The sequence below is a fragment of the Ensifer soli genome, from assembly GCF_041928815.1.
In the GTDB taxonomy this organism is placed as follows: domain Bacteria; phylum Pseudomonadota; class Alphaproteobacteria; order Rhizobiales; family Rhizobiaceae; genus JBHFEI01.
Genome location: NZ_JBHFEI010000002.1, coordinates 279,319 through 334,727, shown reverse-complemented (window position 1 = coordinate 334,727; position 55,409 = coordinate 279,319). Strand labels below are relative to the sequence as shown.

Here is a 55,409-nt window from a genome sequence, read left to right as displayed (position 1 = left end):
GGCGGGAACGACAAGGCGGCCATCTGCGATTCCCGGCCACAGATTTGCCGAAGCGGCATGATTGCTGTGAAGACGGCGGGCTGGTCCGGTCCCGGGCAGCCGGGCGTCGCCGGAAGATCGCCGGCCTTCCTGCCGCAAGCCGACGACGTCACGTCCGGCAATGCCGGCCTGACCCATGAAACCGGAAGATCGCGGTCGGCCGGTCCGAAACATCGCTCTATCGAGGGACGACACGTGACATCTGGCGCTTTGCAGTCCACGGCCTCCGGCCGCTTCCAGGCCCTGTCCGAGACGCGCGACCGGCCGATCGCCGCCATCGGCATGGCGCTCGCCGTCGTCTCGACGCTCGCGCTTTCGGGCTGCCAGTCGGTCAAGTCCGACGACGTGATGCGGGTGGAACGGGCGCAGGGATCGGAGCAGAACATCGCCTCGCTCTCCAGCGTCATCGCCGCCAATCCGAGCGATCCGGAAGGCTACAATGTTCGCGGCTCCGCCTATGGCCGCGCCGGCGAGTTCCGCCGGGCGCTCGCCGACTTCGACCAGGCGATCAAACTCAATCCGCGCTTCTACCAGGCCTATGCCAATCGCGGCCTCGTCTACCGCAACACCGGCGACCAGAAGGCGGCGCTTGCCGACTACAACACCGCCCTGCAGCTGAATGCGAGCTACGACGTCGCCTATATCGGCCGCGGCAACCTCTACCGCCAGGCTGGCCAGCTCGACGCCGCCTTCAACGATTTCAACCGGGCGATCCAGCTCGACACGGCCGATCCGCGCGCCTATCACAATCGCGGCCTGATCTACCAGGCGCGCAAGCAGCACGACCGCGCCATCGACGACTTCTCCAAGGCGATCTCGCTCTCCCCCTCCTCGCCCGAGCCCTATAACGGCCGCGGCATCTCCTATGTCGCGCTCAACGACGACGACAACGCGTTTGCCGACTTCAACAACGCCATCAGCCTCAACGACAAGATCGCCGAATCCTGGTCGAACCAGGGCCTGATCTACGAGCGGCGCGGTGATCTGAAAAAGGCCCAGCGCTCCTATTCGCATGCCCTGTCGCTCGACCGGAATTACCAGCCGGCGATTGCCGGTCTCGCACGCGTGAAGGCCGGCGCCTGAGGCAGCGCGGCCGGTCGGTGCGGACGCCTTTCGCACCTTGACGATGGCAGCCGCGTACGCGCGGAAGCCCGGCGGGGAGTGGCCGGCGGCGTCGGGGGGCGTGGTCATCCCTTCGTTGCCCGCACCTCCGTCATCCGGGGGTGTCGCGCAGGTCGATCATCCGCGCTGCGACGACGCATCCCGCCGGGAAGCGAAGGAACACGGCGATCATGTCGTGGAAACGCAGGCTCGGGAAAACGGCGCTATCGCGAAAAAACCCTGCGCAACCGATGGCGCAGGGACCACAGATCCGTCACGAGTGACTGTCGCGCGTCCGTGCCGGACGCGCGGTCCCGTCGTCAGCGCAGCAGAATGGCGCCGGCGACGTTCAGGATGACGAAAAGCAGGATCGAGGCGAGCGCGCCGATGCCGGTGAAGAAATAGGCGGCCATCGCCAGCAAGAGCGCGACACAGAAGATCGTTCCGTATTTCGCGCCGGCGAGGAACAGGGTGTAGGTCTTCTCATGCTCGGCATAATCCATCGGCGCGCCCATCTCAACCGGTCCAGAATGATGCTCAGCCATGATCGTCCTCTCTCAGCCATGCTCTAGCGTGGCGGCACCCGCTTCGGTGCCGCGCCTGCCCTCGTGAAGGAATTACACAATGCGGCGGTGCCGCGCAACGGAAACCGTCAGGGCCGGGCGGCAAGGTTGACGCAGCCCGCGGCCGAGACGACCGGGCTGCGGCGAACGGCCGGTCAGGGGCGCACGCCGCCGCGCGGCAGGCGCGCATCCACCCGTGCCGCCGGAGCAAGGCGCATCTGCGCGCCATGGGCGCGCCGGGCCGTCGGGCGGACGGTCAGCGGCGTGAACGGAAGTTCTTTCGGGCCGCCGAACATCAGGCGGCGCTCGTAGGGCTCCGAATCGAAGAAGGGAAAGCGGCGGTAGAGCCAGGACCGGATGTCGCGCACGCGCGCGGCGAGCAGCGTCAGGTCGATCTTGTAGCTGCCGCAATTCTTCTGCGGCGTGACGATCGTATCGGCGTCGAAGACGCGCTTGTAGAAGGCGGCGTGCTGCGGCTTGACCAGCGACAGGCAGCGGTCGACATCGAAATGCTCCGACGCCATCGTCGCGACGCGCAGCGTCAGATAGGGGATCGCCGGCATGTCGCGCAGCACTTCGGGATCGGCCGCAAGCCGCACCGGATCGATCAGCGACATGCCGGCGTCGAGAAAGGCGTCGATCTCGCGGCCGAAAACCGAGGCCGAGGAACTGACGCGATGCTCGGGCGTGACATGATGCACCCGCACGGTGCTGATCAGCCGCTCGTCGTAGTAGATGCCGAAGACATAGGCATGGCTGTCGAAATCGACCTCGTCGATCAGCATCGAACCCTTGAGCGGCAGGATATCCGCCATCTGGTAGGCCTTGAAACGGATGCGCGCGACATCCTCCATGTCCTCGCTCGTCTCGACCCTGCGGTATTCGACGTGATCCAGAATTTCGAGAAGGCGTTCGGAAAAAGGATTCGGACGATCGGCATCGCGCTTCATAGCGGCATTCCCATAGATTAACTCAAAATTAACCTAAGGAAGCGACGTCTTATTTTAAAGTTTTAGTCGATTTTCAGTCGATTAAACCTTTTGTTAAGGTTAACAATATATGAATAAACATGGTTAACGATAACATTACGCACAGGAAATAGGCAGCCGGCCGAACATTCGGGCAGGACGGAGCGGAGCGATCAGAGAGCGGCGCCGGCGAGGCGCACGGGCTGGGCGGCGCGGCGTGCCGTCGTCGCGGAACGTGCCGCGATCATCGACGCCGACATCGGCGCGGCGAAGACATAGCCCTGAACGAGATCGGCACAGTTGTGACGGTTGATCAGGTCGAGCTGGTCAGCGGTCTCGACGCCCTCGATCACGATCTTCAGGCCGAGTTCGCGCGAGAGATTCACCGTGCCGCGCAGGAGGCTGAAGCGGCGCGCATCCTCGCCGATATTGCGCACAAAGGCGCGGTCGATCTTGATCACGTCGAGCGGCAGCTGGTCGAGATAGCTGAGGCTGGAATAGCCGGTGCCGAAATCGTCGATGGCGATGGTGATACCGCGGGCGCGCAATTCCTGGAGGATCACCTGCACCTTGGCCGCATCTTCCATCAGGCAGCTTTCGGTCACCTCGAGATGCAGGCGCGAGGGGTGCATCCCGGTCTCGGTGAGGATGCCGGCCACCATCGCGGCAAAGCCGGTGTTGCGCAGGTCGAGCACGGAGAGATTGACCGAGACATGGATATGCTCCGGCCAGTCGAGGGCATCGCGGCAGGCCTGGCGGATCATGAAACGGGTGATGTCCGAGACGATGCCGAGCTCTTCCGCCAGGCGGATGAAGACATCCGGCGCGACGGGCCCGCGCTCCGGATGGACCCAGCGCGACAGCGCCTCGCAGCATTCGATCCGCGCCCCGTCCGGCGTGAACATCGGCTGGTAGGCGACCGACAGCTGCCCCTCCTGCACCGCATGGCGCAGCTCCGCCTTCAGTTTCTGGCGATCGAGATAGTCGGCGTCCATGCGCGCCTCGAAGGCGGTGCAGCCACCCTTGGCGCGGCTCTTCGTCTCGAAGAGGGCGAGATCGGCCTTGATCTGCTGGTCCTCGAGCCGGAACTGGGCGCTCGAGGAGATCACGTAGCCGGCGCTCAGCGCCACGTCGAAGGTGAAGCCGCCGGCGGCATAGCTGCCGCGAAGCTGCGCATGCAGGGCGCGCATGCGCTGCTCCAGATCGCGGCGATTGCCCTCGTTCGGGAAGAAGAGAACGAATTCGTCGCCCATCAGCCGCGCGGCGATCGCCTTGCCGGCGGAAAGCGCGCGGATGCGCGCGGCGACCTCGGCGATCAGGCTGTCACCGACCACATGGCCGCGCATGTCGTTGACATGCTTGAACTCGACGATGTCGAGCACCATGAAGCCGACCTGCCCGTCCTTGCGCCGCTCCAGGAGCGCGCCTTGCACGAGCTCGGTGAAATAGTCGCGGTTGGGCAGGCCCGTCAGCGTGTCGAAGCGCACCATCTGCAGAATCTTGCGTTCCGCCTGGATGCGCGCCGTCACGTCCTCGAAGATCAGCACGATGCCGCCCCCCTCCCGCCGGCTGGCGGAGAATTCGAGGAAGAGGTCGTCCGACATCGGCACCAGCGCGCGCGACTGCTGCCCGCGGATCAGCAGGTCGAGCTGCCGCAGCACGTTCGAGGCCTGCTCGTGCTCGAGGAAGCTGTGCCGCACGCCGTAGCGCAGCACGACGTCGAGATGGCTGTCCTTCCAGCGCGCCTCGTCGCCGAGATTGAGCAACTCGCAGGCCTTGCGGTTGGCGACGAGGATGCGGTTGTCCTCGTCGAGCAGGAAAAGCCCGTGCGTCATCGTGTTGAGCGCGGTGTCGAACCGGCCGGCGATGGTGGAGATCTCGCGCGCGGCGAGCACGTTCTTGTAGAGGAACTCGCGCACGCCCGTCGCCATGGTGCCGATGGTGATGATGTAGGGCACCATCAGGAGCGCGAGCAGCGCCATGTAGACATCGAAGAGCGCGAGAAGGCCGATCACGATCGGGCCGCAGGCCGTGTAGGTGAGGAGCTGGACCGCGCTCGGGGATCCGTAGTTGCGCCCGACCACCGAGACCATCGTGCCGAGCGTCACCGAGATGCAGGCAAGCTCGGCGAAGGCGTCGCGGCTGACAAGGATGCTGTAGCCGCAGGCGGCGCCGAGCGTGAAGGTGACCATCGCCGCGCCGAAATTGTAGTGCATCTCCCAGCGATGAATGGCGGCCGGCCCGAGGCCCGCGTGATCGACGGCATCGAAGCGGTGCATGCCGAAAGCGCGGAAGACCCAGATGACGAATACGGCGGCGGCGGCGAACAGGTAGAACACGTCGGACGTCTTCGAGAAGACGAGCAGCATCGTCACGACATGGGAGACCATGCCGATCACGAGTGTCTGGCGATGCTGAAACAGAGAGCTGACGAACGACAGATAGACATCCGTCGGCAGCGCTCTCCTGTCATAAGGCGTCATGAGCTCTCCGCTCCGGTTTCCCGGATTGTTATCGGCGATGATTTAACGAAGGATGTCAGGCATATCCTCCAAGAATCACGCAGCCGCCGCGGGAGAACGCCAGAAAAACCGGACAATTGAGCAAGATTCAACCGACAGACGGCCAATCTAGCACGAAGCGAGGCACCGCTGCAACCAAAGGGTTATTTGGCCGGCGCCTCGCGGGGACCCAAAAAGCGTCGGCATCATCATCAAACCGGCAGCATAGTTATCGCCGGCTTAAGAGGAGCGTGAGAAATTTCAAAGGTTTGCGCGGTGGCCGGCGGGACGCTGCCGCGCCGCTTGCGCAGGCGACCAACGGAGGCGCCGCTCCGTGCCCGACACGGATGGTTGACTTCCCCGCACCTCCCGACGCATTGACAGGATGCGGCCGAGGACGGCCGCCTTGCCGGAGCCCGCACCATGCCGAAACCGATCGTCGCCATTCCCGCCGATTTCCGATCCTTCGACGGAAACGTCTGGCACATGGTCGCCCATCAATATGTCCGCGCCGCCGTCGAAGGATCCGGCGTCATGGCGCTGATGGTGCCGGCGCTCGAGACCGGCAACGATATCGACGCCCTTCTCGGCCGGGTGGACGGACTGCTGGTCAGCGGCGCGCGCTCGAACGTCCACCCCTCGCTCTACGGCCGCGAGGCGCGCGAGGAGGATGGCCCCTTCGATCCCGGCCGGGACGCGACCAGCCTGCCGATGATCCGGCGCGCGATCGAGATCGGCCTGCCGCTGCTTGCGATCTGCCGCGGCATCCAGGAACTGAACGTCGCGCTCGGCGGCACGCTTGCGAGCGAGATCCAGGACATGCCGGGGATCTGGGACCACCGGAAGCCCGACGTGCCCGACCTCGACGTCGCCTATGCGATCCGCCAGAAGGTCGCCGTCCGGCAGGGGAGCTGCCTGGCCTCCGTCGTCGGCACCGCCGAGATCGAGGTCAATTCGCTGCATCGCCAGGCGATCTCGGCGGTGGCGCCGCGCCTTGCCGTCGAGGCCGTCGCCGAGGACGGCACCGTCGAAGCGGTCTCGGTGATCGGCGCAAAGAACTTCGCCGTCGGCGTGCAGTGGCATCCCGAATACTGGGCGACGAGCGACGGCCCGTCCGCCGCTCTCTTCACCGCCTTCGGCGACGCCGTGCGGGCCTATGCGGCCACGCGCGGCTGAGGAACGCCTTCAACCGGCGGCTTTGCGCGCAAACGGCGTTTCAGGCACGGGGGTCAGCGCATGGCCCCTGTCGAACCAGGCGACGAGATTGTCGGCGACGAGATCGGCCATCGCCGCGCGCGTCGCGACCGATGCGGAGCCGACATGGGGAAGCAGCGACACGTTCGGCAGCGCGATGAGCGCCTCGGGCACGCGCGGCTCGTCATCGAAGACATCGAGCCCCGCGCCGGCGATCACTCCGCGCGACAGGGCATCGATCAGGGCGGCCTCGTCGACGGTCGACCCGCGGCCGACATTGACAAGGACACCGGTGGCGCCGAGCGCCTCCAGAACCTCCGCATCGACGGAATGGCGCGTCTCGGCCGTGCCGGGCACGATCACGACCAGCGTGTCGACGGAACGGGCGAGCGACAGAAGCGTCGGATGATGGCGCCAGGGAACGCCGGCGCGGACGCTTCGGGTGTGGTATTCGATGCCGACGCCGAAGGCCTCCAGGCGACGGGCGATCGCCATGCCGATGCGCCCGAGACCGTAGAGCCCGACCGTTCGGCCCCGCAGCGTCAGCGGCGAAAGGCGGTAGGGACCCTCCTTCGCCCAGCGCCCGGCCCGCAGCCAGGTCTCCGCCTGCGGCAGTTCCCGCAGCGTGTTGAGGAGCAGCGCGATCGCGGTGTCGGCGACCTCCTCGTTGAGGACGTCGGGCGTGTGGGTGACGACGATGCCGCTCTTCGCCGCATGTCCGGCATCGACCGCGTCGTAGCCGACGCCGAAGCTCGCGACGATTTCCAGCTGCGGAAGCGCCTGCATCAGGCGGGCGGGTGCCGCGCCGTGCACGGCGACGCCGCGGACGGACGCCGCTTCGGCCGGAAGCAGCGCCGGATCGGCGGTAGAGGCCCGGACCGTCGGAAAGCCGGCGGCGGCGAGCCGTTCGCCGACACGGGGGCTGATCGGGCCGAGAAGCAGGATGGGCGGGCGTGCGTCGGTCATTCGGAATCAGTCCTCGAAAAGCGGTGGGGGCTCCCGGCCCGGCGGGCGGGTCAATGGCCGGTGCGCAGCGGTCCTGTCGATTGGCGGATGCGCATCTCCGGCTTGATCAGGTGGATGCCGTCCGGCTCGTGGCTGCCGCTCAGCTTGTCGAGCAGCGCGCGGGCGGCGGAGCGCCCGACCTCGGCCTGCCCGTTCCAGACCGTCGTCAGCGCCGGCGTCGCGATCGAGGCCTCCTCGAGGTCGTCATAGCCGGTGACCGAGACGTCGCGCCCCGGAACCAGCCCGGCCCGCGCGATGCCGTTCATCATGCCGATGGCGACGAGGTCGTTCCAGCAGACGACCGCCGTCGGCTTCTGCGGCAGCGACAGGAGATGGACGGCCGCCTCGAACCCGCCCTGCTTCGAGCGGGGCCCGGGGATGCGCAGCTCCGGGTCCACGTCGATATTGGCCTTGCGCAGCGCATTGACATAGCCCTGGTAGCGGTCGCGGCCGGTCGAGGTCTGGTCCGTCCCGCCGACCATGGCGATGCAGCGATGGCCGAGGCTGATCAGGTGGTTGGTGGCGAGCGAGATGCCGTAGGCGTCGTCGCCGCGGAAGGTCGGCACGTCCATGCCGTCGATCGAGCGCGCGATCAGGATCGCCGGGATGCCGTTGTCCTCGGCGAGCCGGATGTCCTCCGGCGGCGTGCCGATCGCCGGCGACATGATCACGCCGTCGCCGCCGAGCTGCAGCAGCGTCTCGATGAAGGCGCGCTGCTTTTCCACCGAATCGTAATGGTTGGAGAGGATGAAGGTCTGGCGGTCGCGGTCGAGTTCGGCTTCGATCGCTTTCAGGATCTCGCCGTAGAACGGGTTCATGATGTCGTGGACGACGACGCCGATGATGCCGGAGCGCGAGGTGCGCAGGCTGGCGGCGCGGCGGTTGTAGATATAGCCGAGCGCGCGGGCCTGTTCCTTGATCTTGTCGCGGGTGACGGCGGCGACGAGCGGGCTGTCGCGCAGCGCCAGCGAAACGGTGGCCGTCGAGACGCCGAGCGTTTCGGCGATGGTCGAAAGCTTGATCTTCTGCGCCACGTTTCCTCCCGGACGTGCTGGATGTCTTGGCGGCGGAACCGCTCGTTTTAAAATTTCTTTAAATGATTTAAAGCGACGGCGCAATCCCCGTGCGCGCTTAGGCTTCTTCCTCTTCGGAGACGGGTTCAGGCGGCGCCGCGCCCTGGACATGCAGGTTGCCGTCGACGACGCGCAGGAGCTTCAGCAGCGTGCGCACCTGCTTGTCGCTCAGGCCCCGGATCGCCTGCGCTTCCGAGGCCTGAGCCGCAACGGCGATGGCGGCGAGCCGGTCGCGCCCGGCCGCGGTCAGATAGACCTTGGTCAGGCGGGCATCGCCCTCGTCGGCCCGCCGCTCGAGAAAGCCCTGCGCCTCCATCCGGCCGATCGTGCGGGTCATGGTCGGCGCCTTGACGCCGAGGCGGGCGGCAAGGACGCCGGCCGTCAGCCCGTCGGTCTCGGCGAGCGCGGTCATCACCCCGTCCTGGCCGGCATAGAGGCCGCAGGCGACGAGGTTGCGCGACAGTACGGTGCGCATCGAGCGCGCCGCCTGAACCAGCGCCGAGCCGATATCCTGCGGGCCCGCCTCGGGCGCCTGCCCCTGGCCCGCGAGCAGCCGGTCGAGCTTCTTGCCGCCGTCCCTCGCCTTTTTTTCCGCCTTGTTTTTCTTGGGCATGGGCTCCCTCGCGAATTGCCTTTTCCAGGTCGTTTCCTCATCTATGACAGAGATGACAACCATGCGGCAAGCACCCGGGAAAGGCATCCGTCGCCCATGAATTCGTTGAGGGAAGACTGGAGGGAGGCGCTCGCCGCCGTTCCCCGCGAGCGGCGCGGCCGGCTGATCGCCGTCCTGCCGCTCGGCGCCGAGGAGCAGCACGGCCCGCATCTGCCCGCCGACACCGACACGCGGATCGCTTCAGGGGTGGCGCACCGGCTGAAGGCGGCCCTTCCCGCCGAGGTTCCGGCGCTGTTTCTCCCCGTGGAGCCGATCGGCTACTCGGTCGAGCACACGGCCTGGGCAGTGACGAAAAGCCTCTCCTATGCCGAGGCGATCGAGCGCTGGCTCGGCATCGCCGCGGAACTTGCCGCCGAGGGCGTGCGCAAATTCGTCATGCTCAACGCCCATGGCGGCAATGCGCCGCTGATGACGATCGTCGCGACCGAGGCGCGGCTGCGTTTCAAAATGCTGGCGGTGGCGACGAGCTGGACGCGCTTCGGCCAGCCGGACGGCTGGATCGCGCCCGCCGACAAGGCGATCGACATCCATGCCGGCGATATCGAGACCTCGGTGATGCTGGCGCTTGATCCCGACCGGGTCGACAGGACGAAGGCCCGTGCCTTTCCCTCGCGGCAGGCCGAGTTCGCCGCCCGCTTCCGCCATCTGCGCGCCTATGGACCGCATGCCTTCGGCTGGACGATGGGCGACCTCAATCCGGACGGGGCGGCGGGCGATGCGACCCGCGCGACGGCGGAGAAAGGCGAGCGCCTGCTCGCCCATGCGGTGGCGGGCCTCGTCGAGCTCATGCAGGATATCGACGGCTTCGACCCGGCCGTTTTCGACGGAGCCGCCTCGCCCTCTTGGACATCGCCGGCGAAACTCCCTATATAGGCCGAAATTCCAAGGACACCCGCCATGACCGAAGCGACTGAAGCCAAGCCCATCCCCGTCACCGTTCTCACCGGCTATCTCGGCTCGGGAAAGACGACGCTGCTCAACCGGATCCTCTCCGAGAACCACGGCCGCAAATACGCGGTCATCGTCAACGAGTTCGGCGAGATCGGCATCGACAACGACCTCATCGTCGAATCCGACGAGGAGATCTACGAGATGAACAATGGCTGCGTCTGCTGCACGGTGCGCGGCGACCTGATCCGCGTCGTGGAAGGCCTGATGCGCCGTCCCGGCCGCTTCGACGCGATCATCGTCGAGACGACGGGCCTTGCCGATCCGGTGCCGGTCGCCCAGACCTTCTTCATGGACGACGACGTGCGCGCCAAGACCGAGCTCGACGCCGTCGTCGCCCTCGTCGACGCCAAGCACCTGCCGCTGCGCCTCAAGGACAGCCGCGAGGCCGAGGACCAGATCGCCTTCGCCGACGTCGTCCTCCTCAACAAGACCGACCTCGTGACGCCCGAGGAACTGGCGAAGATCGAGGCGACGGTGCGCGTCATCAACCCGACCGCCCGCATCCACAGGACGCTGCGCTCGGAAATCGACCTCACCCGCGTGCTCGACCAGGGCGCCTTCAATCTCGAGCGCGCGCTCGAGAACGATCCGCATTTCCTCGACCGCGACGACCATCACGATCACGACCATGCCTGCGGTCCGGACTGCGGCCACGACCATCACCACCATGGCCATGATCATGATCATGATCATCATCACCACCACGATCATGATCATCACGGCCATGACCACCATCACCACGACGCCCCCTCGCCGATCCATGACGTGACGGTGCAGTCGGTGTCGCTGCGCGGCGCCGAGATGAACCCGGACCGCTTCTTCCCCTGGATCCAGAAGATCACCCAGACCGAGGGGCCGAACATCCTGCGGCTGAAGGGCATCATCGCCTTCAAGGGCGACGACCAGCGCTATGTCGTCCAGGGCGTGCACATGATCATCGAGGGCGACCACCAGCGCCCGTGGAAGGAGAACGAGGCGCGGGAAAGCCGCCTCGTCTTCATCGGCCGCAATCTCGACCGCGAAAGGCTGGAGCGCACCTTCAACGCCTGCCAGGCGTAAGGGATGGCCGCCCTCGGCAGCTGCGACCGGCTCCATGTCGGCGACATCCTGCGGCTGCCGGAGAATTACGACCTCGGGCCGGATAGCGGCCCGGTCGACCTCCTCGTCTATCATCCGCGCGACGACGAGGCCGGCCTCGGCCTGATGGTCGCCTCGGGCTACAAGGCCGGCCTCGTCTATGCCGTTCTGCCGCGCGCCTCCGGTCCCGCCGGCGCGATTTCCACCGCCTGGCTCAAGGAAAACTGGGACAAATGGTTCTGTTATCCCTATGAGGGGGCCATGCGCGTGATACCGATGGAGACTGCCGTGACCTTCGACTGGACCGAACGCGAGATCCGGGAAAAAGCCTGACATGCCGACCGTTGCCCACCTCGATCTTTCCGGCCATGTGGTGCGCGCCGCCTTCCTCGGCGACATTCCCGTCTTCGCCGATGCGGGCGGCCTGATCCACCGCCTCGACCACGGCCACCGGACGAGCGAGGCCCATGACGGGCTTTTGACCGCCGTCCACGATCCCTCGACCGATACGCTGGTGACCGGCGGCGAAGACGGCAAGGTGATGCGGATCGCAGCCGACGGGACAGTGACGCCTCTTGCCGAGGTGCCGCGCAAGTGGATCACGCAGGTCGCCGCCGGGCCGCAAGGCGCGGTCGCCTATTCCTACGGGAAAAGCGCCTTCGTCCGCCAGAAGGACGGAAAGACCGCGGAGTTCGGCGAGGAGCGCACGATCGAGGGCCTCGCCTTCGCGCCGAAGGGGCTGCGCATTGCCTGCGCCCGCTACAACGGCGTGTCGCTGCACTGGGTCGCGACCAGCGGCAAGCCGCAGGTTCTGGAATGGAAGGGCGCCCATACCGGCGTGACGTTTTCGCCCGACAACCGCTTCCTCGTCACCACCATGCAGGAAAACGCCATGCATGGCTGGAAGCTCGACGGCAAGCCGGGCGACGAGATGCGCCACATGCGCATGACCGGCTATCCCGCCAAGGTCAAATCCTTCTCCTGGTCGCACAAGGGCAAGTGGCTCGCCTCCTCCGGCGCGCCGGCGGCGATCGTCTGGCCCTTCTCGGCCAAGGACGGGCCGATGGGCAAGGCGCCGCTCGAACTCGGCACCCGTGCCGACATCATGGTCACCGAAGTCTGCTGCCATCCGGTCGAGGACGTCGTCGCCATAGGCTACCAGGACGGCATGGTGCTCGCCGCCCGCTTCGGCGACGCCAAGGAGGTGCTGCTGCGCCGGCCCGGCAAGGGCGCGATCAGCGCGCTCGCCTGGAGCCGCGACGGCCGTCGCCTTGCCTTCGCCAGTGCCGCCGGCGACTGCGGCGTGGTGGACATCGCCGGCTGAGGGCTCAGCCGGCAGCCACCCTGCCGATGATCTGCGCCAGAAGGCCGTGCAGGTCGTCGCGGTAACCGGTGCGGGCCGACGGCGCGCTCTCGTCCGAGGTCATGACGACGGTGAGCTTCAGCGACGGCACGACATAGAGCATCTGTCCGCCGAAACCCCAGCCGAAATGCACGGTCTCGCCGCCGATCCGGCGCTGGAACCAGCCGTAGCCATAGCCGTCGCCGGAAAAGCGGGACTGGGTGCGGGTCTCCCAGGAGCGGGCGATCCAGTCTTCCGGCACGACCTGCACGCCCGCGGCGGTGCGCCCGCCATTGCGGTAGAGCTCGCCGAAGGCCAGAAGCGAGCGGGCCGTCATCGCCATCTGGTTTCCGCCGAGATGGATCCCCTGCGGGTCGCGATCCCAGGCGGCGATCGCAAACCCCTCGACGGGGCCAAGCCAGTCGCGGGCAAGCGACAAGGTCGACCGGCCGCCGACCTTCGTCAGGATCGCCGAGAGAAGGTGGGTGGAGGCGGTGGAATAGAGCATGCGGCCGCCGGGATCGTCGACGAAGGGTGCTGCGAGTGCCGCGCGGACCCAGTTGCGGCTCGACACCCAGTGGCCGTAGTTCTGGCCCGACATGCGGTCGAGGCCGGCCTGCATCGACAGGAGATGGCCGATGGTGATCGCCTCGATGCGCGGATCGCTGTCCTTCGGCAGGTCGCCGGCAAGGATCGGAGCGATCGTCTGGTCGACGCCGGTGAGGAGCCCCCGGTCGATGGCGATGCCGACCAGGGCCGACATGATGGATTTCGACGCCGACTTGATGTTGGTCGGCGCCGAAAGACGATGGCCATGATAGGCGCGCTCGACGACGACGGCGCCGTCGCGGGCGACGACCACCGCCTTCAAGGCCGGCAGGGCGTCCGCCCGCGCGAGGACGTCGCCCAAGGAAGAGGCAATGCCGGGCGTCGACACGGCAGCACCGCTATCGATCGCATGTGCCGTCGTGGCGATGAGCGGAACGGCGAGGCCGAGAAGAAGTGGAAGGACGCATGGTTTCATTTGGCCAGAATGACGCGAAATCCGGCCGGACGAAGACGTTTCCGGACAATAATCCCCGCCTTCACGCGCTGTTGAAGGCGGGTGATCGGAAACGCCGTCAGGCGGCCCGCCTCATCGGCGCGCGCGCGAGCTTGCGGCCGCTGGCGACGAGAAGGCCGGCAGCCCCTTCGAGCCAGCCGTCCTTCAGTTCGAGGCCGAGGAAACGATGGCGCTCGAACGGGCCGGGCATGACGAGATGCTGCGCCTTGTCGGCGAAGAAACCGAAACGCTCGTAATAGGGCGCGTCGCCGACGAGCAGGATCGCGCCATGGTCGCGCGTCTTGGCTTCCGCGATCGCCGCCCGCATCAGCGCGGCGCCGATCCCCTTGCCCTCATGGGCGGAATCGACGGCGAGCGGCCCGAGCAGCAGCGCCGGCACGGGCTCGCCGGCGGGCGAGATCCCCGCCTCGACGTTCCAGAGCCGCACCGTGCCGATGACATGGCCGGAGGAATCGCGGGCGACGAGCGCCAGCCCCTCGGCCGGCACGCGGTTGCGGCGCAGCGCCTCGGACGACTTGCGCCGGCGGTTCGGCCCCATGGCGCGGTCGAGCAGGGTTTCGCGCGCGACGACGTCGCCGGGGTTTTCGACAGCGATGGTGAAGGCGTCCTGGGCAAACAGGGCGCGCACAGAATCAAGAACAGCGGCCATCTCGGCCTCCCGTACCCAAAACCGTTATCAGCGGCGGTGATCGATGACTGTGAGGTCGGCCTCTCCGGCAGCATGCCGGAGACGGCCTTTCATCCCTGGCCTTGGAGCGGCGTGACGCCGCCCCGCCGCCGTCAGATGACGTAGGACTTCAGCGGCTCGAAGCCGTTGAAGGCGACGGCCGAATAGGTCGTCGTGTAGGCGCCGGTGCCCTCGATGAACACCTCGTCGCCGATGACAAGCGAGATCGGCAGCGGATACATGTTCTTCTCGTAGAGCACGTCGGCCGAATCGCAGGTCGGGCCGGCGAGCACGCAGGGCTCCATCTCGTCCTGATCGCGCGCGGTGCGGATCGGGTAGCGGATCGCCTCGTCCATCGTCTCGGCGAGACCGCCGAACTTGCCGATGTCGAGGAAGACCCAGCGATGGTTGTCGTTGTCGGACTTCTTCGAGACGAGAACGACCTCCGCCTTGATCACGCCGGCATTGCCGACCATGCCGCGGCCGGGCTCGATGATGGTCTCCGGGATCTGGTTGCCGAAGTGCTTGCGCAGCGCCCCGAAGATCGCCTTGCCATAGGCTTCGGCGGACGGAACGTCGCGCAGGTACTTGGTCGGGAAACCGCCGCCCATGTTGACCATCTTCAGCTCGATGCCCTGCTTGGCAAGCTGGACGAAGACGCGCTTGGCGTCGGCGAGCGCCGAATCCCAGGCATCGACCTTGGTCATCTGCGAACCGACATGGAACGAGACGCCATAGGACGTCAGACCCAGCTGGTGCGCGTAGACGAGCACGTCGACCGCCATCTGCGGCACGCAGCCGAACTTGCGCGACAGCGGCCATTCGGCGCCCTCGCCGTCGGTCAGCACGCGGCAGAAGACGCGGGCGCCGGGCGCGGCGCGGGCGATCTTTTCCACTTCCTCGTGGCTGTCGACGGCAAAGAGCGAGACGCCGAGCGCATGGGCGCGGGCGACGTCGCGCTCCTTCTTGATCGTGTTGCCGAAGGAAATGCGGGCGGCGGTAGCACCGGCGTCGAGCGCCATCTCGATTTCGGCGACGGACGCGCAATCGAAGTTGGAGCCCATGCCGGCGAGCAGGCGCAGGATCTCCGGCGCCGGATTGGCCTTCACGGCATAATAGATGGCGCTGTCCGGCAGCGCATGGCGGAATGCCTTGAAGTTGCCGGCGACGATGTCGAGGTCGACGACGAGGCAGGGGCCTTCCGGACGGCGGGTGTTGATGAAGTCGATGATGCGTGCAGAGGTCATAACCCTGATCCCTTTCAATCCAGAATGCTCCACGCGGGTGGAGGACAAACCGCATGCACATGCATCCTCTGGACCCAGCCGGTGGAGACCCCGGAGCCAGAGATGCGCATGATGCGCGAACGTTGGATCAAAGCCAGCCGAGGCTCTGATCCGGTTTGTCTGCCTTGGATTGGGAGGGAAAACCCGACCGCACGTCCGGCAATGAAGGTGTGCCTCTTCAGTAGCTCCGGCTGTTGGAAAGCCGGAAGACACCAGAAAGGCCCGCACCGTCGTTGCTTCAAGATGTCCTCGCTCATCCCGGTTGGCCGGAAGAACGACTGGAGGGGTTAATTCCAGGTACCTTACCGATACCCTCACCTTAGGGAATATCCCAGTTCGAGGGTCGGCGGACACCCACAGGCACGTGCGACTTTGGGCTGAGCGGGAGATAAGAAATATCCCTGTCGCAATCAAGAGATTTTTCGCGGCCGCTTGCATTTTTTACCCGGCCGTAAACAATCCGCTTCGTTCAGTCCAAGTGAACAATGAGGGGACTGCCGGATGGACACATTGACGCGCATGCGCGCCTTTATCGACGTCGTCGATGCGGAAGGGTTTTCAGCGGCGGCGCGCCGGATCGGGCGCTCCAAGGCGCTGCTGTCGAAATATGTGCGGGAACTCGAGGACGAACTCGGCGCCCTCCTCCTGAACCGCACCACCCGGCAGTTCTCGCTGACGGAGGCCGGCCACACCTATTACCGGACGGCGTCGGAAATCCTGAAGGAGATCGACAATCTCGCCGATCTCGTGCGCGCCAACAATTCCGACCTCAAGGGAAGGCTGAAGATCACCGCGCCGCGCACCTTCGTCGATGCCGACATCGGCCAGTCTCTGGTCGATTTCGGCCGGCAGCATCCCGAACTGTCGCTGGAGATCGTCTCCGACGACCGCTTCGTCGACCTGGTCGAGGAGGGTTTCGACATGGCGATCCGGATCACCAAGCTCGAGGATTCGACGATGATCGCCCGCAAGCTCAGCGATTTCTCGATCAAGATCTGCGCCGCGCCCGACTTCATCGAGAAGGCCGGACCAATCACCCATCCGACCGACCTGTCGAACCTGCCCTGCATCATCGACACCAACGGCCGCAACCATTCGAACTGGCGTTTCGTCAGCGCCGAGGGCGAGAGCTTCACCGTGCCGGTCGGCGGCCAGTTCGAGGTCAACAGCCCGCTCTCGGCGGTGCGCGCCGCCGAAAGCGGGCTCGGCGTCGCCAGCCTGCCGGAATTCGTCGCACGGCCGAAAATCGCCGCCGGCACGCTCGTTTCCCTCTTCGACGACTTCCAGCCGACCGACCGCGGCATCTACGCGATCTATCCGCACCGGCGCTACCTGCCGGCCAAGGTGCGGACGCTTGTCGATTTCCTGCATGCCTGGTTCCGCCGCAACGCCCAGGCTCAGGCGGGATGAGCCGCTCCGGCGAACCTTCATCCTGCCCCAATTCCGCACCAGTCCAGTGCGATCACCGACGCCGAACCGCCTCCAGGGACATTGCCCGCATGACCAGACGCTTCCTTCTCTCCCTCGCGATCGGCCTCGCGGCGCCCCGGATCGCCGCCGCCCATCCGCACATCTTCGCAGAAGCCCGGCTCGAGGTCGTTTCCGGCGACGACGGCGCGGTCTCCGAACTGCGCAACGTCTGGCGCTTCGACGACATGTTCTCCGCCTCGGTCGTGCTGGAATTCGACAAGAACGCCAATGCGACGCTCGACCCGGACGAACTGGCCGAGGTCGGCCACACGGTGCTGGAATCGCTGGCGGAGTACAATTACTACACGACGATCTCAGAAAACGGCAAATCCATCAAGGTGGCGAAGCCGGACCAGATCGTCGTCGACTACAAGGACGGGCAGTTGCTGATGATGTTCAGCGTGAAGCCGGCCGAGCCGATGCCGCTCAAAGGCAAGCTCAGCTTCGGCGTCTACGATCCGACCCTCTACACCGCAGTCGACTTCCCGACCGACGACGACCTCGCCGTCAGCGGCGCGACGATCGCCGCCTGTACCCGCCACGTCGTCCGCCCCGATCCGGACGAGGTGATCGCCGAGAACCAGGCCTCCCTCACCGACGCCTTCTTCAACGACCCGACCGGGACCGACATGTCGAAGCTCTTCGCCACGCGGATGGAACTGTCATGCTGAACCGCGCGTCGCTGCAAAGGCTGGGGCTGGTGCTCGCGCTCTCCTTCGTCGTCGGCGCAGGCATCGCCCATGCGCAGTCGCCGCTCGGCATCGGCGCGGCCGAACCGTCGATCAGCGGCGGCGGCCCCTTCGCCGGCTTCTTCGCCTGGGTGAACGCCGAGCAGCAGGGCTTCTACCGGGCACTGACCGGGGCGCTGCGCGCCATGCGCGAGAGCCCCTGGAACGTCTGGCCGCTGATCGGGCTCTCCTTCGCCTATGGCGTCTTCCATGCCGCCGGCCCCGGCCACGGCAAGGCGGTGATCTCGTCCTACATGATCGCCAACGAGGTGGAACTGAGGCGCGGCATCCTCCTCTCCTTCCTGTCGGCGCTGATGCAGGGCGCGGTCGCGATCCTGCTGATCGGGGCGACCTTCCTGGTGCTGCGCGGCTCCTCGATCTCGATGACCGACGCGACGCGGGCGCTGGAGATCGCAAGCTACGCCCTGATCGCCGCCTTCGGTTTCTGGCTGCTCCTGCGCAAGACGCGGGCCATGCGGGCGGCACCGGCCGCGACCGGCTTCGCCGCCCTTCCGGCGACGGGCGTCGAGGCACGCCTGGAACACGCGCAGGCGCCCCTCGTCCGCCATTTCCACCACGGTCACAGCCATGCGCCGGGCGAGGTCTGCGCCAGCTGCGGCCACGCCCACGCGCCGGATCCGGCGCTGCTCAAGGGAGAACGCTTCGCCCTCAGCGACGCCTGGTCGGCGATCGTCGCGGTCGGCCTGCGCCCCTGCTCGGGCGCCCTGATCGTGCTGAGCTTCGCCCTGCTCAACGGTCTCTATGCCGGCGGCCTGCTCTCGGTCTTCGCCATGTCGATCGGCACGGCGATCACCGTTTCTGTGCTGGCAACGCTCGCGGTGACGGCCAAGGGAGCGGCGCTGCGCTATGCCGCAACGGGCGCCGCTGCGCAGCGCGTCTCGAACGCCATCGAGATCGGCGGCGCGCTGATGGTCCTGCTCCTCGGCCTGATCCTCTTCACCGCCGCGCTGCAGTCGTAGCACGCGCGGCCCGCGCAGAGGGTCCGTCAGGCTCACTCCGAACCGGACGGCCTTCTACTGTTTTTCCGTCGTATGTCTTTTCGGGACCACCGGGTCCCCTCTCTCGCTGACGGAACTCCGCGGCACGTCCTGTCGCTTTGTTTTGCCGCATCGTCCGACGCCGAAGCGATCAAGCTTCGGCCGGAGACGCTCTAGGAGCCGCGCCGGCGCTGGTAGCGCGCGCGCAGCCAGAAGACGGCGAAGAAGGCAAGCACGCAGGCCGCACCCGCCGCGGCGCCGAGAAAGGGCGAGACCTCCGCGACCGAGAGCACCAGCGACGGCAGGAAGAAGAAGGCAAGGCCGAACATAAGCAGGATCACGGCCGCAGCGAAAGCCGGCGAACGGGGCGGCGAAGGGGTATCGGACATGCGCGCTCCTCGGCGACGATGCTGCAACCACCGGCCATCAGCCGTTGGCGGCCCGCCGTGAGCGGCGGATAATGGAAAGACCCCGGCATGCCCCCCGCCCGCACCGGGGCGGGCGGCGTGCCGGCAACGGCCGAAGCGGCCGTTGCCGTCTCCATAGACCATGCGGCGCGCCTCTGCAGCGCTTTTTCGCCGCACGCGCCGTCAAAGGGGCGTCACGAGGACCTCAGGCCGGAACCTTCGCGGCCGAGACCGTCGCCTCGATATGGTCGACCAGCGCATCGGCAAGCCCAAGGCGACCGGCGAGCAGGTCGAGATAACCGCGCTCGGCCCGGCTCTTCGGCTCGATCGCGAGCCGCGAGGCGGTGTAGAGCTCGACACGCTGCTCCTCGGTCCGCGCCGCCGCGACGATCGCGTCGAGGTCGATCGGGCTCGACAGTTCGTCGTTGAGAAACGCCGTGGCATCGCTCGAAAGGCCGGAAACCGTCAGCCGGTCGATGATGCGCGAACGCTCGGCATCGTCGATATGGCCGTCGGCCCGCGCCGCCGAGATCATCGCCCGCACGAGGATGAGGGCGAAATCGCTGCTGACCCGGTCGGTCGCAAAGCCCGAATCGGCGGGCGGCGGCAGCAGTTCGGGGGTCGAGAGCACCGCGTCCTGGCTGGCGGCCGGCGCCTGCCCCGCCTGGTAGTTCTTGTAGGCCGTGTAGCCGAGGCCGGCGATCGCGGCGAGGCCGCCGAGCTTCAGCGCGGCGCCGGCGACCTCGCGCCCCGTGCCCGTGCCGAAGAGCACGGCGGCGAGCGCGCCCGCCTTCAGCGGGTTGTCCTTGGCAAGCTGCACCGCCTGGCCGGCGCGATCCCTGAGGCTGCCGCCGGCGACCGGCATGTCGGACCCGAGAAACTGGTCCAGCAACTTCTTAGCGTCGAACATGCGGCGTCACTCCCTTTTTGGCGCGTTGTCGTCAGGGAGATAGGAAGCGGCATCGGAAAATACAAATGCCGCTTGCCTCGTCGTCGCGGTCGCCGACCCAGGCGACGAGCGGCGTCAGCCGCGCAGCGCGGCGGCTTCGGCGGCGAGCCGGGTGATCTCGCCCCAGTCGCCCGCCTCAACAAGCGCCTTCGGCGCCACCCAGGACCCGCCGACGCAGACGACGTTCGGCAGCGACAGATAGTCGCGCGCATTGGCCAGAGAAATACCGCCGGTCGGGCAGAAGAGCGTGCCGGCGAGCGGCGAGGAGAGCGCCTTGAGGAAAGGCGCGCCGCCGGCCTGCTCGGCGGGGAAGAACTTCAGCACCTCGTAGCCTTCCTCGCGCAGGCCCATCACCTCGCTCGCCGTCGAGGCGCCCGGCAGGAAGGGCACGTCGCTCTCGTCGGCGATATCGAGAAGATCGCCGGTCGCGCCGGGGCTGACGATGAAGCGGGCGCCCGCTTCCACCGCCTCGTCGAACTGGGCGGCACTCAGGATCGTCCCGGCACCGGCGACGGCACCCTCAACCTCGCTGGCGACCGCGCGGATCGCATCGAGCGCGGCCGGGGTGCGCAGCGTGATCTCGATCGCCTTCAGACCGCCCGCCACCAGAGCGCGCGCCAGCGGCACCGCCGTCGCCGCATCCTCGACGATCAGGACCGGCACGACCGGCTGCAGCCTCAGAATGGAAAGAAGCGCTTCGGAATTCTCGCCCATATCGTCTCATCCTCTCGTTCAAACGATTTAAATGTTGCCTTCGATACGCCGCCGGCGCCCGCTTGTCGAGGGCGTCCGTCGGGGACGTCGCCGGAAATCGCCGACCGGGGCCGCGCTTGCTCCGCAACGCCCGGCCGCGAAGACATGGCTTGCATGGCCGGTCCCATCCTGTAGTCTCGCCACCGCGACGGCACTATGACGCGAGGACGGTTATTGGCCAAGGAGATCGAACGCAAGTTCAGGGTCGCATCCGATCTCTGGCGCGCGGCCTGCGACGGCGGACGGAAATTCCGCCAGGGTTACGTCCTGGCGATGGACGACCGCTCGGTGCGCGTCCGCATCGTCGACGGCGGCGCGGCGCAACTGACGGTCAAGATCGGCAAATACGGCCTGGTGCGCGAGGAGTTCGAATACGACCTGCCCGTGGCCGATGCCGAGGAGATGCTTTCGACCGCGATCGGCATCGTCATCGAGAAGACGCGCTACCGCATCGCCTTCGGCGACCACGTCTGGGAGGTGGATGTCTACGAAGGCGCGCTCGAAGGTCTGACGGTGGCGGAGGTCGAGCTGCGCAGCGAGGCCGACCGGCCCGAACGGCCGGCCTGGCTCGGCGCCGAACTGACCGGCGATCGCCGCTATTCCAACCAGACGCTCGCCCTTCACGGCCTTCCGCCCGACTGAGGCGGGAGCGGACGCGCGATTGCCTGCCGGGCACGAAAGCGATATGGGAGCGGCCATGACCGACATCAGAGCCGAGGCGCCGGACGGAAACAGCTTCCGTGTCGCGGCGCTCTATCATTTCACCCGCCTGCCGCGCTTCGAAGACCTGCGCGCGCCGCTGCAGGCCGTCTGCGACGCGGGCGGCGTGCGCGGAACGCTGCTTCTCGCCCATGAGGGCATCAATGGCACGATCGCCGGAACCGATGCTGCGATCGACGCGGTTCTCGCCTTCCTCCGGGCGCAGCCGGAATTCGCCGGGCTCGAGCACAAGGAGAGCCGCGCGGGCACCATGCCATTCCTCAGGATGAAGGTGCGGCTGAAGAAGGAGATCGTCACCATGGGTGTCGAGACCGTCGATCCCCTGCGGGCCGTCGGCACCTATGTCGAGGCGCGCGACTGGAACGCGCTGATCGCCAATCCCGACACGATCGTCATCGACACCCGCAACGCATACGAGACCGCGATCGGCATGTTCCGTGGCGCGCTCGACCCGAAGACCCGCACCTTCCGCGACTTTCCGGACTGGGTGCGGTCGAACCCGGGCCTAGGCGACCGGCCGAAGATCGCCATGTACTGCACCGGCGGCATCCGCTGCGAGAAGGCGACCGCCTTCATGAAGGAGCAGGGTTTCGACGAGGTCTACCACCTGAAGGGCGGCATCCTCAAATATCTGGAGGAGGTGCCGGAGGAGGAGAGCCTGTGGCAGGGCGCCTGCTTCGTCTTCGACGAGCGGGTCTCCGTCGTCCATGGGCTCAAGGAGGGCGACCATCGCCTCTGCCATGCCTGCCGGCAGCCGCTGACGGCCGAGGACACCGCGTCTCCCCTGCACGAGGAGGGGGTCGCCTGCGTCCATTGCCACGGCAGCCGCAGCGAGGAGGACCGGGAGCGCTATCGCGAGCGAAAGCGCCAGATCGCCCATGCGCAAAAGGCCGGACGGCGCCATCTCGGCGGCTGAACGGGCGCGTCGACGGGGTCAGGAGACCAGCCGCCGCTCGCTCCTCTCCTGCTCCGCAAGCAGCGCCGCCAGGCGCTCGACATCGAGCGGCCTGGAAAAGAGATAGCCCTGCAGCTGGTTGCAACCGGCCTGGGTGACGGCCTTTGCCTGCTCCTCCGTCTCGATGCCCTCGGCCGTCACCGGGATGCCGAGCGAGGCGGCAAGCGCCAGCGTCGCGCGCAACAGGCTGCGCGCCCGCGGCAGCGCGTCGAGCGAGGCGGCAAGCGAGCGGTCGAGCTTCAGCCGGTCGAAGCGGAACTGGCGGAGATAGCCGATGCTGGAGAAGCCGGCGCCGAAGTCGTCGAGGGCGATCTTGACGCCGATGGCGGCCAGCGCCTCGAACACCAGGCGCGCCCGCTCGGGATTGCCGATCATGTAGCCTTCCGTCACCTCGAGCGTCACCCTTTCGGGCGCCACGCCGCTTTCTGCGAGCGCGCGCGCGATCGTTTCGGCGAAATGGGGATTGCGCAGCTGAGCGGGCGACATGTTGATGGAAAGCCCGAGCAGCGGGAAGCGCTGGCCGAGCGCCAGCGCATCGTGCAGCACCAGGTCGCCGAGCCGGTCGACGAGGCCGGCGGCCTCGGCGACCGGAACGAAGACATCGGGCGAGACGGGGCCGAGCGACGCCGAGGTCCAGCGCAGCAGCGCCTCGACGCCGACGATGCGCCGGCTGCGGGCGTCGACCAGCGGCTGGTAGACCGCGTAGCATTCGCCGCCGTCGAGCCCCTGGCGCAGCGCCGTCTCCATCGTCCTGCGGGCGATGAGGTCGGCATCCATCTCCGCGACGTAGGCGATCGCCCGGCCCTTGCCCTCGCCCTTGGCGCGGTACATGGCGATGTCGGCGCGGCGCAGCAATTCCTCAGCCTCGACGGCGCCGGCCGGCGATTCGGCGAGGCCGACGCTCGCCCCGACATGGACGACATGCTCGCCGAGCGTGAAGGGCTCCGCGAAGAACTCGATGATCATCGCCGGAAGTTCGGGCGGACGCGCGCCCCCCGCCCCCGCGCTCGCGGCGATCGCGAATTCGTCGCCGCCGAGCCGGGCGAGCACCGCCGTCGGGGGCACGAGGTGGGTCAGTCCCGCAGAAACGCTGCGGATCAGCCGGTCGCCGGTCGCGTGGCCGTAGATGTCGTTGACCTCCTTGAAGCCGTCCATGTCGAGGTAGAAGAGATGGACGCGCTCGCCGCTGCGCCGCGCCGCCAGGATCATCCTCTCGAGTTCGAGGAAGAGCGAGGTGCGGTTCTTAAGCCCGCTCAGCCGGTCCGTCATCGCCAGATGGCGCGCCGCCCGCTCGTCCTCGCCGAGCTTGTCGACCACCCGCGCGCCGGCGATGATCAGCAGGAAGGTGAAGGTGCCGGCAACGGCGATGACGGAAAGGACATAGGGGCGGACCTGGCGGTAGCTGAGATCTCCGGGGCGCAGCGCCGTCCAGGAGAGATAGGCGATCGGCGCGTTTTCGTGACCGACGACCGGCGCGGATGTCATCTCCGGCAGCGGCGACGCGGCCAGCATCAGTCCGCCGACGCCATAGGTTTCGGACATCTGCCGTACCCAGGCGGCATCGAGATGGCGGATGAACACCAGGTAGCGCAGGCCGGCGGCGGTCGGCGCCTGCTCCGCCGCGGTCGCCGGCAGCACCGGGGCGACACCGGCGACGGCGACCCCGAAACGGGTGCGCACGAAGCGCGCGGCCAGCGCATTGACGGCCGCCCCCTTGGCGGCCACCCTGGCGAAGAGAGGGGGAAAATCCTCGGGCATCAGCGCCGTGGGAGAAAGGGCGAAGGGTTCGCCGGCGCGGTAGGCGAGCAGCGGCCGTGCGCCGGCGTCGACCAGATAGGCGGTGTCGAAGAGGCCGGACGACATATCCTCGAAGCCGTAATTCTCGATCGTCCAGGCATCCCGCTGCGGCCCGTAGACGGCGCGGGCGGCATCGTCCCAGATCGAATAGTCGCGGATCGTCGTCGCCATCTGCTGGCGCGCGCTCGTAAGCGCGCCGCTCACCGTCTGGCGCGACCGCTCCGCCTCCAATTCGTCGCTGCGGCTGGCGATCGTCTGCAGGGAGACGAGGATCACGCTCGTCATGCCGAGGACGACGAGCGCGAAGGCGGAGAGCAGCAGGAAGACGGCCGTCTGCCGCTTCAGCCGCGTGATCCCCGGTATGGACAGTCGCGCCATCGCCATGGTGAACTCCGACAAGGGCCGGAGCATGCCATGCAAATCATGCCAAAGTGTTTACGCCGGCAGCCTGCGGGCGCAAACCGCGGCGACACACGACAGGGTGGCGTGACCCTCGGCACGCTCGGGCGTCGCCGCCGTCGGTTGTCAGGCGCCGGCGGCGTGGTTGCCCTTCGGGAAAAGGCGCGCGAGCTCGCTGTACCAAAGCCCGCTCTTCTTGATCGTGCGCACCTGCGTCTCGTAGTCGACATGGACGATGCCGAAGCGCATGCGGTAGCCCTCGGCCCATTCGAAATTGTCCATCAGGCTCCAGGCGAAATAGCCGCGCATTGGATAGCCTTCGGCGATCAGGTCCGCCGTCACGGAGAGATGGGCGGCGATATAGTCGAGGCGCGGCTGGTCGTCGACGACGCCGTTCTCGACACCCATGTTGTAGCAGGCGCCGTTCTCGGTGATGTAGCACTCGGGCAGCGCATAGGTGGCGTTGAGTTTGCGGATCAGGTCGCCGAGGGCGGGGGCGTGGATCTCCCAGCCGATGTCGGTCTCCTCCTCGACGAAGCGCGGCGCATCGACGGTGGCGGGAAACTCCGCCGTCTCCGACGTATCGGCCGCGACATGCATCGGGGTGTAATAGTTGACACCCCACCAGTCGAGCGGCTGGCGGATCGTCTCCATGTCGCCGGGCTCGATCGCCGGCATGCGATGGCCGAGCGCGGAGAGGAATCGCTCGGGATAGGCGCCGTTGAAGATCGGGCCGAAGAAGGCGCCATTGTGGAAATCGAAGGCGCGCTCGGCGGCGGCGCGGTCCGCCTCCGTGTCGCTGCCGGCATAGATCTGCATCGGGTTGAAGACGATGCCGGCGGCAAGGCCGGGGCGCGAGGCCCGGATCGCCGAGATGCCGAGGCCGTGGGCGAGAAGCGTCGTGTGCAGCGCGTGAAGCGCCGCGTCCATGCTGCGCTCGCCGGGCGCATGCACGCCCATCAGGTGGCTGAGCCAGACGGAGCACCAGGGCTCGTTGAAGGTCGCCACCGCGTCGAGACGGTCGCCGAGCCGGTCGATGACGGTGCGGGTGTAGCGCTGGTAGGCATAGGCGGTCGCGCGTGCGGTCCAGCCGCCGTCGCCCATCAGCGCCAGCGGCAGGTCCCAGTGGTAGAGCGTGGCGAAGGCCTTGATGTTGCGCCGCTTCAGGCCGTCGACCAGGCGGTCGTAGAAGTCGAGCCCCTTCTCGTTCACCGGCCCGGTGCCCTCCGGGACGATGCGCGGCCAGGCGATGGAGAAACGGTAGCCACCGACGCCGAGCGAGGCGATCAGGTCGAGATCCGCGTCGAGACGGTTGTAGTGGTCGCAGGCGACGTCGCCGTTGTGGCGGCCGTAGACGCGGCCGGGCATGTTGGAGAAGGCATCCCAGATCGAAGGCTTGCGCCCGTCCGCCTTCGATGCCCCCTCGATCTGGAAGGCCGCCGTCGCGACGCCGAACAGGAAATCGCCGGGCAGGCGATCGGCAAGCGTGTTCATCTCGGTCATGGCATTCTCCTTCAGGGGCGGTGCCACCGACATCCGCCCGTCTTCGTCTTGCATGGAAATGTGACGGGCGATGCGCGCCCTCCGCAAACGGCGTGACGCCGCCCGCCCGCCGGGTGTCCGCCCTCAGACCTTGGTCCAGGCCCCGTTCTTCTTCGACGAGCGGACGCAGGCATCGACGAAGACCATACCCTTCAGCCCGTCATCGACGGTCGGATAGACGATGGCCGGATCGGGCGCCTCGCCTTTGCGCCGTGCGTGGATCGCCCGGGCCGCTTCGCTGTAGATATTGGCGAAGCCTTCGAGATAGCCTTCCGGATGCCCGGAGGGGACGCGCGTCACGCGCGCGGCCGCCGCCCCCGCCCCGGCGCCACCCCGGGTGATCAGCCGCTTCGGCTCGCCAAGCGGCGTGAACCAGAGGTAGTTCGGATCGGCCTGCACCCATTCGAGCCCGCCCTTCGTGCCGTAGACCCTCACTTTCAGGCCGTTCTCATGACCGGGCGCGACCTGGCTGCACCAGAGCATGCCTTTCGCCCGCACGCCGTCCTTCTCCTTGAAACGCATCAGCACATGGGCATTGTCGTCGAGCGCCCGGCCGGGAACGAAGCTGTCGAGGTCAGCGGCGAGTTCGGCGAGTTCGAGGCCGGAAACGAAGGCGCCGAGATTGTAGGCATGCGTCCCGATGTCGCCGGTGGATCCGCCGGCGCCGGAGCGGGCCGGATCGGTGCGCCAGGCCGCCTGCTTCTGGCCGCTCGCCTCGATGTTCTCCGTCAGCCAGTCCTGCGGATACTCCATCTGCACCAGCCGGATCGCGCCGAGATCGCCGCTCGCGACCATCTCGCGCGCCTGCCGCACCATCGGATAGCCGGTGTAGTTGTGGGTGAGAACGAAGAGCGCCTCGCTCTTCTCGGCAAGTTCCTTCAGCTTCCTCGCATCGGCAAGGGTCGCCGTCAGCGGCTTGTCGCAGATGACATGGATGCCGCGCTTCAGGAATTCCTTCGCCGCCTCGTAGTGGACGTGGTTCGGCGTGACGATGGCGACGGCCTCGATGCCGTCCTTCAGCCGCGCCTCGCGGATCGCCATCTCGCGGAAATCGGCATAGGTGCGGGCCGGATCGAGGCCGAGCTCGCGGCCGGAGGCGGCCGCCTTCTCCGCCGTCGAGGAGAGGGCCCCGGCGACCAGTTCGAAATGATCGTCGAGGCGGGCGGCGATGCGGTGCACGGCGCCGATGAAGGCGCCCGCCCCGCCGCCGACCATGCCGAGCCTGATGCGCCGCTCCCGCGCCGGCGCCGCGCTGCCTTCGATTGCCATCCCTTGGGTCTCCTCGATTCTGGTTGTGCGTGCGAATCCCTCTGCGGCCGGCAGTAGACATTGCCGGCCCGCGCGGATCAACGGCCTTGCGCCGCCGGCGGGCGACACACGCCCGTGGCAACGGTCAGGCGATGCCGAGCATCCGCCGGTTGGCGGCCTCGTCCGTGCCGCCGTCGGCGAAATCGTCGAAGGCCTTTTCCGTCACCCGGATGATGTGCCCGCGGACGAATTCCGCCCCCTCGCGCGCGCCGTCCTCGGGATGCTTCAGGCAGCATTCCCACTCGACCACGGCCCAGCCGGCAAAATCGTTCGCCGCCATCTTGGAAAAGATCGCGCCGAAATCGACCTGCCCGTCGCCCGGCGAGCGGAAGCGGCCGGCCCGGTTCACCCAGCTCTGGAAGCCGCCATAGACGCCCTGCCGGCCGGTCGGATTGAACTCGGCGTCCTTGACGTGGAACATGCGGATGCGGTCGCGATAGATGTCGATATGGTCGATGTAGTCGAGCGCCTGCAGCACGTAATGCGAGGGGTCGTAGAGCATGTTGGCGCGGGCATGGTTGCCGGTGCGCTCCAGGAACATCTCGTAGGTGACGCCGTCATGCAGGTCCTCGCCGGGATGGATCTCGTAGCAGACGTCGACGCCGCAGTCCTCCGCATGGTCGAGGATCGGCCGCCAGCGACGGGCGAGTTCGTCAAAGGCGGTCTCGACGAGGCCGGCGGGCCGCTGCGGCCAGGGATAGACGAAGGGCCAGGCGAGCGCGCCGGAGAAGGTCGCCATCGCGCCGAGGCCGAGGTTCCGGGAGGCGGTCAGCGCGAGCTTCACCTGCTCGACCGCCCATTCCTGCCGCGCCTGCCGGTTGCCGCGCACCTCAGGCGCCGCGAAGCCGTCGAAGGCCTCGTCATAGGCCGGATGGGTGGCGACGAGCTGGCCCTGGAGATGGGTGGAAAGCTCGGTGATCTCGACGCCGTTGGCGCGCGCCTGCCCGGCAAGCTCGTCGCAATAGGCCTTCGACGCGGCCGCCTTGCCGAGATCGAACAGCCGCCCGTCCCAGCTCGGCACCTGCACGCCGACATAGCCGCAATCGGCCGCCCATTTGGTGATCGAATCCCAGGAATTGAACGGCGCCGCATCGCCCGCGAACTGCGCCAGGAACAGCGCCGGGCCCTTGATCGTCTTCATCTGCAACTTCCTCCCATGGGCAGGCCCCTCCCCGGGCCCGCGAAAATATCGGGTACGTACCTCAAGAAATCGCAGCCCAAGGGATTTGGCAAGCGCCTTCGCGTAGTTTCTTCCGGGAAAGCCGAGGGACGAAGCCGCCGACCGGGACGCGACCGCGCGACACGCGTCGCCATTCAACGAACATCGGCATGCCGCGCCCCGCGGGCCATGCCTTCGGCGCCGTCATGCCTTTCCTGTGGCTTTTCAGGCGGAACGGCGCCACTGGCGCTCATGGCCGGATGCGCCGGCACCGCCGCTGACGCGGAAGCGGGCGACGAGATCCTTGAGGGTGGTGCTGACCCGCATCAGGCTGTGAGTCGCGGCATTCGCCTCCTCGACCATCGCGGCGTTGCGCTGCGTCACCTGGTCCATGCTGGTCACGGCCGCGTTGATTTCCGTGATGCCCGCCGACTGCTCGCGCGCCGAGCCGGCGATCGACGCGATGTGATCGTTGATGTGCACGACCTGGTCGCCGATCTGGTGCAGCGCCTCCCCGGTCCTGTTGACGAGCGATACGCCGCGCACGACGTCCTCGAAGGACTGGTCGATCAGCGACTTGATCTCCTTGGCGGCGCTCGCCGATTTCTGCGCCAGTTCACGCACTTCCTGCGCGACGACGGCAAAGCCCTTGCCGGCATCGCCGGCGCGCGCCGCTTCCACGCCGGCATTCAGCGCCAGAAGGTTGGTCTGGAACGAGATCTGGTCGATGACGCCGATGATCTGGGTGATCTTGCGCGAGGAGTCCTCGATCGCGCTCATCGCCTTCACCGCCTCCTCGACGACCTCGCCGGACTTCTTCGCCTCCTCGGTGGCGGTGCGCACGATGCCGCGCGCCTCCTCGGTGCGGGCGGCGGCTTGCTTGGAAATCGTGGTGATCTCCTCGAGCGCGGCGGCGGTCTCCTCGAGGGCCGCGGCCTGCTGCTCGGTGCGCTTGGCCATGTCGTCGGTGGCGGAGACCAGCTCGCCGGAATTGCTCGCCGTCTCCTCGGCGGCCGAGACGATCGAGCCGAGCGCCTGGTCGAGCATGCGGATCGCCGAATTGAAATTCGCCTTGAGCCCCTGGAATTCCGGCGCCAGCGTCTCGTCGATCGTGCTCGTCAGGTCGCCGGTGGCAAGCCGCTTCAGCGCGGCCTCGACGGCGGACAGTGCCTGTTCCTGCTGGCGTTGCAGCGCGTTGCGCTCCTCGGCGACCCGGTCGCGCTCTTCCTTCAGCGCGTCGAGATAGACGGTGATCGCATAGTCCATGTCGACGAGCGCCGCCTTGACCACCGCTCCGACATCCGTGCTGATCGCCTGCGCCTTGCCGCGATAGAGAAAGCCTTCGAGATGCTTCTCGATGACGGCCCTGGCAAGGTTCTCGAGCACCAGCGCATAGCCGCCGATATACCAGCGCGGCTCCAGGCCGATCCGGGCATGGGTCCTGCCGATCGTCGTGACGCTGTCGACATAGCCGCTGTCGAAGCTTCCCGAGGCGATCGTCTCCCAGTGCTTCGCCTGGCGCGACTTCGCACCCTGGACATGGCCGTCGCTCGAGAAAAAGCGCGCGGTCTCCGGCGTCGCCTTCACCTTGGCGTAGAAGGCATCGAGCGCGGGCCCGATCGCCGCGGCGACGACCGGCTGGTTGCGGCTGAGCGCGGCGCGCTGCGCCTCACCCATATCCACGAATTGCAGGCGGTCGTTCAATTGGCGGGTCTTCGAGTCGGCATTCGACATTGCACGGCATCCTGGCAGGTCGTGAAGAAAACATCCGCGCGAGGGGATGCGGCCTCATGCCGCCGGAAGGGCGCGATAGGACGCCAGAATAGAAGCGCAAGGTTAACAAAGACATGCCTGCCGCCCCGCGGCCGATGCGACGAAAGTCGAAGCAGGCACCACGCAGCCGTGGCCTACAAGGTCGGAACCGTTCCATGCCCTTGAAACGATAGGATCTTTCAGGACGGATCCCCGGATGCCGCCGCATGGCGACATCCGGAGCAATCGCGATCCCTGGGGATGGAAGGGGCGCGGCTTGCCTCGCCCCGTCCCTTTCGTCAGACGTAGCGATTGACGATGTTTTCCAGGAGCTCCTGCCGGCCCGACCGCGGCTGCGGATTGACGCCGTGGCTTTCGACATAGGCGGCAATTTGCTCCAGCGAATAGCCGCCCTTCAGCATTTTCTGCGCTTCCTCGTGCTCCCAGCCGGCATAGCGGGCGGCAAGCGGCGTCGAGAGCGCCCCGTCCTCCAGCATTTTCGCCGCCGCGATCAGGCCGCGCGCGCAGGCATCCATGCCGCCGATATGGCCGATCAGCAGGTCGTCCGGCTCGATCGACTGGCGGCGCAGCTTCGAGTCGAAATTGGTGCCCCCTTGCGTGAAGCCGCCGCCCTGCAGCACATGGTAATAGGCGAGCGCCATTTCCGGCACGTTGTTCGGGAACTGGTCGGTGTCCCAGCCGGACTGGTAGTCGTTGCGGTTCATGTCGATCGAGCCGAACACGCCGAGCGCGTTGGCGAGCGCGAGTTCATGCTCGAAGGAATGGCCGGCAAGGATCGCATGGCCCTGCTCGATGTTGAGCTTGACCTCGTTTTCCAGCCCATGGCGCTTGAGGAAGCCGTAGACGGTGGCGACGTCGTAGTCGTACTGGTGCTTGGTCGGCTCCTGCGGCTTCGGCTCGATCAGGATCTGGCCCTTGAAGCCGATCTTGTGCTTGTATTCGACGACGAGGTTGACGAAGCGGCCGAGCTGGTCGAGTTCGCGGCCGATATCGGTGTTGAGCAGCGTCTCGTAGCCCTCGCGCCCGCCCCAGAGCACGTAATTGTCGCCGCCAAGGCGATGGGTCGCATCGAGGCAGGTCTTCACGGTCGCAGCCGCGAAGGCGAAGACGTCCGGATCCGGATTGGTGGCGCCGCCGGCCATGTAGCGGCGGTTGGAGAAGAGGTTCGCCGTTCCCCAGAGCAGCTTGACGCCGGTCGCCGCCTGCTTCTCGGCGAAGTAGTCGACGATCTCGTTGAGGTTGCGGGTGTTCTCGACGAAGTCCTTGCCCTCGGGCCGCACGTCGGCGTCGTGGAAGCAGTAGAAGGGCGCGCCGAGCAGCGAGAAGAACTCGAAGGCAACGTCGGCCTTCAGCTTCGCCGCCGCCATCGTGTCGTCGAACCAGGGCCTGAGGAAGGTCTGGCCGCCGAAGGGGTCGCCGCCCGGCCAGACGAAGGTGTGCCAGTAGGCGACGGCGAAGCGGAGATGGTCCTCCAGCCGCTTGCCCATCACCACCTGATCCGGATTGTAATGGCGGAAGGCGAGCGGATTGGTACTCTCCGGGCCTTCATACTGGATCTTGCCGATATCGCCGAAGAAGCCTGTGCTCATCGGATGTTCTCCCTCAAGGGTTTGCGAATGATGGATCAGTGAATGCCGCGGAGCGCCGGGTAGAGGCGGCGATAACGGGCATAGGCGTCGTCATAGGCCGCCGTCAGCGCCGCTTCGGGCGCGATCGTCGCGTCGGTCGCGGGCGGCGTGCAGATCGCGGCCGGATCGGCACCTGTGGCGGCGATCAGGCCAAGCCGGGCGGCGCCGAAGGCCGCGCCGAAATCGCCGTCCGCCGGCAGGTCGACCGGAAGGTTCAGCGCCGTGGCGATCGAGGACAGCCAGTAGCGCGAGCGCGAGCCGCCGCCGATGGCCGTAACGCGGGTCAGCGTCGTGCCGGCGGCCTTCAGCGCCTCCAGGCTGTCGCGGATCGCGAAGGAGACGCCCTCGAGCACGGCTTGAGTCAACACCGCGCGGCCCGATTCGTGGCCGAGCCCGGTGAAGGAGCCGCGGATCGCCGCGTCGTTGTGCGGCGTGCGCTCGCCGGAAAGATAGGGCAGGAAGGTGACGCCGGTCGGCGCCTTCAGGCTGTCGCCAAGCTCATTGGAAAGTTCAGCCGCGCTTTTCCCGGTGACGCCGGCATGCCAGTTCAGCGCGTCGGTCGCCGACAGGATCACGCCCATCTGGTGCCAGGTGTCCGGCAGCGCATGGCAGAAGGCGTGCACGGCGCTTTCGGGATTGGGCAGGTAGCTGCCGTTCGCGGCGAAGAGCACGCCCGACGTCCCCAGCGAGACGAAGGCCGAGCCTTCCGCCACCGTGCCCATGCCGACGGCCGACGCCGCATTGTCGCCGGCGCCGCCGGCGATGACGACGCCCGCGCCCATGCCCCATTTCGCCGCGAGCTCCGGCTTCAGCGTGCCCGCGGCTTGCGTGCCCTCGACGAGGCGCGGCATCTGGCCTTCGTCGAGGCCGGTGGCGGAGAGCAGGCTTTGCGACCAGGCGCGCTTGCCGGTGTCGAGCCAGGACGTGCCGGCCGAATCCGACATTTCCGAGATGTGCTCGCCGGCAAGCCAGAGCCGCAGATAGTCCTTCGGCAGCAGCACCTTGGCGACCTTCGCAAAGATCTCCGGCTCGTTGTTCTTCACCCAGACGAGTTTCGGCGCGGTGAAGCCGGGGAAGACGATGTTGCCGGTCAGGGCGCGGAACTGCGGGTCCGCATCGAGCGCCGCGGCTTCGGCATGGCTGCGCGTGTCGTTCCAGAGGATGCAGGGGCGCAGCACCGCATCGTTCGCATCGATCAGCGTCGCGCCGTGCATCTGCCCGGAAAGGCCGATGCCGCGCACGGCGGCAAGTTCGGCCGGATGGGCGGCCTTGAGGCCGGCGATCGCCTCCTCGGTGGCGCGGATCCAGTCGGCCGGGTCCTGCTCCGACCAGCCGGAATGGGGCCGCGACACGTCGAGGCTACCGGAGGCGGATCCGATGATCGCCTGTCCGTCGTCGATCAGCATCGCCTTGACGCCGGATGTGCCGAGATCGAGCCCGAGATACATGGTGGTCTCCCTTGTCTTCTTTACGGTTCCGCCGCCCGCGTCAGGCGGGCAGGTTGTCCTTCAGGAATATGTCGATGCGGATGCGTTCCTGCGCCTCGATCGGCGCCACGCCGTCGGCCTTGGCCTTCAGCACGCGGATGGCGCTGCGCACCTCGTGGCCGGCATCCTGGTTGAGGACAGCGTCGAACAGGCCGCTGACCAGGGCCGCGCGCACATGCGGCGTCAGTTCGTGGGCGACGACCCGGATCGGCGCGCCGCCGCCACGCGCCGTCAGTGCCGCGATGAGGCCGCGATTTCCCGCGCCGAGGCTGTAGAGACCGGCAATGCCGGGATGACGGGCGAGCATGTCGGCAACGAGCGCCTCCGACCGCGCCGAGTTGTCCTGCCCTTCCATCACCGGGAGGATCGTCAGCCAGGGAAATTCCGCGCCGATCACGCCCGAGAACCCGTCGAGCCGCTCGCGATGGTCGCGCACGAGCATCGAGCCCGCAAGCACGGCAAGGGAGGCCGGCGCCGGGCCGACGAAGCGGCCAAGCAGGCCGGCGGCGGTGCGCCCGGCGGCAATGTTGTCGACGCCGGCATAATGGGCGCGGTCGGACCCCGGCAGGTCGGAGACGAGGGTGACGACGGGAATGCCGGCGCCGGCAAGCCGCCGCACCGCAGCCACTATCTCCGGCGCCTCGACGGCGACGAAGGCGACGCCCGCAGGCTTCTGCTCGCGCACCCGGTCGAGGGCGGAAACGAGGGCCTGGACATCGAAGGCGGGCACGCGCTCGATGCGGATCACCGTGCGCTCGGCTGGCGAGCGGCGGGCGGCATCCTCCACCTCCGCCGCGAGCCCGCGCATGAAGGAGTTGTCGTTGTCGGGCAGGATGAAGGTCAGCGGATAGAGGCGACCCTTGGCAAGGTTCGCCGCCGCGACGTCGCGGACATAGCCGAGCGTCGCGATCGCCGCATCGACGCGGGCCCGGGTCGCGGCGCGCACCCCCGGCCGGCCGTTCAGCACCCGGTCGACGGTGGCGAGGCTGACGCCCGCGCTGGCGGCGATGTCGTGAACCGTGGGACGCATGTTTCCTCCGGCTGAGACGCTTAGAGGAATTTCTGATGTACGTAAATCAGATTTTTCCGCACGCCGTTCCGGACGCCGCGCATGGCGGATCGGCGATCAGGAAAAGCGCTTGCCGAAGGCGGTGGTGAACTCGACCCCGCCGCCGTCCTTCGCCGTCGCCAGAGCGATGTCCATGAAGGCATTGGTGACGCGCACGAGGGCGAAGCCGCCGAGGAAGCTCGCCACCGGCTTGACGATGTCGATGCCGGCATGGCGGTAGATCATCGGCGTCGGATGCTCGTGGCCGTGGAAGATGCCGACGACATTGTAGCCCTTGACGGCGTCGATGAGGGCCGCCCGCTCCGCCTCGCTCCACCAGTGCGGATCGCCGGCGCCCTCGTCGTCGAAAGTGTTGCGCGCCGGATCCCAGCGCTCGGTGGAGAAGGCGTCCCAGCCGTAATGCTGGAAGAGCACGACCGGGCGCCCGTCCGAAGCCGTCTGGGCGAGGTCGGCTTTCAGCCAGTCGAGCCCGCTCACCGCGCCCTTGCGCGTGTCGCCGCCGAAACGCTGCAACTGGACGAGATGCAGTCCGCCCCAGTCCCAGGAATAATTGTCGGAGAGCGTGTCGTAGTCCGCCACCGGCACCGGCGGCTTGTAGAACACGGTGGAGCGGTGGTTGAGCTCGACGAAATCGCGCAGTTCACGGCGATACCAGTCGGGATGGGGCGGCGCGCCGTCCTGGTCGAGGTCGTGGTTGCCGAGCCCGTCATAGACGGGAACATGCACGGTGTCGGGGCCGACGCCCTGCTGGTAGCGGCTGGCATATTGCATCAGCTGGTGACCCTCGCCGGGCACCTTGACCTGGCCGCCGCCGTCGTCAGTCATGTCGCCGCCCATGACGATGCCGAGCGGCGTAGCGATCGGCATCCCGGCGCCGGCAAGCCCGGTCGGCCGGCCGTCGATCTCGGCCGGCCAGACCTTCGTGTCGACGGCGTTGAGCGCGGCGACGTGCTTCAGCAGGTTCGCATCCGTCTTGCCCTCCGCCGCGCAGTTCGGCGAAAGCGCATCGGCGGAGACGAGGCAAGCATGGACGTCGGAAGCGAAAATGAAGGTGGCATCGACGGCGGGAAAGGCTGCCCGCGCCGCGCCAGGCCGGACAACCGCCGTCGACGCGATCGCGGCCAGAAACCCGCGCCGCGACCATCCCGCACTGCCATGGACCGCCATCGGGCTCCCCTTCCGTTCGAAAGCACGACGACATTCTGGCCGCAACGCGACCGTTCTGGCAAGCCCCGCCGGATCGCCGTTCCGGCGAACTCCCGCGTCAGTGGCCGCCCCCTCCGCCGCCGGCGCCCTGCGGCTTCTTGATCAGCATCGCGCCGAGGATCAGGACCGAGAACAGGCAGGTGAGGATGATGAACACGTCGGCGAAGGAGAGGATCGTCGCCTGCTGCTGCACCATGCCGGAGAGCTTCTGGATGGCGATCGTCGCGCCGTCGAGCCCGTGGGCATCGTAGGTCGACGTCATGTTGCGCAGCTGGTCCATCGCCTCCGGATTGCCCCACTGCACATGCTCGGAGAGCCGGGCGTAATGCTCCTGCTGGCGCTGGGTCAGGATCGTGTTGATCGCGGCGAGGCCGACGGCGCCGCCGAGGTTTCGCGTCAGGTTGAAGAGGCCGGAGGCGCCGCGGATGCGGGCTGGCGACAGCGTGCCGAGCGCGACATTGTTGATCGGCACCATGCACAGCATCAGCCCGACGCCACGGAGAATCTGCGGGAGAAGCAGCTCGTAGAAGTCCCAGTCCGTGGTGATGTCGCTCATGATCCAGGTGCCGGCGGCAAAGCTCGCGAAGCCGATCATCATCATGAAACGCGGATCGAGCTTGTTCGACAGGATGCCGGCGACCGGCGCCGTCAGGAACATGGCGAGGCCCGAGACGAACATGGTCTCGCCGATCATCAGCGAATCATAGCCGCGGATCCGCCCGAGATAGAGCGGGTAGAGATAGGTCAGCCCGTAGAGGCCGATGCCCATGACGAAGGAAAACAGCGAGCCGAACGCGAAGTTGCGGTTCGAGAAGGCCCTGAGGTCGACGACCGGGAACTCGACCTTGAAGGCGCGCCAGAAGAACACGGCCGCGCCGATGACGACGGCGACGCCGCCGACGACGATGTGCCCGTCCTGGAACCAGTCCTTGGCGTTGCCTTCCTCGAGGACATATTCGAGCGAGCCGAGGAACACGGCCATCGAGGCGAGCCCGATCCAGTCGAACTTCCGGATCAGCGCCAGTTCGGGCTTGTCGAAGTCGATCAGGTTCCACGTCACGATGGTGACGATGATGCCGGGGATGATGTTGACGAGGAACAGCCAGTGCCAGGAGAAGGCGTGGCTGAGATACCCGCCGACCGTCGGGCCGATGGTCGGGGCGAGCGTGGCGACGAGGCCGATGATCGGCGAGACGATGGCGCGCTTCGACGGCGGGAAGATGGTGAAGGCGGCGGCGAAGACGGAGGGGATCATGCCGCCGCCGATGAAGCCCTGCAGCGCGCGGTAGACGATCATCTGGTCGATGTTGGTCGCGGTCGCGGCCAGCGCCGAGGCGATGGTGAAGCCTGCGGCCGAGACCGAGAACAGCACGCGCGTCGAGACGATCCGCGCCAGCGTGCCGGACAGCGGGATCATGATGACTTCGGCGATGAGGTAGGAGGTCTGCACCCAGCCGATCTCGTCCGAGCCGGCGCTGAGGCCCGCCTGGATCTCGGCAAGCGAGGCGGAGACGATCTGGATGTCGAGGATCGACATGAACATGCCGAAGACCATGGCGAAGAAGGCGATCAGCCTCTTCGGATCCATGCGTTCGTCGGCGCCGGCGGCGGGCATCGCGCCGGCGGTGGCTGTAGCGGCCATCGGAACCTCCTGCCGGCGGGGCCGGGCTTACTTGACCGGCGCCGTGCGGGTGTCGACGTCGACGACGACGCTAAGGCCCGCGCGCAGATGGCCGCTTTCGAGCGCCTCTCTCGGCAACTCGATGCGCACCGGCACGCGCTGGATCACCTTGGTGAAGTTGCCGGTGGCATTTTCCGCCGGCAGCAGCGAGAAGACCGAGCCCGACGCCGGCGCGATCGAGGCGACGCGGCCCTCGATCGTCTCGCCGTCGAGCGCGTCGACATGGATGTCGACCTTCGAGCCGGGCACGAGATCGCGGATCTGCGTTTCCTTGAAGTTGGCGTCGACATAGAGCGAGGTCACCGGGACGAGGGCGGCGAGGCGCTGACCGGCCGAGACGAGGTCGCCGGTCTGGACCGACAGGTTGCCGACGACGCCGTCATAGGGCGCCTTGAGCACCGTGAAGCCAAGGTCGCGTTCGGCCTTGTCCTCGGCAAGCGTCAGCGAGCGGATCGTGCTTTCCGCCTCGGCGCGCTGAGCCTCCAGCACGCTAATATTGGCATCAGCCGCCGAGACGGTCGCCTTCGCCGCGGCGAGGTTCGCCTCCGCCTGGTCGAGGGCGGCCTGGGCGCTGTCGAGCGTGGCGACCGTGCCGACGGCGCGTGCCTGCAGCTCGCTGGCGCGCTTCTGCGACAGCGCCGCATTGCGCAGCGTCGCCTCGGCCGCCTCCTGCTGGGCCTTCGCCTGTTCGAGCGCCGCCTCCGCGCCGGTGATCTGCGCATCGAAGCGCTTCAGCGCCAGCGCCTGCGTGTCGATTTGGGCCTTGGCCTGCTCGGCGGCGATGCGGTAGTCGCCGTCGTCGAGCGTGATCAGCGGATCGCCCGCTTTGACCGGCTGATTGGCGACGACGTCGATCTTCGCGACGTAGCCGGACACTTTCGGCGAGATTGAGGCGATGTCGCCCTCGATATAGGCGTCGTCGGTGGAAACGAGGAAGCGCCCGTTCGTCCACCAGTCGTGGCCGTACCAGGCGCCGCCTGCGACGAGCGCGAGCAGGATCACGGGGAGGACGAGGTTGCGGCGCTTCTTCTTCGGCGGCTCGACCGTGACGGCGGCCGGCGCGGCGGCGGCCTCGGCCTGCGTATCGCGCGCGGCGGGCGCATCGGCGGCCGGCGCCTCGATCGCGGCGGCGTCGACGGGGCGGATGTGAAGGGGAGCAGGCTTCTTGGAGACGGACATGGGCGGACACCGGATTGGGAGGCTGAAATCGAACTAAACCGTTCGGTTCGATTTGACATAGAGCGTTCCCTCCTCCATATCAAGGGGAAATCGAACCGATTGGTTCGAAATTGAGAGGAGACCTCGCGCCGTGACCGCCGCCATCCCCGACACCGTCCCGTGCCTCACTGCGAGCGAGGGGGCTTTCGCGCCCGGCCGCCGGGCCGCCGGCGAGGATCCCGCCAAGCGCGAGCAGATCCTGGACGGGGCGAAGCGCGTCTTCATGCAGAAGGGCTTCGACGCCGCCAGCATGAACGACATCACCCGGGAGGCGGGCGTCTCCAAGGGTACCATCTATGTCTATTTCGAAAACAAGGAAGAGCTCTTCGCCGCGCTGATCGAGGCGGAAAGGGCGCGCATCGTCGCGAGCGTCAAGCTGGCGCTCGACGTGCGCGAGCCGGTCGAGGAGGCGCTGCACGATTTCGGCATGGCCTTCGTCACCGGCGTCACCTCCGACTACACCATCCGCGCCATGCGCACCGTGCTCGGCGTCATGGACCGCATGCCGAACCTGGCGCTCCGCTTCTTTTCCACCGGCCCCGAGAACGGCTTCACCGTGCTGAAGACCTATCTCGAACGGCAGCGCGAGGCCGGACGGCTGACGATCGACGACACCGCGCTCGCCGCCCAGCAGTTCATGGCGCTGTCGACGGCCGGCACCTACAAGCACCGGTTGTTCGGGGTGATGGAAGCGCCGCCGGCGGAAGAGGAGGTCGACCGGATCGTCACCTCCGCCGTGCGCGTCTTCATGGCGGCGCACCGGCCCGGACGCGAGGGCTCCGCGAGATAAAGCGCCGGCGCGCGCTTGCCGCTCTCGTATTCGGGCTTAAATAAGGCACTCGAACTTTAGCCCGAACGACGGACAACGACGGACAAGGACCCGCCCGCCGATGCAGGACATTCTCATACTGACCCAGGATCCCGCCGCCTGGGTCGCGCTGATCACGCTGATCGTCATGGAAGTGGTGCTCGGCATCGACAACCTGATCTTCATCTCGATCCTCACCAACAAGCTTCCCCCCGAGAGCCGCGAGCGCGCCCGGCGCATCGGCATCGGCCTCGCGCTCGTCATGCGCCTCGGCCTCCTCGGCACCGTCGCCTGGATCGTGCAGCTGACCGAGCCGGTCTTCGAGGCCTTCGGCCACGGCTATTCCTGGAAGGACATGATCCTGATCGCCGGCGGCCTGTTCCTCGTCTGGAAGGCGACGAAGGAGATCCACCACAATGTCGATCCGGAAGACCACAAGGAGGACATCGTCGGCACGGCGAGCACCGCCACCTTCGGCGCCGTCATCGGCCAGATCCTGCTGCTCGACCTCGTCTTCTCGGTCGACAGCATCATCACCGCCGTCGGCATGACGCCGCACCTGCCGATCATGGTCGTCGCCGTCGTCGTCGCTGTCACCGTGATGCTGCTCGCCGCCGGCCCCCTCGCCCGCTTCATCGAGAAGAACCCGACGATCGTCATGCTGGCGCTCGGCTTCCTCCTGATGATCGGCACGACGCTGATCGCCGAGGGCGCCGGCTTCCATGTGCCGAAAGGCTATGTCTATGCCGCCATGGCCTTCTCGGCGCTGGTGGAACTGCTCAACATGCTCCAGCGCAATTCGCGGCGGCGCAAGCGGGCCGGCGGCGGCCACTGATCCGTTCGACCGACGGTCACCATCGAAACGAAAGGCCCGGTCGCCCGCAAAGGCGGCCGGGCCTTTTCTGTCGGGACTGACGGACGCGGACGCTGACGAGGAAGGCCGCGAAGATCGTCGGCGCGTCGGACTCCGGCGCGCGCGATGCGTTCCGAAGGAACAGCGAAGCTGCCATAGCCGATGGTCCGTGCCGGGCCCGGCGGCCGGATCGTCCCCCCCGGCAACGCCCGCCATCGTCATCGTCCTGCCTGCCGCCATGCTGCGGACATGTCCTGTCTCTGTTTTAACTGATTGTCCGCAGGTCAACTCCGATGCGGATTTGGCGGAAAATGCGCGCCCTCGCCGCCGCGCGTCCGTCATCTCCGCGTCCCGGCCTTTCGACGGACATCCCTGTTCCGCCGGGAACAGCGGCCGGGCGGGATCGATGCGATGGTGGCGTCACTGGATGAGACGGGCTCATCCGAACCAGAACCGGGAGACATCACCATGCGCAAGCTCATCCTTTCCGCCACCCTCGCCGCCATCGCCGCCCTGTCCTTCGCCGCACCCTCGCAGGCCGGCGGCTACGGCCACGGCTACGGCTGGGGCCACCATGCCCCCTCCTATGGCGGCCACACCTATGTCTACGACGACTATGGCTACGAGCCGGTCTGCCGCTTCAAGAAGGTCAAGCGCTGGGACCGCTGGGGCAACCTCTATTTCAAGACGATCAAGATCTGCCGCTGATTGCCCTCGCCCCATCCTCCCCGTGCAAAACCCCGGCCGCTCCTCCCGGCCGGGGTTTTCCGGTTTTCCTTGACGCACAGGGCTGAATATGGTCTTCACCCGCGCGACCGGAATGCCGGCCGGGCGCCGTTTCCGCGGCCGCGGATGTCGGCATGTCCGCCCGTGAACATGGCGCTGGAGGCCCTTGACGGACCCGTCGCCGAAGCCTTTCAGGACCGATCATCATGAACCCTTCCGGCGTCCGCGTCCGCATCGCGCCCTCCCCCACCGGCGAGCCGCATGTCGGCACCGCCTATATCGCGCTGTTCAACTATCTCTTCGCGAAAAAGCATGGCGGCACCTTCATCCTGCGCATCGAGGACACCGACGCCACCCGCTCGACGCCGGAATTCGAGGAGAAGGTGCTCGACGCCCTGAAATGGTGCGGCCTGACCTGGGCGGAAGGCCCCGATGTCGGCGGCCCTTGCGGCCCCTACCGCCAGAGCGACCGCAAGGCGATGTACCAGCCCTATGCCGAGGAACTGCTCGACAAGGGCCATGCGTTTCGCTGTTTCTGCACGCCGGCGCGGCTCGAAGAGATGCGCGAGGCCCAGCGCGCCGCCGGCAAGCCGCCGAAATATGACGGGCTCTGCCTGACGCTCGCTGCCGAGGAGGTCACCGCGCGCGTCGCGTCCGGCGAGGCCTCGGTCGTGCGCATGAAGATCCCGACCGAGGGCTCGTGCGATTTCACCGACGGCGTCTATGGCGACGTGTCGATCCCGTGGGATAGCGTCGACATGCAGGTTCTGATCAAGGCCGACGGCATGCCGACCTATCATATGGCGAACGTCATCGACGACCACCTGATGGGCATCACCCATGTGGCGCGCGGCGAGGAATGGCTGGCCTCGGTGCCAAAACACATCCTGCTCTATCGCTATTTCGACTGGCAGCAGCCGGTGTTCATGCACCTGTCGCTGATGAGGAATGCCGACAAGTCGAAGCTGTCGAAGCGCAAAAACCCGACCTCGATCTCCTATTATTCGGCGCTCGGCTATCTGCCGGAAGCGCTGATGAACTTCCTCGGCCTGTTCTTCATCCAGATCGCCGAGGGCGAGGAGATGCTGACGATGGACCAGCTCGCGGAAAAATTCGATCCGGACAACCTGTCCAAGGCCGGCGCCATCTTCGACATCCAGAAGCTCGACTGGCTGAACGGCCGCTGGATCCGCGAGGGCCTGTCGGAAGAGGAATTCTTCGCCCGCACGCTCGCCTGGGCGATGGAGAACGACCGGCTGAAGCAGGGCCTGAAACTGTCGCAGTCGCGCATCACCAAGTTCGGCGAGCTGCCGGATCTGGCTGGCTTTCTGCTGAAATCTGATCTCGGCCTGACACCGGACGCCTTCGCCAAGGTCAAATCCTCGCCCGAGGAATTGAAGGCGATCTTCGACGATGTGCAGCCGGGGCTGGAAAAGATCCTCGAATGGAACGTCGCCTCGATCGAAGCCGAACTGCGCGCCTCCGCCGACCGGCTGGGCAAGAAGCTGAAGGTGGTCGTCGCGCCGCTCTTCATCGCCGTCTCGGGTTCGTCGCGCTCGCTGCCGCTGTTCGATTCGATGGCCGTGCTCGGCCGCTCGGTCGTGCGCCAGCGGCTGAAGATGGCGGCGCAGGTGGTGGCCGCGATGGCCGGTAGCGGCAAGTAAAAAACTGGCGAGTGACCATGCCTGAGGACTACGATGAGGCCGCGATTTTAACACTGCTTCGCGAAGCAGCCGCAGCACGTTGGAAAACTGCCAAAGCAGTAATCGATGCCTATGAAGCGGACGCCTTGCCAAAACCAGCGACCAGCGAAGAACTCCAGAACTGGAAAATGGAGTTGGCAGAGGCGGCAAATGAGATCGCTCGCTTGAGTAACTGAACTGCTTCGCAATACGGCCGCACAACCTCGGAACAAGATACGCCCGAAAAGGCAAACGCACATGACCGACATCAAGACCGAAACCGCCCTCTCCTCCGACGTCACGGAAGTCCGTGCGCAGAAACTGAAGCTGCTGCGCGAGAAGATCGGCGACGTCTATCCGGCGCATTTCCACCGCACGATCACCAATGCCGATCTCGCCGCGAAATATGCCGAACTCGAAGCGGACGTCGTCACCGAGGATGTCGTCACGGTGGCGGGTCGTGTCTATTCCTCGCGCAATTCCGGCATGTTCATGGACATCCATGACGCCTCGGGCAAGATCCAGATCTTTTCCCACAAGGATACGACGCCGGAGGAGGCGCGCGCGCTGCTGCCGATGATCGACATCGGCGACATCATCGGCGTCACCGGCGTGGTGCGTCGCACCAAGCGCGGCGAACTCTCGATCAACGCGCAAGAGATCACCATGCTGACCAAGGCGCTGCTGCCGATGCCGGAGAAGTGGCACGGGCTTGCCGACATCGAGCAGCGCTACCGCAAGCGCCACCTCGACATCATGACCAACGAGGATTCGAAATTCCGCTTTCAGAGCCGGTCGAAAATCGTTTCCGGCATCCGCCGCTTCATGGAGAACGACGGCTTCATGGAAGTCGAGACGCCGATGCTGCATTCCGTCTATGGCGGCGCGACGGCGGAACCGTTCAAGACGCACCACAACACGCTGAAGCTCGACATGTATCTGCGCATCGCGCCGGAACTGTTCCTGAAGCGCACGCTGGTCTCCGGGCTGACCGACAAGGTGTTCGAGATCAACCGCAATTTCCGCAACGAAGGCGTCTCCACAAGGCACAATCCCGAGTTCACCATGATGGAGTGCTACTGGGCCTATGCCGATTACGAGGACATCATGGACCTAGTCGAGCGGCTGTTCGCCGAGCTGGCGGTCAAGATCCACGGGTCGACCGAGTTCGCCTATGGCGACAAGGAAATTTCGTTCAAGGGTCCGTTCAAACGCGTGCCGATGCCGGACGCGGTGAAGGAGGCGACCGGCATCGACTTCCTGTCCATCAAGACCGATGAGGAGGCCCGCGCGGCCGCGAAAGCCGCAGGCTTCGAGGTGGAGAAGGACTGGACCTGGGGCGAATGCCTCGCCTTCCTCTTCGAGGAGAAGGTCGAGGGCACGCTGATCCAGCCGAGCCACGTGACGCATTTCCCGAAGGACATCTCGCCGTTTGCCAAGGAAGTGCCGGGCGAGCCGCGCCTCGTCGAGCGGTTCGAGACCTATTGCAACACCTGGGAACTCGGCAACGCCTTCTCGGAACTGAACGACCCGGAAGAACAGCGCGCCCGCATGGTCGAGCAGCTCGAACAGGCCCATGCCCGCGGCGAGAAGGACAAGCAGCTCGACGACGAATTCCTCGACGCCATCGACCAGGGCATGCCGCCGGCAGGCGGATTGGGCATCGGCGTCGACCGGCTGATCATGCTGCTCACCAACGCGCCGTCGATCCGCGACGTCATCCTGTTCCCGGCACGGCGCAACAAGGCCGACTGAGCAGACATCCGGGAACGCGCCGTCCGGGAGACGGCGCGTCCTGCCGTGCATCAGTGCGGCCGGACGGCGTCAGTGCGTCGCTGCCGTTTTCGCCTTCTCGTCGGTGCCGTGCGCCTCCGCCGCCGGGGCGGGCTCCGCGCCATGGGCGGCGGCGTCCCCGGAAGGTGCTCCGCCGTGATCGCCGGCGGGCGGCATCTTTGCTTCTTCCGTCACGGGAGGCGGACCGGCCTCCGGATCGCCGAGGACGAAGGAAAGCGCCGTGTCGATCAGGCCCTTCCCGCTGCCGGCCGCCGCCGCTTCGCCGTCGCCGGCGGGATCGCCGAGAACCATCGCCTTCGCCCGGTCGAGCCATCCCCGGGGCGCCGCTTCGCCGCCACCCGCTCCGCCATGGTCGCTCGCCGCCTCCGGCTTGCCGAAGACGAGCGCGGTGATCGAGGAGAACATGCCGCCTTCGGCCTCCGCCGCCGCGTCGCCGTGGCCGCCGGCCTTCGCCGTGTCGGCGCCACCGCCGTCCGCGGCCGGCGCGTCGCCGTGGCCGTCCGCCTGTGCCGCCTCCCCATGCGCCGCGCCCGCGCCATCGGCGACAGGAACACCGTCGCCCTCGGGGGCATGCTCGCCCGCCGGCGCGTGTTCCTCGGCCGGGGCATCGGTCTGGCCGGCCTCGACGCTGGTCTCGTCGCCGTGCTTCGCCGCCGCCGATCCGCCATGTCCGCCGCCCGCGGCCGCCTTCTCCGCGGCGGCTGCCGCCTGCGCCTCCGCGACCGGGTCGCGGCAGTCGGAGCGGTCGGTCATCGCGGTCATCGCCGCGCGGATATCGTCCGTCGCCAGCGACACCTTCTCGCCCTGGAAGAGGCCCGCGACATTGGCGCGGCCGGTCCGGTACTCGGCCTTGAACGGGCCGTCGAAACCGGGAAACTTCTGCGGATCGGGGGCAAACAGCACCTCCGCGCCGATCGCCGCGCCGCGGATGTCGGCGCGCGTCTCCGGCCCCTTCGCGTCGACGACGACCACCTGGTAGAGATCCGCCTTCTCCTGCGCGGCGAGCACGCCGGCGACGCGAAGCGCCGTCAGCGCCCGCTCGCGGCCGTCGGCGCTGTCGGCGCGGACATAGCGGCGGATCCAGCGCTGCTGGTTGCGGCTGATCTTCAGCGTGCGGATCAGGGTGCATTCGACGCCGGAAGGAGAACTGCGCCGGGCCATCAGGGCCGGCCCGCCTTCGTCTCCGCCCATCACGTAGAGCGCGGCCGCGCCGGAGGATCCGGCGACGACGAGCGCGCCGGCGAGAATCAACGTCATCTTCCGCGAGGGCCTCAGCCCCTTCAGACCGAGCTTCATCCGCGCCGCTCCGCCGTCATCGCCACCACTCCATACACTACGAGGCCCGCCAGGCAGCGATGCCTCCCGGCGGCAGGGGGAACGGCCGCCGGCGACCCCTTCGAGACGGCGCGCCGGCAGGCCGGAAAACCTGACGCTGGAATCCTAGCGCCGCCGCGTTTCCAAAGGATTAAGCATACGGCGAATTGTTGCGAATGATTTGCAATAGCGTTGACAGCGCCCAAGATCGGCTTATATTCGAATGCAACTCATTCGCAATTCGCATGAGGCGACCATGCCCTTTCGACATCGCATCCTCGCATGCGTCTCCGCCCTGGCGGGGGCCCTCCTGCTTTCGACGCCCGCGCTGGCGGAGAAGCCGAAGGTGGTCACCACCTTCACCGTCATCGCCGACATCGCCCGCAACGTCGCCGGCGAGGCGGCGGAGGTGGAGTCGATCACCAAGCCGGGGGCGGAGATCCACAACTACCAGCCGACGCCGCGCGACATCCTGAAGACCTCGGACGCCGACCTCGTGCTCTGGAACGGGCTCAACCTCGAAGCCTGGTTCCAGCGCTTCCTGCAGAATCTCGGCAATGTGCCGAACGTCGTCGTCAGCGACGGGATCGAGCCGATGGGCATTTCCGAAGGCCCCTACGAGGGCAAGCCCAATCCGCACGCCTGGATGTCGCCCGAGAATGCGCTGATCTACGTCGAGAACATCCGCAAGGCGCTCGCGGGCATCGATCCGGACAATGCCGCCGTCTATGACGCCAACGCGAAGGCCTATGGCGAGAAGATCCGGGCGCTGGCCGCGGAGGTCGGCGCGCAGATCGGCCGCCTGCCGGAGGGGAAGCGCTGGCTCGTCACCAGCGAGGGCGCCTTCAGCTATCTCGCCCGCGACTTCGGCCTGAAGGAACTCTATCTCTGGCCGATCAATGCCGACAGCCAGGGCACGCCGAAGCAGGTGAAGGCGGTGATCGACGCGATGCGCGAACACGCCATCCACGTCATCTTCTCCGAAAGCACCGTCTCGCCCAATCCGGCCATGCAGGTCGCCGAGGAGACCGGCGCCGCCTATGGCGGCATCCTCTACGTCGATTCGCTGAGCGAGGCGGACGGGCCGGTGCCGACCTATCTCGACATGATGAAGGTCACCACGGACACGATCGTGAAAGGCCTGTCGCAATGAGGATGGGCAGAGCCCCCGGCCGCGCCGGCATCGAGGCCAAGGACGTCACCGTCACCTACCGCAACGGCCACACGGCGCTGCGCCATGCGAGCTTCTCCATCCCGCGCGGCACGATCACGGCGCTGGTCGGCGTCAACGGCTCCGGCAAGTCGACGCTGTTCAAGGCGATCATGGGCTTCGTGCCGCTCGCCGCCGGTTCCGTCGCCATTCATGGCCTGCCGGTGAAGGATGCGCTGAAGCGCAATCTGGTCGCCTATGTGCCGCAGGCCGAGGACGTCGACTGGAATTTCCCGGTCCTCGTCGAGGATGTGGTGATGATGGGCCGCTACGGCCACATGAACTGGCTGCGCATGCCGTCCGCCCGCGACCGCGAGATGGTCGACATGGCGCTCGACCGCGTCCGCATGGCCGACTACCGCAAGCGCCAGATCGGCGAACTCTCGGGCGGGCAGAAGAAGCGCGTCTTCCTCGCCCGGGCGCTGGCGCAGGAAGGCCAGGTGATCCTGCTCGACGAACCCTTCACCGGCGTCGACGTCACCACCGAGGAACAGATCATCGACCTTTTGAAGGCGCTGCGCGACGAAGGCCGGGTGATGCTGGTCTCGACCCACAATCTCGGCAGCGTCCCGGAATTCTGCGACCGCACCGTCTTCGTCAACCGCACCGTGCTCGCCTCCGGACCGACCACGGACGTCTTCACCGAGGAAAACCTGAAAAAGGCCTTCGGCGGCGCACTCCGGCACTTCATCCTCGCCGGCCAGGACCTGCACGACGACGCCGACCCGCGTCGCCTCACCGTGCTCAGCGACGACGAAAAACCCTTCGTCATCTACGGCACCGGCGACACGACGGCACCGAAGGCGGAGACCGCGCGGCATGACTAGCCTGCTGGAGCCGTTTCAGTACGACTACATGATCAACGCCATCTGGGTCAGCGGCCTGATCGGCGGCGTCTGCGGCTTCCTCTCCGCCTATCTGATGCTGAAGGGCTGGTCGCTGATCGGCGACGCGCTCTCCCATGCGATCGTGCCCGGCGTCGCCGGCGCCTACATGCTCGGCCTGCCCTTTGCCGCCGGCGCCTTCCTCTCCGGCGGGCTCGCGGCCGCGGCGATGATCTTCCTCAACCGCCGCACCAAGCTGCGCGAGGACGCGATCATCGGCATGATCTTCACCTCCTTCTTCGGCCTCGGCCTGTTCATGGTGTCGCTGTCGCCGACCTCGGTGAACATCCAGACGATCGTCATGGGCAACATCCTCGCCATCACCCCCGGCGACACGCTGCAGCTCGTGCTGATCGGCGGCGTCAGTCTCGCCATCCTGTTCCTCAAGTGGAAGGACCTGATGGTCACCTTCTTCGACGAGAGCCATGCCCGCTCGATCGGCCTCAACCCGCTGGCGCTGAAGGTGCTGTTCTTCGCCCTGCTCAGCGCCTCGACGGTCGCGGCGATGCAGACGGCCGGCGCCTTCCTCGTCATCGCCATGGTCGTCACGCCGGGCGCCACCGCCTATCTCCTGACCGACCGCTTCCAGCGGCTGATCGTGCTCGCCTTCGCGATCGGCGCGGGCACCAGCGTTCTCGGCGCCTATGCGAGTTATTTCCTCGACGGCGCCACCGGCGGCGTCATCGTCGTGGCTCAGACGCTGATCTTCCTGACAGCCTTCGTGCTTGCCCCGAAGCACGGCATGCTCGCCGCCCGCCGCCGCGCCCGCGCCGCGCTCGAAGAACCGGAGACGGCGCGATGAGCGGGATCCTCGAAGGGGCGCTGCTGCCTTTCCAGCTTCCGTTCATGCAATATGCCTTCGCCACGACGCTGGTGATCGCCCTGCCGATGGCGCTGATCTCGTGCTTCCTCGTGCTGAAGGGCTGGTCGCTGATGGGCGACGCCGTCTCCCATGCCGTGCTGCCGGGCATCGTCGCCGCCTACATGGCAGGCCTGCCGCTGTCGCTCGGCGCGTTCGCCGCCGGCCTCTTCTGCGCGCTCTCCGCCGGCTTCATCCGCGCCAACAGCCGCATCAAGGAGGACACGGTGCTCGGCATCGTCTTTTCCGGCATGTTCGGCATCGGCCTCGTCCTCTACGTCTGGATCCGGCCGGACGTGCATCTCGACCACATCCTCTTCGGCGACATGCTCGGCCTCTCCCCGGGCGACGTGCTGACGACCGCCCTCATCGCGCTCGCCGCCACCGCCTTTACCTACGGCCGGCACAAGGACCTGTTGCTGCACGCTTTCGACCGCCAGCATGCGAGCGCCATCGGCCTGCCCGTCAACCTCCTGCACTACGGCCTGCTCGTCGTGCTGTCGCTGACGATCGTCGGCGCGCTGAAGGCGGTCGGCATCATCCTGTCGGTCGCGCTCCTGATCGCGCCCGGCAGCATCGCCTTCCTCGTCACGCGCCGCTTCGGGCCGATGATGGCGGTCGCGGTCGCGGCAGCCCTCTTCAGCAGCATTGCCGGCATCTATCTGAGCTTCTTCCTCGACAGCGCCCCGGCGCCGACGATCGTCCTGATCATGAGCGGGCTCTTCGTCGCGGCCTTCCTCCGCTCCACCCTGATCGCCCGCCGCGCCAACCGCATCGAGGCAGCATGAAGACGCCCGGAGCAAGGCTCCGGGCGTCCGATCTTCAACCGGCGACGGGGATCAGCGGACCTCGATGTCGACGCGGTCGTCGCAGTGGCGGATCCGCTCGTAATAGAGGTTGCCGTAGTCGTCGTAGCGCGGCACGCGGCCGTTGACGCAATAGGCGCCGGACACGACCTTCTTCCACGGGCGCTTGCGGTAATGGGTCACCCCGTCGAAATACTCGCCGCGCGAGGCGCCGGACCGGCCGTTGCCGCCGTTCGAACTTTCACCGCGCGAGGCCGTGGCGGCATAGGAGGGGATGGAGAAGGACGTGGCGCCGACGACGGCGATCATGGTGGCGATGGCGAAGGTGCGCATGGCGAAATCTCCCTGAGGGTTTACGAGGCGGGCCGTTCCCGTCTCTTGAGGAGAAGAATGCCCGCTTCTCCCCGGCACGGCTGTTCCCCAGGAAACAGGGCCGTTCTTTCGCATGGGCCGCTGTGGCTTTCGTGCAGCCGCTGATGTAGTCAGGGCGAAAGGACGAAGGATCAAACCATGGCATCGGTCGGCATCGTCGGCGCAGGCATCATCGGAACGGCATCGGCGGTCAACCTGATCGACCGCGGCCACAGCGTCACTTTGTTCGAGCGCGACCCCGACCGCCGCCACGCCTCGGTCGGCAATGCCGGCGTGCTCGCGGTGCCGGAGATCGATCCGCTCGCCCGGCCGGAGATGGTGCTGGCGGCGCCGAAATGGCTCCTCGATCCGCTCGGTCCCCTGACGGTGCGCTGGCAGGATGCGACCCGCCTCGCCCCCTGGCTGCTCGCCTTCCTCGCCGCCTCCCGCCCCTCGCGCGCGGAGGAATCGAAGCGGGCGCTGACACTGCTGATGCGCGAGGCGCGCGCGGAACATCGCCGGCTCTCGGAAATGACCGGCCTGCCGCTGCATGTGCGCGAGACCGGCGCGCTGCACGTCTTCGACAGCACCGCCCGGCTCGATCGCGCCTTTTCCGCCGAGGCCGAGAACGCCCGCATCCTCGGCCACCAGGTGGAACGGCTCGACGCCCGCGCCACCCGCGACCGCGCGCCGGCGCTCGAGGGCCGCTTCGCCGGCGCCGTCTTCTGCACCGGCTACGGCATGTTTCCCGATCCGCCGGCCCTGCTCGAGGGCCTGCGCGCGTATATCCGCGCCCGCGGCGCGCTCCATGCGGCGAAGGTGATCGCGGTCCGCCCGCAGCAGGACGGCGTGGTCATCCGCGACGAAAGCGGGGTCGAGCGCATGTTCGACAAGGTGCTGATCTCCGCCGGCGTCTGGTCGCGCATACTGGTGAAGGCGCTCGGCCTCAAGGTGCTGCTCGAAACCGAGCGCGGCTACAACACGACCTGGGCGAGCGCGCCCGTGTCCCTGCCCATGCCCGTCTTCTTCTCCGAGCACGGCTTCTGCGCCTCGCCGCTCGACATCGGGCTCAGGATCGGCGGCGCGGTCGAGATGGCCGCGCCCGAGGCGCCGGCGAATTATGCGCGCGCGGCAGCGATGCGGGCGAAGATGCGCCGCTACGTGCCGGCGCTTCCCGAGGAGGGTGGCGTCGAATGGATGGGCTGCCGGCCGTCGACGCCGGATTCCGTGCCGGTGATCGGCCTCGTGCCGCAGGACCGGCGCATCGCGCTCGCCTTCGGCCACGGCCATCTCGGCGTCACGCTCTCGGCCGTCACCGGACGACGCGTCGCCGACCTGCTGACCGGCGACGGCAGTCCGCAGGAGAACCCGTTCAGCATCGAGCGTTTCCAGTAGGACCATCCATGCACAAGGTCATTTTCGACACGGACCCCGGCGTCGACGACGCCATGGCGCTCCTCTTCCTCCACCATCATCCCGACATCGACCTCATCGGCATCACCACCGTCTTCGGCAATGCCGCGATCGAGACGACGACGCGCAACGCCCTGTTCCTCAAGCGCGAATGGCAGATCGCCGCACCCGTCGCGCGCGGGCTTGCCGAAACGCTCGATCCGGCGCGGCCGCAGGCGGACTGGCCGACCTTCATTCACGGCGACGACGGGCTCGGCAATATCGGCGTGCCGGGCACGATCGACCTTCCCCTCGACCCGCGTCCCGCCCACCGCTTCATCATCGACGCCGTGCGCGCCGATCCGGGCGCGGTGACGCTCGTCGCCGTCGGCCGCATGACCAATCTGGCGCTGGCGCTCAAGGAGGACCCCGGGATCGCCGGCCTCGTGCGCCAGGTCGTCATCATGGGCGGGGCATTCGACGTTCCGGGCAATGTGACGCCGGCCGCCGAGGCGAACATCCACGGCGATCCGGAAGCGGCCGACGCGGTCTTCACCGCGCCCTGGCCGGTGGTCGCCGTCGGCCTCGACGTGACGATGCGGACGGTGATGACGCGGGCGGCGCTGGCCACGATCGCCGAGGCCGGCGGCGCGAGGGCGCGGCTGCTCGCCGACATCTCCGCCTTCTACATCGGCTTCTACGAGGGGATCGTCGACGACGGCATGGTCGTGCACGACAGCTGCGCCTGCGCCTATGTCGTGGCGCCGGAGCTTTTTTCGACGCGCAGCGGCGCGGTCCGCGTCGTCTGCGGCGGCATCGCCGACGGCATGACCGTGCAGAAGCCGGACGGCCGCCGCTTCGGCCCGAGCGACTGGGACGGGCGACCGAGCCAGTCCGTCTGCACGGGGATCGACGCGGACGCCGTCCTCGCCCTGATCGCCCGCACGCTGGCGCCGTCGCACCGCGCCTGAGCGGCACCGCTCACGCCTCGCCCGGATCGTCGCCGCTCGCCGGGATCATCGCCACCAGCGTCTCCAGCCGGTCGGCCTCGCGCGGCAGCTTGTCCTGCCTCAGCCGCGAGATGCGGGGAAAGCGCATGGCGACGCCGGACTTGTGCCGCGACGAGCGGTTGATCCCGTCGAAGGCGACCTCGACAACGAAGCCGACATCGGGCCCGGCGCGGATCGCCCGCACCGGTCCGAAACGCTCCGTCGTGTTGTTGCGGACGAAACGGTCGAGCACGTCGAGTTCCTGGTCGGTGAAGCCGAAATAGGCCTTGCCCACCGGCACCAGCATGTCGCGCCCCTCGACCGTCGCCCAGACGCCGAAGGTGAAGTCGGAATAGTAGCTCGAACGCTTGCCATGGCCGCGCTGGGCATACATCAGCACGGCATCCGCATTGAACGGATTGCGCTTCCACTTGAACCACGGCCCCTTGGCGCGGCCGGGCGTATAGGGCGCGTCGCGTCGCTTCAGCATGATGCCCTCGATCACCGGGTTCGGCGGATCGCGGCGAAGGAGGTCGAGCTGCTCCCAGGTCGAGAAGGGCACGAGCGGCGACAGATCGAAATGGGCGGGCGACATCGCCTCGACGAGACGCGCGAGCCGCTCGCGCCGTGTGTCGAAGCCGGCCGCGCGCCTGTCCTCGCCGCCTTCGAGCAGCAGGTCGTAGGCGCGGATGAAGGCGGGATAGTCGTCGAGCATCTTGCGGCCGACCGCCTTGCGGTTCAGCCGCTGCTGCAGGTCGGAAAAGCTGCGGGTGGCGCGGTTGGTGCGCGCCGTGCCGCCGACGAGCAGTTCGCCGTCGATGACGCCGTCGAAGTCGGCGGCTTCGAGGATGTCAGGGAAGGCGGCGGAAATGTCGTCGCCGCTGCGCGAGAAGAGCTTGCGCACGCCGCCGGTGCTGGCGAGCTGGACGCGGATGCCATCCCATTTCCATTCGGCGGCATAGTTTGCCGGATCGAGCCCGTCGAGATCGCCGTCGGCGACCGGGGTCGCCAGCATCACGGCATGGAAGACGGCGGCGCGGCCGGTGTCCGGCCTCGGCGCCGTGCCCTCCAGCCAGAGGAAGAGCGGCTGGTAGGGCGGGTCGATGCCGTGCCAGAGCGTCTCGATCTCGGCGACATCGCGTTGCCCGAACTCGGCCAGCGCCTGCTTGGCGAGCCGCGCCGAGACGCCGATGCGCAGCGCGCCGGTGACGAGCTTCAGCAGCGCGTAGCGTCCGGAGGCGTCGAGCGTGTCGAGCAGGCGGATCATCAGGCCGCGGACCTCGCTGCGCCCCGCCGCCTGCAGCAGGCGGACGGTCTCGCCAAGGTGCGGCGCCTCGGGAGGCGGCGCGGCGCCCGCCGGCGGCTCCCAGACGAGCGCAATCGTCTCGGCAAGGTCGCCGACATAGTCGTAGGAATAGCGGAACAGCTCGCCGTCCATGCGCTCCAGCACGAGATCCTTGAGGAGCGCCGGCTTGACGGCCGGGATCGACAGCGTCCCGGCGATCGCCGCCAGCGCATAGCCGCGATCCGGATCGGGCGTCGCGGCGAAATAGTCGGTCAGGAGCCGGATCTTCGCGTTGCGCTGCGGCGTCAGCACCAGGCGGTCGAGCAGGTCGGAGAAGGCCTTCATCATTCGCCCTCGTCGTCGTAGCCGACGAGATGCAGCGGCCGCGCGGCAATCCCCTTCAGCGTGCACCAGCGCACCAGCGCCTCTTCCCGCCCATGGGTGACCCAGACCTCGTTCGGCGCGATGTCTTCGATCGTCTCGGTCAGTTCGGCCCAGTCGCAATGGTCGGAGATGACCAGCGGCAGCTCGACGCCGCGCTGGCGGGCGCGCTGGCGCACCATCATCCAGCCCGAGGCGAAGACCGGGAGCGGCTCGGCGAAGCGGCGGGCCCAGCGGTCGGCGAAGGCCGAGGGCGGCGCGACGACCACCGCGCCGGCGAAGGCATGCTTCCCGCCGTCGGCAAGCGTCGCCGGGCGCAGGTCGCCGAGATCGATCCCCTCCGCGCGGTAATAGTCGCAGAGCCGCGTCAGCGCGCCGTGGATGTGGATCGGCGCGTCGTATCCGTTGCGGCGCAGGAGCGAGATCACCCGCTGGGCCTTGCCGAGCGCATAGGCGCCGACGAGGTGGGCCCGTTCGGGAAACTGGCGGAGCGAGCCGATGAGCTTGAGTATCTCCGCCCCGTCCGGCGGATGGTGGAACACCGGCAGCCCGAAGGTCGCCTCGGTGATGAAGACGTTGCAGGCGACCGGCTCGAACGCCTCCGCCGTCGGATCCGGGCGGCGCTTGTAGTCGCCGGAGACGACGATGCGCGTCCCCTCCGCCTCCACCGAGATCTGCGCCGAGCCGAGCACGTGGCCGGCCGGATGGAAGGCGACGGTGACACCGTTCAGGCGAAACGTTTCCCCGAAGGCCGCCGGCTGGGCGCTGCCGCAGAAATCCTCGCCGTAGCGGATGCGCATGATGTCGAGCGTGCGCCGCGTTGCCAGCACGTGGCCGTGGCCGGCGCGCGCATGGTCGGCATGGCCATGGGTGATCAGCGCCCGCTCGACCGGCTGCACGGGGTCGACATAGAAGCCGCCCCTCTCGCAGAAGAGGCCGCGCGGGGTCGGATAGAGCAGGTCGTCGGGTTTCATGGCGGTCAATATAGCGCTCCGGCCCGGACATGCCATGCGGATGCGAAGGCCACGGCGCCGAGACGGGCGACCACCTGTCGCAGCCGCGCCGCCCGGCCGTTTTTCTTGCCGCCAAAGGGTTGGCAGGACTGGCAAAAGACGCCATAAAACCTACATCGCTCCCGGCACCGGCATCAGACCTTCGCCCGGGGCTCTCAAGCGATAACGCGGCGGCGGCCCTTCGGCCCGCATCCCCATGCCGCAAAACCACAGTGCGAGCCTTAAGGAACGGAACGATAGAGACGCCCGGCGCCCTGCTGATTCTCCTCCTGATGCTGCCCTTCGCCGGCAGCGTCGCGGTCATCCTGCTGC

At 67.3% G+C, this 55,409-nt stretch carries 51 protein-coding genes (1 of these 51 running past the window's edge); 24 read left to right on the top strand and 27 right to left on the bottom strand.

Annotated elements, in window-relative coordinates; all coding sequences use genetic code 11:
* Positions 1–321: 321 nt before the first annotated feature.
* Positions 322–1,122, top strand: a complete 801-nt coding sequence (locus ACEVQ6_RS04265; protein ID WP_374887802.1) for a tetratricopeptide repeat protein — start codon at positions 322–324, stop codon at positions 1,120–1,122.
* 338 nt (positions 1,123–1,460) lie between these two features.
* Here the strand turns inward: ACEVQ6_RS04265 and ACEVQ6_RS04260 are convergent, their stop codons facing one another.
* From ACEVQ6_RS04260 to ACEVQ6_RS04250, 3 genes are all read right to left on the bottom strand, one after another.
* Positions 1,461–1,685, bottom strand: a complete 225-nt coding sequence (locus tag ACEVQ6_RS04260) for an aa3-type cytochrome c oxidase subunit IV (RefSeq protein ID WP_374887657.1) — start codon at positions 1,683–1,685, stop codon at positions 1,461–1,463.
* Between the two features lie 173 nt (positions 1,686–1,858).
* Positions 1,859–2,653, bottom strand: a complete 795-nt coding sequence (locus ACEVQ6_RS04255) for an N-acyl amino acid synthase FeeM domain-containing protein (RefSeq protein WP_374887656.1) — start codon at positions 2,651–2,653, stop codon at positions 1,859–1,861.
* Between the two features lie 191 nt (positions 2,654–2,844).
* Positions 2,845–5,154, bottom strand: a complete 2,310-nt coding sequence (locus ACEVQ6_RS04250) for a putative bifunctional diguanylate cyclase/phosphodiesterase (RefSeq protein WP_374887655.1) — start codon at positions 5,152–5,154, stop codon at positions 2,845–2,847.
* A 441-nt stretch (positions 5,155–5,595) separates the two neighbouring features.
* Between ACEVQ6_RS04250 and ACEVQ6_RS04245 the strand changes: the two genes are divergently transcribed.
* Positions 5,596–6,348 carry a gamma-glutamyl-gamma-aminobutyrate hydrolase family protein gene (locus ACEVQ6_RS04245; protein WP_374887654.1) on the top strand — a complete coding sequence of 251 codons (753 nt, stop codon included), beginning with the start codon at positions 5,596–5,598 and terminating at the stop codon, positions 6,346–6,348.
* A gap of 9 nt (positions 6,349–6,357) precedes the next feature.
* Here ACEVQ6_RS04245 and ACEVQ6_RS04240 read toward each other — a convergent pair whose 3' ends face one another.
* The 3 genes from ACEVQ6_RS04240 to ACEVQ6_RS04230 all read right to left on the bottom strand — a co-directional run bounded on the left by ACEVQ6_RS04240 (position 6,358) and on the right by ACEVQ6_RS04230 (position 9,057).
* Positions 6,358–7,332 carry a 2-hydroxyacid dehydrogenase gene (locus ACEVQ6_RS04240; RefSeq protein ID WP_374887653.1) on the bottom strand — a complete coding sequence of 325 codons (975 nt, stop codon included), beginning with the start codon at positions 7,330–7,332 and terminating at the stop codon, positions 6,358–6,360.
* A 50-nt stretch (positions 7,333–7,382) separates the two neighbouring features.
* On the bottom strand, positions 7,383–8,405 hold the full coding sequence (locus ACEVQ6_RS04235) for a LacI family DNA-binding transcriptional regulator (protein ID WP_374887652.1): 1,023 nt from the start codon (positions 8,403–8,405) through the stop codon (positions 7,383–7,385).
* Positions 8,406–8,502: 97 nt separating this feature from the next.
* Positions 8,503–9,057: a MarR family winged helix-turn-helix transcriptional regulator gene (locus tag ACEVQ6_RS04230; RefSeq protein ID WP_374887651.1), complete on the bottom strand. Its 555-nt coding sequence runs from the start codon at positions 9,055–9,057 to the stop codon at positions 8,503–8,505.
* Between the two features lie 96 nt (positions 9,058–9,153).
* Here ACEVQ6_RS04230 and ACEVQ6_RS04225 point away from each other — a divergent pair, with 96 nt between their 5' ends.
* Genes ACEVQ6_RS04225 through ACEVQ6_RS04210 form a run of 4 tightly spaced genes read left to right on the top strand, consistent with a single transcriptional unit; the run spans position 9,154 to position 12,469 of the window.
* Complete coding sequence (locus ACEVQ6_RS04225) at positions 9,154–9,990, top strand: creatininase family protein (RefSeq protein WP_374887650.1); 837 nt, start codon at positions 9,154–9,156, stop codon at positions 9,988–9,990.
* Between the two features lie 24 nt (positions 9,991–10,014).
* Positions 10,015–11,127 (top strand): CobW family GTP-binding protein, encoded by a 1,113-nt coding sequence (locus ACEVQ6_RS04220; RefSeq protein WP_374887649.1) that lies wholly within the window; start codon positions 10,015–10,017, stop codon positions 11,125–11,127.
* 3 nt (positions 11,128–11,130) lie between these two features.
* Positions 11,131–11,478: an Imm45 family immunity protein gene (gene imm45 / locus ACEVQ6_RS04215; protein ID WP_374887648.1), complete on the top strand. Its 348-nt coding sequence runs from the start codon at positions 11,131–11,133 to the stop codon at positions 11,476–11,478.
* Position 11,479: 1 nt separating this feature from the next.
* Positions 11,480–12,469 (top strand): WD40 repeat domain-containing protein, encoded by a 990-nt coding sequence (locus ACEVQ6_RS04210; protein WP_374887647.1) that lies wholly within the window; start codon positions 11,480–11,482, stop codon positions 12,467–12,469.
* A 4-nt stretch (positions 12,470–12,473) separates the two neighbouring features.
* Here the strand turns inward: ACEVQ6_RS04210 and ACEVQ6_RS04205 are convergent, their stop codons facing one another.
* The 3 genes from ACEVQ6_RS04205 to odc2 all read right to left on the bottom strand — a co-directional run bounded on the left by ACEVQ6_RS04205 (position 12,474) and on the right by odc2 (position 15,464).
* A complete protein-coding gene (locus ACEVQ6_RS04205) occupies positions 12,474–13,511 on the bottom strand; it encodes a serine hydrolase domain-containing protein (RefSeq protein ID WP_374887646.1) in 1,038 nt (345 codons plus the stop codon).
* Positions 13,512–13,608: 97 nt separating this feature from the next.
* The gene (locus ACEVQ6_RS04200) at positions 13,609–14,199 is read right to left on the bottom strand and encodes a GNAT family N-acetyltransferase (protein WP_374887645.1); all 591 of its coding nucleotides are present in this window, start codon (positions 14,197–14,199) and stop codon (positions 13,609–13,611) included.
* A 131-nt stretch (positions 14,200–14,330) separates the two neighbouring features.
* Entirely contained in the window at positions 14,331–15,464 is a 1,134-nt protein-coding gene (odc2, locus tag ACEVQ6_RS04195; RefSeq protein ID WP_374887644.1) for an ornithine/lysine decarboxylase, read from the bottom strand.
* Positions 15,465–16,004: 540 nt separating this feature from the next.
* Between odc2 and ACEVQ6_RS04190 the strand changes: the two genes are divergently transcribed.
* From ACEVQ6_RS04190 to ACEVQ6_RS04180, 3 genes are all read left to right on the top strand, one after another.
* Complete coding sequence (locus tag ACEVQ6_RS04190; protein WP_374887643.1) at positions 16,005–16,913, top strand: LysR family transcriptional regulator; 909 nt, start codon at positions 16,005–16,007, stop codon at positions 16,911–16,913.
* 89 nt (positions 16,914–17,002) lie between these two features.
* Positions 17,003–17,644: a DUF1007 family protein gene (locus ACEVQ6_RS04185; protein ID WP_374887642.1), complete on the top strand. Its 642-nt coding sequence runs from the start codon at positions 17,003–17,005 to the stop codon at positions 17,642–17,644.
* Positions 17,638–18,681, top strand: coding sequence for a nickel/cobalt transporter (locus tag ACEVQ6_RS04180; protein ID WP_374887641.1), 1,044 nt, complete (start codon positions 17,638–17,640; stop codon positions 18,679–18,681). Before ACEVQ6_RS04185 ends, ACEVQ6_RS04180 begins: the two co-directional genes overlap by 7 nt.
* Before the next feature lie 191 nt (positions 18,682–18,872).
* On the opposite strand, the gene ACEVQ6_RS04175 is transcribed toward ACEVQ6_RS04180, so the two are convergent.
* From ACEVQ6_RS04175 to ACEVQ6_RS04165, 3 genes are all read right to left on the bottom strand, one after another.
* Positions 18,873–19,088, bottom strand: coding sequence for a hypothetical protein (locus ACEVQ6_RS04175; RefSeq protein WP_374887640.1), 216 nt, complete (start codon positions 19,086–19,088; stop codon positions 18,873–18,875).
* A gap of 223 nt (positions 19,089–19,311) precedes the next feature.
* Positions 19,312–20,016 carry a tellurite resistance TerB family protein gene (locus tag ACEVQ6_RS04170; protein ID WP_374887639.1) on the bottom strand — a complete coding sequence of 235 codons (705 nt, stop codon included), beginning with the start codon at positions 20,014–20,016 and terminating at the stop codon, positions 19,312–19,314.
* Between the two features lie 114 nt (positions 20,017–20,130).
* Positions 20,131–20,769: a 2-dehydro-3-deoxy-phosphogluconate aldolase gene (locus ACEVQ6_RS04165; RefSeq protein WP_374887638.1), complete on the bottom strand. Its 639-nt coding sequence runs from the start codon at positions 20,767–20,769 to the stop codon at positions 20,131–20,133.
* 213 nt (positions 20,770–20,982) lie between these two features.
* On the opposite strand from ACEVQ6_RS04165, the gene ACEVQ6_RS04160 reads away from it, so the two are divergent.
* Entirely contained in the window at positions 20,983–21,450 is a 468-nt protein-coding gene (locus ACEVQ6_RS04160; RefSeq protein ID WP_374887637.1) for a CYTH domain-containing protein, read from the top strand.
* 55 nt (positions 21,451–21,505) lie between these two features.
* Positions 21,506–22,444: an oxygen-dependent tRNA uridine(34) hydroxylase TrhO gene (gene trhO, locus ACEVQ6_RS04155; protein ID WP_374887636.1), complete on the top strand. Its 939-nt coding sequence runs from the start codon at positions 21,506–21,508 to the stop codon at positions 22,442–22,444.
* Between the two features lie 18 nt (positions 22,445–22,462).
* On the opposite strand, the gene ACEVQ6_RS04150 is transcribed toward trhO, so the two are convergent.
* The 11 genes from ACEVQ6_RS04150 to ACEVQ6_RS04100 form a co-directional block, all read right to left on the bottom strand.
* Positions 22,463–24,664 carry a putative bifunctional diguanylate cyclase/phosphodiesterase gene (locus ACEVQ6_RS04150; RefSeq protein WP_374887635.1) on the bottom strand — a complete coding sequence of 734 codons (2,202 nt, stop codon included), beginning with the start codon at positions 24,662–24,664 and terminating at the stop codon, positions 22,463–22,465.
* Between the two features lie 141 nt (positions 24,665–24,805).
* The gene (locus ACEVQ6_RS04145; RefSeq protein ID WP_374887634.1) at positions 24,806–26,182 is read right to left on the bottom strand and encodes a GH1 family beta-glucosidase; all 1,377 of its coding nucleotides are present in this window, start codon (positions 26,180–26,182) and stop codon (positions 24,806–24,808) included.
* A gap of 123 nt (positions 26,183–26,305) precedes the next feature.
* The gene (locus ACEVQ6_RS04140) at positions 26,306–27,490 is read right to left on the bottom strand and encodes a Gfo/Idh/MocA family protein (protein ID WP_374887633.1); all 1,185 of its coding nucleotides are present in this window, start codon (positions 27,488–27,490) and stop codon (positions 26,306–26,308) included.
* 124 nt (positions 27,491–27,614) lie between these two features.
* Entirely contained in the window at positions 27,615–28,670 is a 1,056-nt protein-coding gene (locus ACEVQ6_RS04135; RefSeq protein ID WP_374887632.1) for a sugar phosphate isomerase/epimerase family protein, read from the bottom strand.
* Between the two features lie 243 nt (positions 28,671–28,913).
* The gene (locus ACEVQ6_RS04130; RefSeq protein ID WP_374887631.1) at positions 28,914–30,422 is read right to left on the bottom strand and encodes a methyl-accepting chemotaxis protein; all 1,509 of its coding nucleotides are present in this window, start codon (positions 30,420–30,422) and stop codon (positions 28,914–28,916) included.
* A gap of 317 nt (positions 30,423–30,739) precedes the next feature.
* Positions 30,740–32,050 carry a xylose isomerase gene (gene xylA / locus ACEVQ6_RS04125; RefSeq protein ID WP_374887630.1) on the bottom strand — a complete coding sequence of 437 codons (1,311 nt, stop codon included), beginning with the start codon at positions 32,048–32,050 and terminating at the stop codon, positions 30,740–30,742.
* A 35-nt stretch (positions 32,051–32,085) separates the two neighbouring features.
* Entirely contained in the window at positions 32,086–33,537 is a 1,452-nt protein-coding gene (gene xylB, locus ACEVQ6_RS04120) for a xylulokinase (protein WP_374887629.1), read from the bottom strand.
* Positions 33,538–33,577: 40 nt separating this feature from the next.
* Complete coding sequence (locus ACEVQ6_RS04115; protein WP_374887628.1) at positions 33,578–34,606, bottom strand: LacI family DNA-binding transcriptional regulator; 1,029 nt, start codon at positions 34,604–34,606, stop codon at positions 33,578–33,580.
* Positions 34,607–34,702: 96 nt separating this feature from the next.
* Positions 34,703–35,812 (bottom strand): metallophosphoesterase, encoded by a 1,110-nt coding sequence (locus ACEVQ6_RS04110; RefSeq protein WP_374887627.1) that lies wholly within the window; start codon positions 35,810–35,812, stop codon positions 34,703–34,705.
* A 97-nt stretch (positions 35,813–35,909) separates the two neighbouring features.
* A complete protein-coding gene (locus tag ACEVQ6_RS04105; protein WP_374887626.1) occupies positions 35,910–37,493 on the bottom strand; it encodes a DHA2 family efflux MFS transporter permease subunit in 1,584 nt (527 codons plus the stop codon).
* Between the two features lie 27 nt (positions 37,494–37,520).
* Positions 37,521–38,711, bottom strand: a complete 1,191-nt coding sequence (locus tag ACEVQ6_RS04100) for an HlyD family secretion protein (RefSeq protein ID WP_374887625.1) — start codon at positions 38,709–38,711, stop codon at positions 37,521–37,523.
* 142 nt (positions 38,712–38,853) lie between these two features.
* Between ACEVQ6_RS04100 and ACEVQ6_RS04095 the strand changes: the two genes are divergently transcribed.
* From ACEVQ6_RS04095 to lysS, 6 genes are all read left to right on the top strand, one after another.
* On the top strand, positions 38,854–39,540 hold the full coding sequence (locus tag ACEVQ6_RS04095) for a TetR/AcrR family transcriptional regulator (protein ID WP_374887801.1): 687 nt from the start codon (positions 38,854–38,856) through the stop codon (positions 39,538–39,540).
* Positions 39,541–39,640: 100 nt separating this feature from the next.
* Positions 39,641–40,393: a TerC family protein gene (locus ACEVQ6_RS04090; protein WP_374887624.1), complete on the top strand. Its 753-nt coding sequence runs from the start codon at positions 39,641–39,643 to the stop codon at positions 40,391–40,393.
* A gap of 486 nt (positions 40,394–40,879) precedes the next feature.
* Positions 40,880–41,119 (top strand): hypothetical protein, encoded by a 240-nt coding sequence (locus tag ACEVQ6_RS04085; RefSeq protein ID WP_374887623.1) that lies wholly within the window; start codon positions 40,880–40,882, stop codon positions 41,117–41,119.
* Between the two features lie 224 nt (positions 41,120–41,343).
* The gene (gene gltX / locus ACEVQ6_RS04080) at positions 41,344–42,801 is read left to right on the top strand and encodes a glutamate--tRNA ligase (RefSeq protein ID WP_374887622.1); all 1,458 of its coding nucleotides are present in this window, start codon (positions 41,344–41,346) and stop codon (positions 42,799–42,801) included.
* A 17-nt stretch (positions 42,802–42,818) separates the two neighbouring features.
* The gene (locus tag ACEVQ6_RS04075) at positions 42,819–43,016 is read left to right on the top strand and encodes a hypothetical protein (protein WP_374887621.1); all 198 of its coding nucleotides are present in this window, start codon (positions 42,819–42,821) and stop codon (positions 43,014–43,016) included.
* 61 nt (positions 43,017–43,077) lie between these two features.
* Complete coding sequence (gene lysS / locus ACEVQ6_RS04070; RefSeq protein ID WP_374887620.1) at positions 43,078–44,574, top strand: lysine--tRNA ligase; 1,497 nt, start codon at positions 43,078–43,080, stop codon at positions 44,572–44,574.
* Between the two features lie 69 nt (positions 44,575–44,643).
* Here lysS and ACEVQ6_RS04065 read toward each other — a convergent pair whose 3' ends face one another.
* Positions 44,644–45,909 (bottom strand): hypothetical protein, encoded by a 1,266-nt coding sequence (locus ACEVQ6_RS04065; protein ID WP_374887619.1) that lies wholly within the window; start codon positions 45,907–45,909, stop codon positions 44,644–44,646.
* 274 nt (positions 45,910–46,183) lie between these two features.
* On the opposite strand from ACEVQ6_RS04065, the gene ACEVQ6_RS04060 reads away from it, so the two are divergent.
* From ACEVQ6_RS04060 to ACEVQ6_RS04045, 4 genes are read left to right on the top strand one after another with little or no spacing between them, the layout of a single operon-like run.
* The gene (locus ACEVQ6_RS04060; protein ID WP_374887618.1) at positions 46,184–47,080 is read left to right on the top strand and encodes a metal ABC transporter substrate-binding protein; all 897 of its coding nucleotides are present in this window, start codon (positions 46,184–46,186) and stop codon (positions 47,078–47,080) included.
* Positions 47,077–47,964 carry a manganese/iron ABC transporter ATP-binding protein gene (locus tag ACEVQ6_RS04055; protein ID WP_374887617.1) on the top strand — a complete coding sequence of 296 codons (888 nt, stop codon included), beginning with the start codon at positions 47,077–47,079 and terminating at the stop codon, positions 47,962–47,964. Before ACEVQ6_RS04060 ends, ACEVQ6_RS04055 begins: the two co-directional genes overlap by 4 nt.
* Positions 47,957–48,823 (top strand): metal ABC transporter permease, encoded by an 867-nt coding sequence (locus ACEVQ6_RS04050; RefSeq protein WP_374887616.1) that lies wholly within the window; start codon positions 47,957–47,959, stop codon positions 48,821–48,823. The genes ACEVQ6_RS04055 and ACEVQ6_RS04050 overlap by 8 nt, the downstream gene beginning before the upstream one ends.
* A complete protein-coding gene (locus tag ACEVQ6_RS04045; protein ID WP_374887615.1) occupies positions 48,820–49,668 on the top strand; it encodes a metal ABC transporter permease in 849 nt (282 codons plus the stop codon). Before ACEVQ6_RS04050 ends, ACEVQ6_RS04045 begins: the two co-directional genes overlap by 4 nt.
* A 51-nt stretch (positions 49,669–49,719) precedes the next feature.
* Here the strand turns inward: ACEVQ6_RS04045 and ACEVQ6_RS04040 are convergent, their stop codons facing one another.
* The gene (locus ACEVQ6_RS04040) at positions 49,720–50,019 is read right to left on the bottom strand and encodes a hypothetical protein (protein ID WP_374887614.1); all 300 of its coding nucleotides are present in this window, start codon (positions 50,017–50,019) and stop codon (positions 49,720–49,722) included.
* A gap of 177 nt (positions 50,020–50,196) precedes the next feature.
* On the opposite strand from ACEVQ6_RS04040, the gene ACEVQ6_RS04035 reads away from it, so the two are divergent.
* Both ACEVQ6_RS04035 and ACEVQ6_RS04030 read left to right on the top strand, forming a co-directional pair.
* Complete coding sequence (locus tag ACEVQ6_RS04035; RefSeq protein ID WP_374887613.1) at positions 50,197–51,432, top strand: NAD(P)/FAD-dependent oxidoreductase; 1,236 nt, start codon at positions 50,197–50,199, stop codon at positions 51,430–51,432.
* 8 nt (positions 51,433–51,440) lie between these two features.
* Complete coding sequence (locus tag ACEVQ6_RS04030) at positions 51,441–52,400, top strand: nucleoside hydrolase (protein ID WP_374887612.1); 960 nt, start codon at positions 51,441–51,443, stop codon at positions 52,398–52,400.
* A gap of 10 nt (positions 52,401–52,410) precedes the next feature.
* Here ACEVQ6_RS04030 and ACEVQ6_RS04025 read toward each other — a convergent pair whose 3' ends face one another.
* Positions 52,411–54,048, bottom strand: a complete 1,638-nt coding sequence (locus ACEVQ6_RS04025; RefSeq protein WP_374887800.1) for a cisplatin damage response ATP-dependent DNA ligase — start codon at positions 54,046–54,048, stop codon at positions 52,411–52,413.
* A complete protein-coding gene (locus tag ACEVQ6_RS04020; protein ID WP_374887799.1) occupies positions 54,048–55,058 on the bottom strand; it encodes a ligase-associated DNA damage response exonuclease in 1,011 nt (336 codons plus the stop codon). The genes ACEVQ6_RS04025 and ACEVQ6_RS04020 overlap by 1 nt, the downstream gene beginning before the upstream one ends.
* A gap of 275 nt (positions 55,059–55,333) precedes the next feature.
* Between ACEVQ6_RS04020 and ACEVQ6_RS04015 the strand changes: the two genes are divergently transcribed.
* Positions 55,334–55,409, top strand: the beginning of a protein-coding gene (locus ACEVQ6_RS04015; protein ID WP_374887798.1) for a monovalent cation/H+ antiporter subunit A. 2,852 nt of this gene lie beyond the right edge of the window; only the first 76 of its 2,928 coding nucleotides appear in the window; it begins with the start codon at positions 55,334–55,336; its stop codon lies off the right edge, out of view.

Excerpts from the sequence above, each read along its gene's own strand:
- ACEVQ6_RS04265 (WP_374887802.1), top strand. The coding sequence starts at position 322 with ATGGCGCTCGCCGTCGTCTCGACGCTCGCGCTTTCGGGCTGCCAGTCG.
- ACEVQ6_RS04260 (WP_374887657.1), bottom strand. The coding sequence starts at position 1,685 with ATGGCTGAGCATCATTCTGGACCGGTTGAGATGGGCGCGCCGATGGAT.
- ACEVQ6_RS04255 (WP_374887656.1), bottom strand. The coding sequence starts at position 2,653 with ATGAAGCGCGATGCCGATCGTCCGAATCCTTTTTCCGAACGCCTTCTC.
- ACEVQ6_RS04250 (WP_374887655.1), bottom strand. The coding sequence starts at position 5,154 with ATGACGCCTTATGACAGGAGAGCGCTGCCGACGGATGTCTATCTGTCG.
- ACEVQ6_RS04245 (WP_374887654.1), top strand. The coding sequence starts at position 5,596 with ATGCCGAAACCGATCGTCGCCATTCCCGCCGATTTCCGATCCTTCGAC.
- ACEVQ6_RS04240 (WP_374887653.1), bottom strand. The coding sequence starts at position 7,332 with ATGACCGACGCACGCCCGCCCATCCTGCTTCTCGGCCCGATCAGCCCC.
- ACEVQ6_RS04230 (WP_374887651.1), bottom strand. The coding sequence starts at position 9,057 with ATGCCCAAGAAAAACAAGGCGGAAAAAAAGGCGAGGGACGGCGGCAAG.
- ACEVQ6_RS04225 (WP_374887650.1), top strand. The coding sequence starts at position 9,154 with ATGAATTCGTTGAGGGAAGACTGGAGGGAGGCGCTCGCCGCCGTTCCC.
- ACEVQ6_RS04220 (WP_374887649.1), top strand. The coding sequence starts at position 10,015 with ATGACCGAAGCGACTGAAGCCAAGCCCATCCCCGTCACCGTTCTCACC.
- imm45 (WP_374887648.1), top strand. The coding sequence starts at position 11,131 with ATGGCCGCCCTCGGCAGCTGCGACCGGCTCCATGTCGGCGACATCCTG.
- ACEVQ6_RS04210 (WP_374887647.1), top strand. The coding sequence starts at position 11,480 with ATGCCGACCGTTGCCCACCTCGATCTTTCCGGCCATGTGGTGCGCGCC.
- ACEVQ6_RS04205 (WP_374887646.1), bottom strand. The coding sequence starts at position 13,511 with ATGAAACCATGCGTCCTTCCACTTCTTCTCGGCCTCGCCGTTCCGCTC.
- ACEVQ6_RS04200 (WP_374887645.1), bottom strand. The coding sequence starts at position 14,199 with ATGGCCGCTGTTCTTGATTCTGTGCGCGCCCTGTTTGCCCAGGACGCC.
- odc2 (WP_374887644.1), bottom strand. The coding sequence starts at position 15,464 with ATGACCTCTGCACGCATCATCGACTTCATCAACACCCGCCGTCCGGAA.
- ACEVQ6_RS04190 (WP_374887643.1), top strand. The coding sequence starts at position 16,005 with ATGGACACATTGACGCGCATGCGCGCCTTTATCGACGTCGTCGATGCG.
- ACEVQ6_RS04185 (WP_374887642.1), top strand. The coding sequence starts at position 17,003 with ATGACCAGACGCTTCCTTCTCTCCCTCGCGATCGGCCTCGCGGCGCCC.
- ACEVQ6_RS04180 (WP_374887641.1), top strand. The coding sequence starts at position 17,638 with ATGCTGAACCGCGCGTCGCTGCAAAGGCTGGGGCTGGTGCTCGCGCTC.
- ACEVQ6_RS04175 (WP_374887640.1), bottom strand. The coding sequence starts at position 19,088 with ATGTCCGATACCCCTTCGCCGCCCCGTTCGCCGGCTTTCGCTGCGGCC.
- ACEVQ6_RS04170 (WP_374887639.1), bottom strand. The coding sequence starts at position 20,016 with ATGTTCGACGCTAAGAAGTTGCTGGACCAGTTTCTCGGGTCCGACATG.
- ACEVQ6_RS04165 (WP_374887638.1), bottom strand. The coding sequence starts at position 20,769 with ATGGGCGAGAATTCCGAAGCGCTTCTTTCCATTCTGAGGCTGCAGCCG.
- trhO (WP_374887636.1), top strand. The coding sequence starts at position 21,506 with ATGACCGACATCAGAGCCGAGGCGCCGGACGGAAACAGCTTCCGTGTC.
- ACEVQ6_RS04150 (WP_374887635.1), bottom strand. The coding sequence starts at position 24,664 with ATGGCGATGGCGCGACTGTCCATACCGGGGATCACGCGGCTGAAGCGG.
- ACEVQ6_RS04145 (WP_374887634.1), bottom strand. The coding sequence starts at position 26,182 with ATGACCGAGATGAACACGCTTGCCGATCGCCTGCCCGGCGATTTCCTG.
- ACEVQ6_RS04140 (WP_374887633.1), bottom strand. The coding sequence starts at position 27,490 with ATGGCAATCGAAGGCAGCGCGGCGCCGGCGCGGGAGCGGCGCATCAGG.
- ACEVQ6_RS04135 (WP_374887632.1), bottom strand. The coding sequence starts at position 28,670 with ATGAAGACGATCAAGGGCCCGGCGCTGTTCCTGGCGCAGTTCGCGGGC.
- ACEVQ6_RS04130 (WP_374887631.1), bottom strand. The coding sequence starts at position 30,422 with ATGTCGAATGCCGACTCGAAGACCCGCCAATTGAACGACCGCCTGCAA.
- xylA (WP_374887630.1), bottom strand. The coding sequence starts at position 32,050 with ATGAGCACAGGCTTCTTCGGCGATATCGGCAAGATCCAGTATGAAGGC.
- xylB (WP_374887629.1), bottom strand. The coding sequence starts at position 33,537 with ATGTATCTCGGGCTCGATCTCGGCACATCCGGCGTCAAGGCGATGCTG.
- ACEVQ6_RS04115 (WP_374887628.1), bottom strand. The coding sequence starts at position 34,606 with ATGCGTCCCACGGTTCACGACATCGCCGCCAGCGCGGGCGTCAGCCTC.
- ACEVQ6_RS04110 (WP_374887627.1), bottom strand. The coding sequence starts at position 35,812 with ATGGCGGTCCATGGCAGTGCGGGATGGTCGCGGCGCGGGTTTCTGGCC.
- ACEVQ6_RS04105 (WP_374887626.1), bottom strand. The coding sequence starts at position 37,493 with ATGGCCGCTACAGCCACCGCCGGCGCGATGCCCGCCGCCGGCGCCGAC.
- ACEVQ6_RS04100 (WP_374887625.1), bottom strand. The coding sequence starts at position 38,711 with ATGTCCGTCTCCAAGAAGCCTGCTCCCCTTCACATCCGCCCCGTCGAC.
- ACEVQ6_RS04090 (WP_374887624.1), top strand. The coding sequence starts at position 39,641 with ATGCAGGACATTCTCATACTGACCCAGGATCCCGCCGCCTGGGTCGCG.
- ACEVQ6_RS04085 (WP_374887623.1), top strand. The coding sequence starts at position 40,880 with ATGCGCAAGCTCATCCTTTCCGCCACCCTCGCCGCCATCGCCGCCCTG.
- gltX (WP_374887622.1), top strand. The coding sequence starts at position 41,344 with ATGAACCCTTCCGGCGTCCGCGTCCGCATCGCGCCCTCCCCCACCGGC.
- ACEVQ6_RS04075 (WP_374887621.1), top strand. The coding sequence starts at position 42,819 with ATGCCTGAGGACTACGATGAGGCCGCGATTTTAACACTGCTTCGCGAA.
- lysS (WP_374887620.1), top strand. The coding sequence starts at position 43,078 with ATGACCGACATCAAGACCGAAACCGCCCTCTCCTCCGACGTCACGGAA.
- ACEVQ6_RS04065 (WP_374887619.1), bottom strand. The coding sequence starts at position 45,909 with ATGAAGCTCGGTCTGAAGGGGCTGAGGCCCTCGCGGAAGATGACGTTG.
- ACEVQ6_RS04060 (WP_374887618.1), top strand. The coding sequence starts at position 46,184 with ATGCCCTTTCGACATCGCATCCTCGCATGCGTCTCCGCCCTGGCGGGG.
- ACEVQ6_RS04055 (WP_374887617.1), top strand. The coding sequence starts at position 47,077 with ATGAGGATGGGCAGAGCCCCCGGCCGCGCCGGCATCGAGGCCAAGGAC.
- ACEVQ6_RS04050 (WP_374887616.1), top strand. The coding sequence starts at position 47,957 with ATGACTAGCCTGCTGGAGCCGTTTCAGTACGACTACATGATCAACGCC.
- ACEVQ6_RS04045 (WP_374887615.1), top strand. The coding sequence starts at position 48,820 with ATGAGCGGGATCCTCGAAGGGGCGCTGCTGCCTTTCCAGCTTCCGTTC.
- ACEVQ6_RS04040 (WP_374887614.1), bottom strand. The coding sequence starts at position 50,019 with ATGCGCACCTTCGCCATCGCCACCATGATCGCCGTCGTCGGCGCCACG.
- ACEVQ6_RS04035 (WP_374887613.1), top strand. The coding sequence starts at position 50,197 with ATGGCATCGGTCGGCATCGTCGGCGCAGGCATCATCGGAACGGCATCG.
- ACEVQ6_RS04030 (WP_374887612.1), top strand. The coding sequence starts at position 51,441 with ATGCACAAGGTCATTTTCGACACGGACCCCGGCGTCGACGACGCCATG.
- ACEVQ6_RS04025 (WP_374887800.1), bottom strand. The coding sequence starts at position 54,048 with ATGAAGGCCTTCTCCGACCTGCTCGACCGCCTGGTGCTGACGCCGCAG.
- ACEVQ6_RS04020 (WP_374887799.1), bottom strand. The coding sequence starts at position 55,058 with ATGAAACCCGACGACCTGCTCTATCCGACCCCGCGCGGCCTCTTCTGC.